At 50.7% G+C, this 57671-nt stretch carries 56 protein-coding genes and 1 tRNA gene; 42 read left to right on the top strand and 15 right to left on the bottom strand.

Annotated elements, in window-relative coordinates; all coding sequences use genetic code 11:
* Positions 1–170 precede the first annotated feature (170 nt).
* Positions 171–1337, bottom strand: coding sequence for a pyridoxal phosphate-dependent aminotransferase (locus BUA24_RS04325; RefSeq protein WP_072789070.1), 1167 nt, complete (start codon positions 1335–1337; stop codon positions 171–173).
* A 78-nt stretch (positions 1338–1415) separates the two neighbouring features.
* Positions 1416–1910 carry a hypothetical protein gene (locus tag BUA24_RS04320; RefSeq protein WP_072789068.1) on the bottom strand — a complete coding sequence of 165 codons (495 nt, stop codon included), beginning with the start codon at positions 1908–1910 and terminating at the stop codon, positions 1416–1418.
* Positions 1911–2121: 211 nt separating this feature from the next.
* Here BUA24_RS04320 and BUA24_RS04315 point away from each other — a divergent pair, with 211 nt between their 5' ends.
* The 3 genes from BUA24_RS04315 to BUA24_RS04305 all read left to right on the top strand — a co-directional run bounded on the left by BUA24_RS04315 (position 2122) and on the right by BUA24_RS04305 (position 5115).
* On the top strand, positions 2122–3054 hold the full coding sequence (locus tag BUA24_RS04315) for a hydroxymethylglutaryl-CoA lyase (protein WP_245790289.1): 933 nt from the start codon (positions 2122–2124) through the stop codon (positions 3052–3054).
* Between the two features lie 38 nt (positions 3055–3092).
* Positions 3093–4220 (top strand): o-succinylbenzoate synthase, encoded by a 1128-nt coding sequence (menC, locus tag BUA24_RS04310; protein ID WP_072789066.1) that lies wholly within the window; start codon positions 3093–3095, stop codon positions 4218–4220.
* A gap of 175 nt (positions 4221–4395) precedes the next feature.
* Positions 4396–5115: an enoyl-CoA hydratase-related protein gene (locus tag BUA24_RS04305; protein ID WP_072789106.1), complete on the top strand. Its 720-nt coding sequence runs from the start codon at positions 4396–4398 to the stop codon at positions 5113–5115.
* A gap of 178 nt (positions 5116–5293) precedes the next feature.
* On the opposite strand, the gene BUA24_RS12115 is transcribed toward BUA24_RS04305, so the two are convergent.
* From BUA24_RS12115 to BUA24_RS12110, 4 genes are all read right to left on the bottom strand, one after another.
* A complete protein-coding gene (locus BUA24_RS12115) occupies positions 5294–5839 on the bottom strand; it encodes a hypothetical protein (RefSeq protein WP_143146381.1) in 546 nt (181 codons plus the stop codon).
* A 380-nt stretch (positions 5840–6219) separates the two neighbouring features.
* Positions 6220–6933: a M15 family metallopeptidase gene (locus BUA24_RS04290; protein ID WP_072789060.1), complete on the bottom strand. Its 714-nt coding sequence runs from the start codon at positions 6931–6933 to the stop codon at positions 6220–6222.
* A gap of 7 nt (positions 6934–6940) precedes the next feature.
* On the bottom strand, positions 6941–8188 hold the full coding sequence (locus tag BUA24_RS04285; protein ID WP_072789058.1) for an NAD(P)/FAD-dependent oxidoreductase: 1248 nt from the start codon (positions 8186–8188) through the stop codon (positions 6941–6943).
* 523 nt (positions 8189–8711) lie between these two features.
* The gene (locus BUA24_RS12110; RefSeq protein ID WP_143146380.1) at positions 8712–8900 is read right to left on the bottom strand and encodes a hypothetical protein; all 189 of its coding nucleotides are present in this window, start codon (positions 8898–8900) and stop codon (positions 8712–8714) included.
* An 809-nt stretch (positions 8901–9709) separates the two neighbouring features.
* Between BUA24_RS12110 and BUA24_RS04275 the strand changes: the two genes are divergently transcribed.
* The 5 genes from BUA24_RS04275 to BUA24_RS04255 all read left to right on the top strand — a co-directional run bounded on the left by BUA24_RS04275 (position 9710) and on the right by BUA24_RS04255 (position 14124).
* Positions 9710–10612 (top strand): hypothetical protein, encoded by a 903-nt coding sequence (locus BUA24_RS04275; RefSeq protein WP_072789054.1) that lies wholly within the window; start codon positions 9710–9712, stop codon positions 10610–10612.
* Positions 10613–11023: 411 nt separating this feature from the next.
* Positions 11024–11452 carry a FadR/GntR family transcriptional regulator gene (locus tag BUA24_RS04270; RefSeq protein WP_072789052.1) on the top strand — a complete coding sequence of 143 codons (429 nt, stop codon included), beginning with the start codon at positions 11024–11026 and terminating at the stop codon, positions 11450–11452.
* A gap of 290 nt (positions 11453–11742) precedes the next feature.
* Positions 11743–12675 (top strand): cysteine synthase A, encoded by a 933-nt coding sequence (gene cysK / locus BUA24_RS04265; RefSeq protein ID WP_072789050.1) that lies wholly within the window; start codon positions 11743–11745, stop codon positions 12673–12675.
* A gap of 13 nt (positions 12676–12688) precedes the next feature.
* Positions 12689–13369, top strand: a complete 681-nt coding sequence (cysE, locus tag BUA24_RS04260) for a serine O-acetyltransferase (RefSeq protein WP_072789040.1) — start codon at positions 12689–12691, stop codon at positions 13367–13369.
* 305 nt (positions 13370–13674) lie between these two features.
* Complete coding sequence (locus BUA24_RS04255) at positions 13675–14124, top strand: YidH family protein (protein WP_143146379.1); 450 nt, start codon at positions 13675–13677, stop codon at positions 14122–14124.
* On the opposite strand, the gene BUA24_RS04250 is transcribed toward BUA24_RS04255, so the two are convergent.
* Positions 14118–14792, bottom strand: a complete 675-nt coding sequence (locus BUA24_RS04250; RefSeq protein ID WP_072789038.1) for a TetR/AcrR family transcriptional regulator — start codon at positions 14790–14792, stop codon at positions 14118–14120. The two genes, BUA24_RS04255 and BUA24_RS04250, sit on opposite strands and share 7 nt — an antisense overlap.
* Positions 14793–14967: 175 nt before the next feature.
* On the opposite strand from BUA24_RS04250, the gene gmd reads away from it, so the two are divergent.
* From gmd to BUA24_RS04205, 10 genes are read left to right on the top strand one after another with little or no spacing between them, the layout of a single operon-like run.
* Positions 14968–15942, top strand: coding sequence for a GDP-mannose 4,6-dehydratase (gmd, locus tag BUA24_RS04245; protein ID WP_072789036.1), 975 nt, complete (start codon positions 14968–14970; stop codon positions 15940–15942).
* Between the two features lie 18 nt (positions 15943–15960).
* Positions 15961–16611, top strand: a complete 651-nt coding sequence (locus tag BUA24_RS04240; RefSeq protein ID WP_072789034.1) for an ATP-binding cassette domain-containing protein — start codon at positions 15961–15963, stop codon at positions 16609–16611.
* A gap of 13 nt (positions 16612–16624) precedes the next feature.
* Positions 16625–17290 carry a heme exporter protein CcmB gene (locus tag BUA24_RS04235; protein ID WP_072789032.1) on the top strand — a complete coding sequence of 222 codons (666 nt, stop codon included), beginning with the start codon at positions 16625–16627 and terminating at the stop codon, positions 17288–17290.
* A gap of 3 nt (positions 17291–17293) precedes the next feature.
* Positions 17294–18007: a cytochrome c biogenesis protein CcsA gene (gene ccsA / locus BUA24_RS04230; protein ID WP_072789030.1), complete on the top strand. Its 714-nt coding sequence runs from the start codon at positions 17294–17296 to the stop codon at positions 18005–18007.
* A 25-nt stretch (positions 18008–18032) separates the two neighbouring features.
* Complete coding sequence (locus BUA24_RS12420) at positions 18033–18179, top strand: hypothetical protein (RefSeq protein WP_178138698.1); 147 nt, start codon at positions 18033–18035, stop codon at positions 18177–18179.
* 3 nt (positions 18180–18182) lie between these two features.
* The gene (locus tag BUA24_RS04225; RefSeq protein ID WP_072789028.1) at positions 18183–18689 is read left to right on the top strand and encodes a cytochrome c maturation protein CcmE domain-containing protein; all 507 of its coding nucleotides are present in this window, start codon (positions 18183–18185) and stop codon (positions 18687–18689) included.
* Positions 18689–20722, top strand: a complete 2034-nt coding sequence (locus BUA24_RS04220; protein ID WP_072789026.1) for a heme lyase CcmF/NrfE family subunit — start codon at positions 18689–18691, stop codon at positions 20720–20722. Before BUA24_RS04225 ends, BUA24_RS04220 begins: the two co-directional genes overlap by 1 nt.
* A gap of 2 nt (positions 20723–20724) precedes the next feature.
* The gene (locus BUA24_RS04215) at positions 20725–21375 is read left to right on the top strand and encodes a TlpA family protein disulfide reductase (RefSeq protein WP_084660180.1); all 651 of its coding nucleotides are present in this window, start codon (positions 20725–20727) and stop codon (positions 21373–21375) included.
* A 1-nt stretch (position 21376) separates the two neighbouring features.
* Positions 21377–22447, top strand: a complete 1071-nt coding sequence (locus BUA24_RS04210) for a cytochrome c-type biogenesis protein (RefSeq protein ID WP_072789024.1) — start codon at positions 21377–21379, stop codon at positions 22445–22447.
* Positions 22448–22496: 49 nt separating this feature from the next.
* Positions 22497–23111 (top strand): sulfite oxidase-like oxidoreductase, encoded by a 615-nt coding sequence (locus BUA24_RS04205; protein WP_072789022.1) that lies wholly within the window; start codon positions 22497–22499, stop codon positions 23109–23111.
* A 12-nt stretch (positions 23112–23123) separates the two neighbouring features.
* Here the strand turns inward: BUA24_RS04205 and BUA24_RS04200 are convergent, their stop codons facing one another.
* Positions 23124–23897, bottom strand: coding sequence for a helix-turn-helix transcriptional regulator (locus BUA24_RS04200; protein WP_072789020.1), 774 nt, complete (start codon positions 23895–23897; stop codon positions 23124–23126).
* A 68-nt stretch (positions 23898–23965) separates the two neighbouring features.
* Between BUA24_RS04200 and BUA24_RS04195 the strand changes: the two genes are divergently transcribed.
* From BUA24_RS04195 to BUA24_RS04120, 16 genes are all read left to right on the top strand, one after another.
* A complete protein-coding gene (locus BUA24_RS04195; protein WP_072789018.1) occupies positions 23966–25093 on the top strand; it encodes an Mrp/NBP35 family ATP-binding protein in 1128 nt (375 codons plus the stop codon).
* 46 nt (positions 25094–25139) lie between these two features.
* On the top strand, positions 25140–25844 hold the full coding sequence (locus tag BUA24_RS04190) for a molybdopterin-dependent oxidoreductase (protein ID WP_072789016.1): 705 nt from the start codon (positions 25140–25142) through the stop codon (positions 25842–25844).
* Positions 25845–26396, top strand: a complete 552-nt coding sequence (locus BUA24_RS04185) for a cytochrome b/b6 domain-containing protein (RefSeq protein ID WP_072789014.1) — start codon at positions 25845–25847, stop codon at positions 26394–26396. It abuts the gene before it with no gap.
* A 92-nt stretch (positions 26397–26488) separates the two neighbouring features.
* Positions 26489–26725, top strand: coding sequence for a DUF3107 domain-containing protein (locus BUA24_RS04180; protein WP_072789012.1), 237 nt, complete (start codon positions 26489–26491; stop codon positions 26723–26725).
* Positions 26726–26766: 41 nt separating this feature from the next.
* Positions 26767–27738, top strand: coding sequence for an ArsA family ATPase (locus tag BUA24_RS04175; protein WP_178138697.1), 972 nt, complete (start codon positions 26767–26769; stop codon positions 27736–27738).
* Positions 27735–28913 carry an ArsA family ATPase gene (locus tag BUA24_RS04170; protein ID WP_072789010.1) on the top strand — a complete coding sequence of 393 codons (1179 nt, stop codon included), beginning with the start codon at positions 27735–27737 and terminating at the stop codon, positions 28911–28913. The genes BUA24_RS04175 and BUA24_RS04170 overlap by 4 nt, the downstream gene beginning before the upstream one ends.
* Before the next feature lie 16 nt (positions 28914–28929).
* Positions 28930–29802 carry a PHP domain-containing protein gene (locus BUA24_RS04165; RefSeq protein WP_072789009.1) on the top strand — a complete coding sequence of 291 codons (873 nt, stop codon included), beginning with the start codon at positions 28930–28932 and terminating at the stop codon, positions 29800–29802.
* 18 nt (positions 29803–29820) lie between these two features.
* Complete coding sequence (locus BUA24_RS04160) at positions 29821–31263, top strand: sensor histidine kinase (protein ID WP_072789007.1); 1443 nt, start codon at positions 29821–29823, stop codon at positions 31261–31263.
* A gap of 3 nt (positions 31264–31266) precedes the next feature.
* Positions 31267–31995 carry a glycerophosphodiester phosphodiesterase gene (locus tag BUA24_RS04155; RefSeq protein WP_072789005.1) on the top strand — a complete coding sequence of 243 codons (729 nt, stop codon included), beginning with the start codon at positions 31267–31269 and terminating at the stop codon, positions 31993–31995.
* A 35-nt stretch (positions 31996–32030) separates the two neighbouring features.
* Entirely contained in the window at positions 32031–32810 is a 780-nt protein-coding gene (locus tag BUA24_RS04150) for an electron transfer flavoprotein subunit beta/FixA family protein (protein WP_072789003.1), read from the top strand.
* A 24-nt stretch (positions 32811–32834) separates the two neighbouring features.
* Positions 32835–33803: an electron transfer flavoprotein subunit alpha/FixB family protein gene (locus tag BUA24_RS04145; protein WP_072789001.1), complete on the top strand. Its 969-nt coding sequence runs from the start codon at positions 32835–32837 to the stop codon at positions 33801–33803.
* A 283-nt stretch (positions 33804–34086) separates the two neighbouring features.
* Entirely contained in the window at positions 34087–35931 is a 1845-nt protein-coding gene (locus BUA24_RS04140) for an ABC transporter substrate-binding protein (protein WP_084660176.1), read from the top strand.
* A 56-nt stretch (positions 35932–35987) separates the two neighbouring features.
* Positions 35988–36974 carry an isoaspartyl peptidase/L-asparaginase gene (locus tag BUA24_RS04135; protein WP_218587404.1) on the top strand — a complete coding sequence of 329 codons (987 nt, stop codon included), beginning with the start codon at positions 35988–35990 and terminating at the stop codon, positions 36972–36974.
* 42 nt (positions 36975–37016) lie between these two features.
* Entirely contained in the window at positions 37017–37841 is an 825-nt protein-coding gene (locus tag BUA24_RS04130) for a M55 family metallopeptidase (RefSeq protein WP_072789000.1), read from the top strand.
* 50 nt (positions 37842–37891) lie between these two features.
* Positions 37892–38959, top strand: a complete 1068-nt coding sequence (locus BUA24_RS04125; RefSeq protein WP_072788998.1) for a lipoate--protein ligase — start codon at positions 37892–37894, stop codon at positions 38957–38959.
* A 41-nt stretch (positions 38960–39000) separates the two neighbouring features.
* Positions 39001–39939, top strand: a complete 939-nt coding sequence (locus tag BUA24_RS04120; RefSeq protein ID WP_072788996.1) for a succinylglutamate desuccinylase/aspartoacylase family protein — start codon at positions 39001–39003, stop codon at positions 39937–39939.
* A 64-nt stretch (positions 39940–40003) separates the two neighbouring features.
* Here the strand turns inward: BUA24_RS04120 and BUA24_RS04115 are convergent, their stop codons facing one another.
* The 6 genes from BUA24_RS04115 to glnII all read right to left on the bottom strand — a co-directional run bounded on the left by BUA24_RS04115 (position 40004) and on the right by glnII (position 44798).
* Positions 40004–40744, bottom strand: coding sequence for an SCO1664 family protein (locus BUA24_RS04115; RefSeq protein WP_072788994.1), 741 nt, complete (start codon positions 40742–40744; stop codon positions 40004–40006).
* Positions 40705–41199, bottom strand: coding sequence for a DUF3090 family protein (locus BUA24_RS04110; RefSeq protein ID WP_072788992.1), 495 nt, complete (start codon positions 41197–41199; stop codon positions 40705–40707). The genes BUA24_RS04115 and BUA24_RS04110 overlap by 40 nt, the downstream gene beginning before the upstream one ends.
* Positions 41189–41887, bottom strand: coding sequence for a histidine phosphatase family protein (locus BUA24_RS04105; protein ID WP_084660174.1), 699 nt, complete (start codon positions 41885–41887; stop codon positions 41189–41191). Before BUA24_RS04105 ends, BUA24_RS04110 begins: the two co-directional genes overlap by 11 nt.
* Before the next feature lie 59 nt (positions 41888–41946).
* Positions 41947–43113 (bottom strand): acetyl-CoA C-acyltransferase, encoded by a 1167-nt coding sequence (locus tag BUA24_RS04100; RefSeq protein WP_072788991.1) that lies wholly within the window; start codon positions 43111–43113, stop codon positions 41947–41949.
* A gap of 72 nt (positions 43114–43185) precedes the next feature.
* Positions 43186–43674: a thioredoxin-dependent thiol peroxidase gene (bcp, locus tag BUA24_RS04095; protein WP_072788989.1), complete on the bottom strand. Its 489-nt coding sequence runs from the start codon at positions 43672–43674 to the stop codon at positions 43186–43188.
* Positions 43675–43793: 119 nt separating this feature from the next.
* Positions 43794–44798 carry a glutamine synthetase GlnII gene (glnII, locus tag BUA24_RS04090; protein ID WP_072788987.1) on the bottom strand — a complete coding sequence of 335 codons (1005 nt, stop codon included), beginning with the start codon at positions 44796–44798 and terminating at the stop codon, positions 43794–43796.
* 292 nt (positions 44799–45090) lie between these two features.
* On the opposite strand from glnII, the gene BUA24_RS04085 reads away from it, so the two are divergent.
* Both BUA24_RS04085 and BUA24_RS04080 read left to right on the top strand, forming a co-directional pair.
* Positions 45091–46752, top strand: coding sequence for a DHA2 family efflux MFS transporter permease subunit (locus tag BUA24_RS04085; protein ID WP_072789092.1), 1662 nt, complete (start codon positions 45091–45093; stop codon positions 46750–46752).
* 3 nt (positions 46753–46755) lie between these two features.
* Positions 46756–47406, top strand: coding sequence for a TetR/AcrR family transcriptional regulator (locus BUA24_RS04080; RefSeq protein ID WP_072788985.1), 651 nt, complete (start codon positions 46756–46758; stop codon positions 47404–47406).
* Between the two features lie 77 nt (positions 47407–47483).
* Here BUA24_RS04080 and BUA24_RS04075 read toward each other — a convergent pair whose 3' ends face one another.
* The gene (locus BUA24_RS04075) at positions 47484–47924 is read right to left on the bottom strand and encodes a Dps family protein (RefSeq protein ID WP_072788983.1); all 441 of its coding nucleotides are present in this window, start codon (positions 47922–47924) and stop codon (positions 47484–47486) included.
* A 169-nt stretch (positions 47925–48093) separates the two neighbouring features.
* Between BUA24_RS04075 and BUA24_RS04070 the strand changes: the two genes are divergently transcribed.
* The 6 genes from BUA24_RS04070 to BUA24_RS04045 all read left to right on the top strand — a co-directional run bounded on the left by BUA24_RS04070 (position 48094) and on the right by BUA24_RS04045 (position 57167).
* Positions 48094–48816 carry a PIG-L deacetylase family protein gene (locus BUA24_RS04070; protein ID WP_245790287.1) on the top strand — a complete coding sequence of 241 codons (723 nt, stop codon included), beginning with the start codon at positions 48094–48096 and terminating at the stop codon, positions 48814–48816.
* Positions 48817–48857: 41 nt separating this feature from the next.
* A complete protein-coding gene (bluB, locus tag BUA24_RS04065; RefSeq protein ID WP_072788979.1) occupies positions 48858–49550 on the top strand; it encodes a 5,6-dimethylbenzimidazole synthase in 693 nt (230 codons plus the stop codon).
* Positions 49551–49654: 104 nt separating this feature from the next.
* Positions 49655–50419, top strand: a complete 765-nt coding sequence (locus tag BUA24_RS04060) for an SDR family NAD(P)-dependent oxidoreductase (RefSeq protein ID WP_072788977.1) — start codon at positions 49655–49657, stop codon at positions 50417–50419.
* Positions 50420–50543: 124 nt separating this feature from the next.
* Entirely contained in the window at positions 50544–55337 is a 4794-nt protein-coding gene (locus BUA24_RS04055) for an NAD-glutamate dehydrogenase domain-containing protein (protein ID WP_143146378.1), read from the top strand.
* A gap of 910 nt (positions 55338–56247) precedes the next feature.
* Positions 56248–57012 (top strand): AIM24 family protein, encoded by a 765-nt coding sequence (locus tag BUA24_RS04050; protein ID WP_072788974.1) that lies wholly within the window; start codon positions 56248–56250, stop codon positions 57010–57012.
* 79 nt (positions 57013–57091) lie between these two features.
* Positions 57092–57167 (top strand) — tRNA-Ala (locus tag BUA24_RS04045).
* Positions 57168–57671 lie beyond the last annotated feature (504 nt).

Below are 57671 nucleotides of genomic sequence, written 5' to 3'. Positions count from 1 at the left end.
TTTCTTGCCAATTGGGGCAACCTGTGCTGGGAGGTTCTTAGAGTTATTCTAGATACTCCAACGACTGAAGCAGAGTCCCACCTAGGTCGTAGTGTAGTCAGGTGCGCAGACCTCGTAGTTAGTCGGCTCACTCTCTGACTGTGTCTCGGCGAGGAGTTTTCGTGAGGCATCTAGATCTCAAGAGCAAGTAGGCGCTCAACTGCGGTTGCCATCGTCGCAGGTGATTTGCAAAATGCCCACCTGACTAAGGTCCTACCGCGACCGCGATCTTTATAGAATACCTCCATGGGTATAGCTACGACGCCAGCCTTATTAGGGAGTTCCATGCAGAACAATGTAGCGTCGTACGACTCTAATGCTGATATGTCTGTGACGACGAAGTAGGTTCCAGCGGTATCACACACAGCAAGACCGGTTTTTCGAAGTGTCTCGATCAGCACGTCTCTTTGAGGCTTTAGAGTCTGAGATATCTGAGAGGTAAATGTGGTTCCGTTTTCTAAGCCAAAGGCAATGCCTTCTTGAAACGGTCCGCCATTGACGTAAGTGAGGAACTGCTTGGTCGTAAGTACTGCATCCAACAGCTGTTGGGTCGCACATATCCACCCGATCTTCCATCCCGTCAAGGAGAACGTCTTGGCTGCTGATGAGATGGTTATGGTTCTATCTCTCATCCCTGGAAATGTGGCCAAGGGGATGTGTGCGCCTTCGAAGACCAGATGTTCATACACCTCATCGGTGATTGCTATGAGGTTGTTGCGTACGCACAGATCAGCCAGAATGCCCAGCTCGTGCTCCGTGAAGACCTTTCCGGTGGGGTTGTGTGGGGTGTTGATGAGCACAGCCTTGGTTCTATCTGTTACCAGGCTCTTTAGATGATCAGCGTCAAAGCTCCAGCTCGGCTGATCGAGGGGTACTGGCACGACGACCCCTTGTGCCATGGTTATGGCAGCCTGGTAGGAGTCGTAGAAGGGTTCAAAGACTAAGACCTCGTCTCCGGGTTCGATTAGCGCCAAAAGCGATGCAGCGATAGCCTCAGTGGCCCCAGCCGTTACTAACACCTCCGACTCAGGATCATACTTTAGACCATAAAAGAGCTCTTGGTGGTAAGAGATCGCCTTCCGAAGCCGCAAAATACCCCTGGCAGGAGGGTACTGATTGCGACCTTCACGGATTGCAGCCACGGCTACATCTCTTATAGGCTCAGGACCATCGAAGTCGGGAAAGCCTTGCCCTAGATTGATAGCCCCTCTCTTAGCGGCCAGCTCAGACATAGTAGCAAAGATCGTTGTGTCAAATCCTTGCATTCTGGATACGAGAAAGGGGTTACCAAAAGACACAAGGATATGATAGCCCCTCAGATATGTCTTTTTGTGCCCTTCGGCTCGAGATGTGCCTGTTTTAAAGGGTGATCCATCTCAGATCTCAAGGCCATCATCTGCATCTTTACCGGCAAAGATAGGACGAATCGCAAAGAGGAGATACCAGACGATGGCGACGGTAATGAGAGCGGTTACGAGGTTTCCCCCAAGCCCAGCAAGTATGAAGATCACGACAGATACGAGGTTGACCAAGGTGCCCAGAAATACAAGATCCCAGCCATTCTTCTTCATATCCTTGAGCGGCTTTACGGCGCTTAGGTAAATAACGCCATAGATGACCAAGGTTGCAATGGACAGGTAGAAGAACACTCCAAAAGACGCTGGACACAGTCCAAATGCACACACAGCACTTACTGTGCTTGAGATTGAAAATAGATCCCACGCGCTCGCCAATGACGCTAGCCCGGCTATCCCAGATAAGATCCATGCATACCTTGCCAAGCCTTCAGAGAATCCCTGCGGAAGGGAAGGGAGCTGTTTAGAAATCGTTGCTAGTTGTACCTCTAACTTCTCAACTGCCTTTATCGACACCTCCGAGCCTCCTTACGATTTTCGTACCGGTCAGAGTGTAGCACCCAAGAGCCCATCGCTGCCTTGTGGAGACTGGCTTGTTTTCACTTATTTTGGGTAGTAGTTGTAGACGTGGGGGATGTGGTCTATTCTGACCGATATGAAGGAGATCCTCGGGGAGTGAAATGATCTCTTGTGTCGCTCCTGACCTAGATGAAGGGAACTAACTACGGTGCTGACAGATGCTGGGAAACTGAACGTTGTGGAGGTCTCTCCACGGGATGGTCTTCAGAATGAGAGTACAGTTTTTTCTACCGAGGACAAGGTAACTCTGATCGAGAGTGCGTGGGCTAGTGGGCTTAGACGCATAGAGGTTTGTAGCTTTGTGAATCCTAAGCGAGTGCCCCAGATGGCTGATGCCGAAAGTGTACTGTCCAGTCTTAGTGATGGGATATTTGAAGGCGCCATTGGTCTCGTTCTGAATGAACGAGGGCTCGACCGAGCGCTCGATACCCCACTAAAAGAGGTCAACTACGTGGTTGTGGTAACTGAGACGTTTTCCCAAAAAAACCAAGGAATGAAGGTTGCTGAGACTATAGAGGCGGCGGGACGAGTAGTGGAGCGGGGGTCTAGGGAGGGATTGAGAGTATCAGTAACTCTATCTGCAGCATTTGGATGCCCATTCGAGGGAGAGGTTCCGGTTTCCCAGCTTGTGTCAGTGGCTAAAGCCGTCTCCGATTTCGGGCCCTTTGAGATTGCTTTGGCCGATACCATTGGGGTGGCGGTTCCAACGGATGTAAAGAGACGAATCGAAGCCGTATCTGAGGTAATCGACCCATCAATGCAGCTTCGCTGTCACTTCCATAACACAAGGAACACCGGTTTTGCAAACGCATGGGCTGCTATCGAGGCTGGGGTCTTAAACTTAGACGCTTCTTTGGGGGGCGTCGGAGGATGTCCGTTTGCTCCGAACGCAACCGGAAACATAGCCACAGAAGACCTTATTTACCTAGCAGAGAGGTCTGGGATAGAGACCGGCGTCGATGTCGAAGAGCTGTTCCCGGCGATAGAGTTCCTACAAGAAAGACTCGATAAGGTGGTTCCCGGACTCCTGTCTAGAGCAGGAGTCTTCCCAAGTACGTACTCATCGGACACAAACGTCTAGCTATGGATTGACAACGGAACCAATTTGAGGACGTGCATATGAAAGTTGACTGCGTCGAGCTGCTGCGGCTGTCACTTCCTTTTCGTGAGACGTTTTCGTCATCGGTTAGTACGCAAAGCACCAAGGAGTTCTATCTTCTAAAGATCTACAGTGGCGAGTACGTCGGGTATGGTGAGAGCGGTACGACCAACGACGCATTTTATGTTGAGGAGACAAACTGCTCACTTAGGTATCAGCTTGACAACTTTTTGCTGCCTATGTTGTTCGAGCGGGAGCTGGAAACCCCCTCCGACTTTGTCTCTATTGCCTCTAAGGTGAGACGGAACTATATGGCAAAGGCGGTAGTGGAGTCGGCACTTTGGGATCTGTTCTCCAAGGCTGAGAGAGTCCCGCTATGGCGCAAAATTGGCGGTGTGAGAAAGCGAATTGATGCAGGCATCAGTATCGGTGTCCAGGCGACTTGGGAGGACCTCTTTGATAAGGTTGCCCAAGCCCAGATTGAAGGCTACCGCAGAGTAAAGATGAAGATAGAACCGGGGAAGGACTATGAGTGGATTCGCAGAATACGTCAGAGCTTTCCAGAGATGCCTTTGATGGTCGATGCGAATGGAGCCTATTCGCCCTCAGACATAGATGAACTGTGTAGATTTGACGAGCTTGATCTCATGATGATCGAGCAGCCCTTCGGAGTGTACGATCTGCTTGGGCACGCAGCCCTGGCCAGAAAGATGAAGACCCCGCTGTGTCTCGATGAGTCTATCTGTTCCTTAGAGGACTTAGAGGTGGTCATGACATTGAAAGCCGCATCGGTTGTAAACCTAAAGGTTGCACGGGTCGGTGGAGTTTCAGAGGCGATTTCAATAGAGAAGTTTTGTAGAGAGAACGGCCTGTCGCTGTGGTGCGGGGGATTGTACGAGGCGGGAGTTGGTCGGGCTTTGAACCTGGCGGTAGCTTCGTTGCCGGGGGTAGACCTACCGGGAGATACCTCGCCGTCAAAGCGGTACTTTGTCCGAGATATCCTAAAGGACGATATCGACTTTGTCGAACCGGGTGTACTAGTTCTAAGTGAGTCAAGCGGTCTTGGGATTGATCTTGACGATCTATTCATCGAACAGATCGCTCTTGAAAGAAGTATCTACACAAAGACTTCGATGGCTCTTGATTAGCCGATCAGGGCCCCAAGGTGATGACGACCTGAGGTGCCGGCGGGTTCTTTCATAGAGTAAGACAAAGAGTTGCTAAGATGCCCTTAGGGCGACGATGGAGCACGAAAAGGGGGATTAAGCGGTGGAGTTCAACTATGTAGAGCTGGAAATCGGCGAGGACAGAGCTTATGTAACGATGAACCGACCGGAAAAACGAAACGCACTTTCACTTGTTCATATGCGAGAGCTGATAGAGGCGTTTTCATTGGTGGCGGGTTCTGAGGTAGCAGGCGTCGTGTTGAGAGCCAAAGGACCGGTGTTCTCTGCTGGACACGACTTTCGGGATATGGCGGGTCAAGATCTTTTCTATATGAGAAAGCTCCTTGCGACCTGCACCGAGCTTATGACGCTGATCGGCGAGATTCCCCAAGTGGTGGTTGCGCAGGTCCACGCTCTAGCTACCGCTGCAGGAGCTCAGCTCGTTGCGAGCTGCGACTTGGCGGTGGCTTCTAAAGCAGCAGGATTTGCGGCTCCAGGTGGAAAGGGTGGATGGTTTTGCCACACGCCTATGGTGGCGATCTCTCACTCTATAGGTCGTAAAAGGGCTGCGGAGATGGCCTTTACCGGTGACGTGATCGACGCTATTACCGCAGCCCAGTGGGGTCTGATAAACTATGCCGTAGAACCTGACGAGCTGGAGTCAGCGACCGAAGATCTTCTTTCAAGAGCGACCAGAGGATCCAGATACTCAAAGAGCTTTGGCAAGGAGATCCTCTATCGCCAGATGGATCTTCCAATAGACAAAGCCTACGACCTTGCGGTAGAGGCGATGGCTTCAGCGTCACAGACACAGGATGCTCAAGAGGGTATGAGTGCTTTCTTGGAAAAGAGATCGCCTAAGTGGCAGCATCGGTAATGGATTGATAGCTTCGCATCACTAGAGATTTGACGACCGAGTTAGTCCTTTCTTACCCCGGAGAATAATTGAGAGGCTCGGACTCAGATGCAGATCATGTAAGCCAAGAAGTGCTGTACCTAAGTGGAGTGGGTAAGAGCGAGGTCTACTTGCGGATCTAAACTAACGATCCGCCTATCTACTTGACACAGGAGACTTTAGCACAGAGCTTTTCAACGGCGTCAGTTGCTATCGATATAGAGGCAGAGGCGTCGATTTTGGAAGAGATTGTACTGATGGAGGCGACCGTGATCAGCGCACTTCCTGTATCGACTAACACCTCTGGGTTGGCAGATCCAAAGCCTTCTAAAGCGGCTATTTTGTCGATCTTAATGCTGTGAAAACCCAAGGGAGACGCTTCTGCCTTGAGGGAGTTGTAGTACTGTGTCGGAGTCGATGAAATTGGCGGCTGAATCCTAATTGTCGCAGAGCTACCTAGTCCAGTTACAAGAGATGAGGCACTGTAGGTCCAGCTGCATTGGCTATGGTTCCCACTACCCTGCGCACTTTGGCTGTTGACCGGTACATTCAGGGCTGCCGCTACCTGTGCTTTGGAGACTAACGAGCATGCCAGAGGCAAAGAAGTGGTGAGTGTCGGGCGGCTAGCGGAGTTTGCGGTTGTGGAGTTAGCTTTTGTTTGCGTGCCGCATCCAGCAATAAGGACAGGAAGAAGAAGCGAACTCACAAGTGGGTATATCCTGCTTTTTTGTATATTTGGTTGGGGCAGAAGAATGGGCATACGCAGTAAGCTTATCACATCTTTCTAGCCGGTTTATCTGTAGCTTAGTGCTAAGGCGGATTACATCCAAGATCTAGCAGTTATTTAGACTTCATTGCTTGTTCCTTTGGGTCAATTCCTATGGTCGCTGTATCTCTTGGCAAGCGAAAGCCCCTTTGGGCTGGACCTAGAGGCTCTGGGCGCCGGCCTATGGACAAAGCGCGTCTAAGCCCTTTGTTGAGGGGCTGCTTAGCGCCTTGGTAATGACCCCTGCGCTTTGACGGACAAATGTCTGGGACTTTGGCGACGTTGGTCAATCTTATCCACGCGCCGCTCAAGCGAACCATCTATGCAACCGAAGGCTGTTGGGGTTTTGTCTCTCCATATCGAGCGGAAGAATGGCCGTATATAAAACACCAGTACTGATCTCCCATCGACCAATGCCACCACTCTGTTGGGTAGTTTGCAAACCCCTGTGCCTTTAGTACACGTGAGAGCACTTTGCGGTTTCTGCGTGCCTCGTCCGAGATCTCGTTAGAGTCCATGTAGCATCGCATGCCGCTTTCTTCTGGACTTTCATTTACCTTGGTACCCATATCAAGTTCTGGTCCATCTACGTAGGCGAGCGTTAGGTCTACCGCAGCTCCTGTTACGTGGGGAGGTGCGATCCACGGTGGAGCCACGTAACGTGATGCGAGCCGATTTAGCTCGTCCTCTTGTGCATCTTTGTACATCCCTCTAAGTTCATCTACGAAGTCGTAGAAGTAGCGTTCTTGTATCGATCGTGGCCGCCATCCTTCGTAAATCCGAAGTTCGAGCTCACTGGGGAGAGCCTCTGAAGCTCGATAAAGTCCTTTTGCTACCGAAATCCTTACAAAGCTGTACCTTGTGTCGACCTCGCCGAATTTAGGGTCGATAGTTAGCTTTGAGGAAGGCTCAAGTCGAACAAGGTGCTCTCCGCATTCACTGATGGGGATAGAGCTAATCTTCGGATCTGAGAGAAGAACAAGAGACTCCCTCTTTGGGTCTATATCTTCTCTTACCTCAAAATTCTTTGTCATATTGACTCTACCTAAGCGGCGAAAAAGGCAGGAGTGGGGTAGGGGTTCTATTCTCCGTGATTCCCTTTGCAACTAGCTCGCCGGTGATCGGAGCATAGGTTACACCCCACATGCCGTGACCGGCAGCTACCCATATGCGCCTTGAGTTCGTGGGTCCTATAACTGGGAGCCCGTCGTGTGTGATTGGTCGTGGACCTACCCATTCCGAGCGACGGTTCCGAAGGTCAACACCGCTTAGAAGTCCAGAGGCGTTAGCGACTATGGCATCTACTCTTTTTGGGTCGTAGGCTCGCTGTAAATCTGCGATCTCCATAGTTCCAGCTACACGTAGTCCCCCATCGATGGGGGTACAGGCGATGCGTTGTCTTGGAAAATAGACAGGATGTGCGATGGTCGCTTTCGACTCGGACCAAAACGAATATCCGCGACCAGCGGCTTGTGACACCTTGACGCCGAGCTTCTTCGCAAGAGGACCAGCCCATGCACCGGTAGCGATAACTGCACTGTCTGACACGACCCTATCTCCATTGGATAGACGTGTTGTAACTTGATTTGAGCTAGGTTCCACTCCAAGGACTCGTTGACCTAAGACAACCTTTCCTCCCTCTGCCTTGACCTCTTCGGCTAGGGCCCTGGTAAATGCGTAAGGGTCGATGTATCTTTGCCCTAGCAGAAGCTGTGCATACTTTACGTTAGCGCTAAGGAACGGATAGAGTTCTCTCAGCTCTTTACCTTCTAGTTCCTCGGTCTCGATGGTGCCACCAGCTGCTTTGATGTCCTTTATCTCTTCCTTCAGTGATACAGCGTCAGCCTTTGTGTAAAATGCAGCAAGGATCGGAGCTGAGGTTGTGTGTAGAGATCCCTTTTTGCAGTGTTGTACAATAAAGTCATAGCTTGTGATGGCGGCTTCGTTCAGAGGTAGTAACGCTTTCATAGCCTCGATCCATCGCGTAGTGGTACAGTTTTTGGCGAACTTCAGTGCAAATGCGATCATGGCACCATTTGATGTTGGAGGTACATATAGCGGTGAGTTGCGGTCGAGCAAAGATCTAAGACCAAATCTTAGGACCGAAGGCTCGGGTAGGGGAGTGGCCAGGCCGGGAGAGATCCAGCCCGCGTTACCATAAGATGCTCCTGACGCAACCGAACTCTGCTCAACTACCGTCACGTCAACTCCCAGCCTCAGAAGGTGCCAAGCGATGGATAGACCCACGACCCCTGCACCAACTACCGCTACTGACCTTGTATCACCCATCGTTTACCCCTCGGCCTCTCCTTGATAGTTGCCCTCAAGCCCTGCAGGCAGAGAGCTGCGCCGCAGACCAAACCATATAATGCCTGCCAAGATGACTATAGCGGTAGTGATCAAGTCTCCCTTGGACTGTTGACTAAGGGCGATGACCTTAGCTGTCAGGATAGTTGTCGCACTTCAAAACGGAAGGCATCTACCCCTATTCAGTAACTTCAACCGAAATGACCAGCATCAGGGTTGTGGTCTATATCAAATCTTTCTATGGTCGCAAAACAATTTATTCTCGGGTTGGACATAGTACTCTCTTGCAGTTTCAAGCCGTGTATTGCGATAGTCGACGAGAGGAGGTTGCCTAGGACCAAACCATCTTGTTTCGATAGGTTTCCGGAATCGAAGTAGCAGGCCACAACACTAGGTGCCTACATATGTGGACGAAGTCCGGGGAAGGCCTGTGCAGCACCCAAGATAACACAGAAGTAGCTAGATTTGGCCTGCTTTTGTCAGGAAGCACACAAAATCGTCTTCGTCACGGGGCCGGAGCCGGCGGAGCTGAATATTGGGCTTCCAGCCGATATAGCGGTCTCTCAGACCGATAGCCAGCCACAGCGACAACGACGTGTTCGTCTTTGACGGTTATGTAGCAGATAACCTCGTCGGGACAGACGGCCGCACAAGGAGACTCTGAAAGTGCTACGAGGAGCATGCTTTCGTGCACTAACTTCTATCAACCCTTTGCGATACACGCCAATCCCATCTCGTAACACTATGTCAGCCAACCGGAATAAGGACTTTTGGAGTTGTCCTGGGAGTGGACTACTAGTGATTTAGAAACTGAACCGTTCCTTGAGCTAGTTTAGGTTCAGGTCATCCGTTGGGGGACAAAGATCCTCACGTCGATTAGTGAAATGTGTTAGCGTTGGGAATAGTTATAGACAGAGTCGTCCGTGAACCTAGGGGGAGCCATGTGAAAGTGGGAAGCATCATCGGGGGGTGTCAGTCTTAGCGGCTGGCGCCATGTTAGCAAGCGTAGGGAGCGGTATGAGCTCGACGGCATACTCGATGGCTGGGAGATCCGCTGTGCTCTTTGAAATTAGCCAACCACAAATTATAAGTAACTCTGGAGGAAGCTGCGTCTTCCAAAACGCGGAATGGCCGCATGCTTCTTCGCATAACCCAGATAATGTCAAGGCGGCCTGGGGAGTCGCATGTTCCACCCAGCAGAGTTCTATTGCACTTACGATATCTATTTGGGAAAAGTTCTCAAACGCCCTTTACCGTTTATTATCTCGAAGTGGCAGCCGTTTCAAAAACGTATACAAACATCTCAAGCATTAGGCAGCAGATAGTGCTGTACTCGTGCAGTGGTCAAGGCACCCAGACATACTACGCACAGGCAGTAGCAACATTTACCGGTGATGGCAACTCTGCAACCATCGCTATGCAATCACCGTTAGTTGATGTTACCTGCAATTAAAGGATCGTTATCAGTGAATGAATTCCCCAAGGATCGTGTAAGTTGAGAAAATGACCATCCCAAATGACGTGCACCAGTACTACTGGTATCGCCTTCATAGGGTCTCATACGAGAACCAAACACTGCTTGCGCTTGCGACTTCGGTACCACAAAGGCGCATCATTGAAATCGGCCCGATCATGGGTTTTGGTTTCGGACATGCCTTCGGAGGACCATCTCCTTTCAAGAACAAGGAGATGGCAATACTTGAAGCATTCATGGTTCAAGATGGTGATTCGATTGTTCTACGAGATAAACGGGAACACCTGATACTCGGCGCGCTCTCTGAGTTCGAGGCAAACTTATGGAGAGAATCGCTTCAGATGCACAATAACTGGCCTGTCGCTCTATATTCCGAGATCTCGCAGTCAAAACCGAACCAACTCGCTGAATGCAAGTGTTTAACTAGAAGGACGCGTCGCTGGCCACTCATAGATGACACCGTTGAGATTGAACTCCTGCAAGACCTAGAGAGCTTTTGTCATCGTGTTCACAACTTTAGTGCGCTAATGGAACGGTTCAGCGCTTTCACAGAGGAGTTGAGAAATTATCTCAATGGGTGCGCTAGTGAACAAGATGTTGTTAAATGGGACGGGATTGCAGTAGATATCGACGGTGTTGACTCAGGAATTTTCGCTGCTCTTGCTGAAGAGGGGGTTGCAATGTACCAGGCGGCGAGGCGACTGACGACTAACGTAGGGGAGTTTGGCGCAGTCGCTTCGCTACTGCTTACAGTCTTGACCTACCTAGAACACTCAAGTCTCTACTTGCGGGCGACCGCCGCATCAGACCTATGGGGAGTTCTAGATTGGTCGGATGACCCTGGCACGTTTTACGATACAGTCAACACGTTTAGAGAGGCCGTAACTCATGCTTTTGAGGCTGGCTGGACGACAGCCTATCTTGGTATGTGATACTCCCCAATAACGGGCGTCACTTTCGGCGAAACAACTGCTCAACGAACTAGCGGTCACCTACCCCTTTGACGTGCGCTCTAAGTGGACTAGGCGATGCGATCATAGCAACAATGAAATTTCCAAGAGCGCCAGAACAGATGGCTGATAGGCTACTGGCAGCAATCGCTGTGGGAATTTACGCTCAGGAGGTTCGTCTCCCTTCCCTCCTGAGCGCGAGTTAGCGAGAGTTTTTGGTATTGGTCGACAAACTCTAGGTCTCGCAATCGAACAGCTACGAGCAAAGGATGTAGCCTCTATAAATCGCGCAAGGAACGGCGGCACGGTTGTGAGGTCGCTCGAGAAGGACTCCGCAGTGTTCACCTCGGCGTTTCGTTCTCTTGAGCCACTTGGTGATCCCTCAGCGAAATTTTGGACTATCGGAACCTGGTAGAACAGCTAATTGCCAGAACAGCTGCGGAACGTAGACAAAGAAGTGATATCGTGGCGATGACCGATGCACTCGATAGTTACCGCAGAGCTACTTCGGTGCATGAGTCGCGAATCGCTGATCACTGGCTACACGATGCAGTAGCGACTGCCACTAAGAACTCCTATCTTCGGATGCTGTCTCGAGCCCTGATCTCGGCGACAAACCTAGGGTTTAGGCAGGATCCGTTTTCACAAACTCTTCGACAACATGCCCTCTTGGATCACGAAAAACTCGTAGACGCAATCGTAAGGCGTGATGGTGAAGAGGCCGCGCAAGTGGCAAAGGACCACTTTCTCTCAACCTCCTCTGCGCCATGGAAGGAGTTTGTTACAAATGTTTGTGACGGTGAGTCGATAGATTCTCAATGAAGGCTCCGTGTAAGCACGTGCGAAAATTGACCTAGGACAAGGAGATGTTGCCGAGGAATAAAAGCTGGTGAGCTGTCTTTGATCGTTCTGTCAAGTAAGGTCAGTATCGTTGCGGTTTGGTACATTGTCATCTAGACAAAGACAGCTTCAGGCAGCTTCGTGGTGCATTAGTCATGAGAATTTCACTAAGAACTACCTTGTCATTCCAATTGTTTATAAATATGAGTTAAATAGTAGGAATTACTGGTAGCTTGGCGTATGTTAAAGAGTTATCGGAGAAAGGTGGGAGCATGAAGATTGCTAACGACGTAACGGAACTTGTAGGAAACACCCCACTTGTAAAGCTCAACAAGGTTGTGGGGGACTCAAAAGCGGAGATCGTTGCCAAGCTCGAGTTCTTCAATCCAGCGCACAGCGTTAAAGACCGCATAGGTGTCGCAATGATAGAAGCGGCGGAACAAGCAGGTCTTATCGGCAAGGACACTACGATTGTAGAGCCTACCAGTGGCAATACCGGAATCGCGCTGGCAATGGTCTGTGCCGCTAAGGGGTATAGATGCATACTGACTATGCCGGAGACGATGAGTCGCGAGAGGCGAATGTTGCTTAGAGCTTACGGCGCTGAGCTGATATTGACTCCAGGGTCTCAAGGAATGGGGGGTGCAATCCAAAAGGCTGAAGAACTTGTTAAGTCAAACTCGAACTACTTCATGCCCCAACAGTTCGAAAACCCTGCCAACCCTGAGATACATAGGAAAACGACCGCCGAGGAGATCTGGAGAGACACCGATGGCAAGGTGGACTTTGTGGTGGCTGGTGTGGGAACGGGCGGGACTATATCGGGTATCTCTGAGGTTATAAAGGCCAAGAAGCCGTCGTTTAGGGCAGTAGCTATCGAACCGGCAGAGTCTCCTGTGCTATCTGGGGGAGCCAAAGGCCCTCATCCGATACAGGGAATCGGTGCAGGATTTGTTCCTGGTAACTTCCATGGCGAGTTTATCGACGAGATCTTGAAGGTTCCGGCCGAGAAAGCCTTTGAGTATGCTCGTCGAACCGCAAAGGAGGAAGGAGTCCTAGTGGGAATCTCCTCCGGTGCTGCAATATATGGCGCTATTGAGGTGGGCAACCGACCGGAGAACGAAGGAAAACTTATTGTCGTGATAGTCCCCTCCTTTGGTGAGCGATATCTAAGTACGCAACTATTCGAGGGACTCGGTGACTAACCTAATTAGCCACATGCGTAGGGATCTCTATGCAGCTAAAGACAGAGACCCTGCGGCTAGATCTTTGCTTGAGGTTGCCCTGTTTTACCCAGGTGTCCATGCCGTATGGGGTTACAGAGTCGCTCACCAGTTGTGGATATCTAACTACAAGTTTCTTGCAAGAGGCTTGTCGTTTCTTATTAGAGCGCTGACCAGTGTTGATATACACCCAGGTGCTCAGCTTGGTCCCGGCTTATTTATTGATCATGCACTTGGTGTGGTGATAGGAGAGACCGCTGAGGTAGGCGAAAACGTAACGATCTACCATGGGGTCACTCTTGGTGGTCGAGGGCTGGAGATGGGTAAGCGTCACCCTACCGTAGGTAACGGTGTTACTATCGGAGCCGGAGCGAAGGTGCTCGGACCTATAACGGTGGGAGACGGCGCAAGGATTGGTGCAAACGCTGTAGTGGTCAGGCCGGTCCCTGCAAACGTGGTCGTGGTGGGTATTCCCGGTCAGGTTGTTGACGATCACAGCAAGGGACGACCCGGTCTAATCGATACATCCCAACCTGATGTTCTAGGTGCTGCCATTAAGTCACTGAAGCACAGAGTGGACGAGATTGAAGAGAAGGTCATAGGTCATATAGAACACGACGATGACGTGAGAATGGACGAAGACGGAGTCTGGATATTGGAAGATTTCTCTATCTAGATAGAGAAACACTAACTCGTGGTCACGATGACGGGATAGTCCTATTGGTTTGATTCGACGTGAAGACAAAGAGGTCTGAGTTCTGGGATTGATCTCTTGGGGGCAACATCTGTTCCATGGAGGTCCGATCCACAAGGTAGATTTGATTGATACTAGATAGCGTTTCTTGCCTTTGTCATCACCGCACTGTCGATCCAGGACCCTAGTTCTACCGATTCACTTCGAGTCTTACTTGTTACTTAGCTTTTTGACATGACGAAGCTCTCTGCATCGCTGCCTGTTGCAAGTGGCCAATGGCGTACATCTTGATCTGTGATTTCGTTGTCGTCATAGAGCGCCCCAAGTGCAAGGAGATCGCTCTAGGCTCTATTATTGATGTGATGATCAAGAGTCTGACTGACCATCAAGCAAATGAGCGCACCTTCCTTGCGTGGATCAGAACAGCGGTAGCTCTTATGGCTTTCGGATTTCTAATACAAAAGTTCACGATCTTTGTCGCTTACATTCAGGAAGCGCTATACAAGCGCTCCATTCGCCCGCATGGAAGTTTGACAGGCGCAATGGGAGCGGGGATGATCCTTGTGGGAACAGCGGTCGTTTTGATCTCGACGATGCGTTTCCTCTCCGTGCGGGCCAAGATAAACAGTGAAGACGTCCAGTCTTTTGAGATACCGTTTCTCGAGGTATCTCTAAGCCTGATCCTTTTAGTAGTTGGAGTGCTTTTGGTCCTGTACGTGGGACACGTGGTCTACTGACCCTGAAGTGACTGGAGACCGTTCCAGATCAGGCTCGACATCCGTCTAGCCCACATGAGTGCGATGGAGTCTTCAAAGGGTATCTCCTCTCCGTTACTGTCGAGCTCGGGTACGTGTTCTCGCAGGTAACGCTTGGCCATGCCTTCCGCCATAGCGATCACGCCAGTAGCGATAAGGTCTCTATGGTCTTTATCAAGCGAGGTATCGATCTCCATGGAGATAGACGAAGCAACGTGACTATCTATCTGGTTGACGATCTCGCGAAACTCGGGATCCTTCCTCGGTCTGGAGGAAAACATAAGCTCAAAGGCAGCGCGGTTTTCGTATACGAATCTGAAGTACGCCTCGAACCCCTTTGTAAATCGCTCTTCTTTGGTAATGTATGCCTCGTCGGACATTTTAAGGGTCTTTACCAGGTCTTCATTGATGCGCTTCAAGATAGCGCTATACAGATCACGCTTAGATTCAAAGTGCTGGTAGATAACTGGTTTTGTCACACCAGCAGCTACTGCAATCTCCTCCATAGTCGTTGCGTAGTAACCTTTTTCACCAAAGGTTGCAATGGCTGCATCTAAGAGTATCTGTCTGCGGTCGGAGGCACATAGCCTTGCCGGCCTAGCCTTGGAAAGCTGCTGTGTGCCATTTAAGTTCGTCATCGCCTCTTCCATTGCCCTCCCTTGGGTTATGGATCTGATTAACACTAGCGGATATGTCAGATGATGTCCTAGCGTCTGATGTAAGACAAGGTGAAGATGCCCTTTGGCTCCTTTGTGGGCATCGGTAAGGAGTTTTTGTGGTAACTGCTAACATGACTTCGTCACGGAATAAAGAAGGGTCAGCCAGTTGTCGCGGAAAAAGGCTTTGATAACAGGAATTACAGGGCAAGACGGCTCTTACCTCGCAGAGTTCCTCCTCTCAATGGGATATGAAGTCGTTGGCATGATGCGTCGGTCGTCGACGGTTGGTTTTGAACGTATCTCTCACATCCAGGACTCGATCACTTTGGTAAGTGGGGATCTCTTAGATGAGGTCTCCATGATGTCAATACTGAGAGAACATCGGCCAACTGAGGTGTACAATCTGGCTGCTCAGTCATTCGTGCAAACCTCGTGGGGTCAGCCGGTTCTTACGGGGGAGACCACAGCACTGGGTGTGACAAGGCTCCTGGATGCTATTCGAATGGTAGATCCTGAGATCCGTTTTTATCAAGCCTCTTCCTCTGAGATGTTTGGCAAGGTGCGTGAGGTTCCACAGACCGAGTTGACGCCGTTTTATCCAAGAAGCCCCTACGGTGTTGCCAAGGTATATGGACATTGGATAACAGTGAACTACAGGGAGTCTTATGGAATCTATGGTTGCTCGGGCATCCTGTTCAATCATGAATCCCCAAGAAGGGGTTTAGAGTTTGTGACTCGTAAGATCTCATACGGAGCGGCAAAGATAGCTCTCAATTTGGCAGACTCCTTGGCGCTTGGAAATCTCGATGCCAAGAGGGACTGGGGGTACGCTGTCGACTACGTGAAGGCGATGTGGATGATGTTGCAACAAGATTCGCCTGATGACTACGTAATTGCCACGGGAGAGACTCACTCGGTCAGAGAGTTCTGTCAACTGGCGTTTGCAGCCCTCGATCTCGACTGGGAACGTTATGTGAAGCTCGACGAGAGGTTTTTTAGGCCGGCAGAGGTCGACCTTTTGGTCGGAGATCCATCAAAGGCAAAGAGCGGACTGAACTGGCAGAGCACAACGTCGTTCCCAGAGCTGGTTGAGATGATGGTTAGGTCTGACTATGCAGCGCTAAAGCGCGAGATTGGCTAAAGTCGCTTCGGCACTTGAATGGCACCGAGACGGCAGGTTGTAAAGATAGAACAGGTGACGGTCCTCCTAGGAGGATTTCCTGCGCTGGCTAGGTGTGACTTCGACGTCTTTGAGGCCGAGATCGTGTTGATAGCCGGCTCCAACGGATCTGGGAAAACCACATTGCTAAAGCTGTGTGCTGGCATATGCGGATTTAGGGAGGGTTCGGTGAGGGTGTTTGGCGTGGATATGAAGGGATCCCGAGCCGATGTCCGCAAGTTCGTAGGCTATGTGGGTCACGCCACACTGCTCTACAACGATCTAACCGTAAGGGAGAATCTCAAGTTCATTGCGTCCTGCCTCGACATACCCTTCGAGAGAGCCTTTGAGTATGCATCGGAGTTTGGCCTCAGTGGGAAGATGCTCGATCAGCTCGTCGGTACCTTGTCTGCAGGGCAGCGTAAAAGGGTGTCTCTGGCTGCAGCGTTTTCGCGTGAGTGTGAACTCCTATTACTCGATGAGCCCCATGCGTCCCTGGACCACGAGGGCAAAGAGTTTCTGGAGCAGGTATCGATAAGGTTTAGGGAGCTTGGAAGGTCTGTAGTAGTGGCCTCGCATGAGTTCGAACGCATGGAGTCGATAGCGGATCGTCGTTATCAAATGGACTCGGGCCGAGCCTTGAAACTATAAAGCGAGATGAGTAGTGTTTAAAGCGGCAAAAGTCATCGCAGTCAAGGATTTGCGAATTGAGTTGCGTTCCAAAGTAGTCCTTAATCAGATTCTTCCCTTTGTGGCCGTTGTACTGATTATTTTTGCCTTTGCCTTCAATAAATACCCAGCGCTCTTAGTAACTGTTGCCCCAGGCCTTTACTGGGTAACCGCTCTTTTTTCATCCTTGCTTGCGTTGCAGCGAAGTTTTTCATTAGAGTCCGAGAACAATGCTAAGGATGCTCTCATACTGTACGGCCTGGATCCAGCTGGTATTTATATAGGAAAAGTTATAGCCGTGTTAGTGGAGATGGTGTTACTTGAGGTGTTTCTAACCCTTGGTATCGTCTTTCTCTACTCGACTCACCTGCATGAACTCGCCGATCTGGCGTTTTCTTCGATCGTTGGGACTTTGGGTATCTTGGCTGTAGGTGTTACGTTTTCAGCCATGACGTCGGCGTCAAAGGCCAAGGAGACGATACTGCCTTTACTGCTTCTACCCGTGGTAGCCCCTGTTTTGCTAAGTGGTACTAAAGCGTGGGAAAATGAGATTGCAGGCAAGGCGGGTTTGGGAGATCCTTGGGTTGGACTTCTGATACTCTTCGCTGCAGCATTCTTGGCGTTAGGAACCCTGACCTTCGGGTCGGTTCTGGAGGAGTAGGTTATGAATAGACGAAGGTGGGTAGCGGTCTTCGGAGCGTTTGCTCTCACTACTGTAGCTATAACATACGTTATGGGACTTTGGGTTACACCCCCAGACGTTTTCCAGGGCAACTTGGTTCGACTCATATACGTCCATCCGGCTGTTGCTTGGGTAGCCTATCTGGCCTACGGTGTTACGTCGTTGTCGAGCATAGCTTACCTCTGGAAGAAGACTAGAAACTACAAGTGGGATCTCCTTGCGGCCTCGTCTACCGAGGTGGGAGTTGTCTTTACGGCTCTTACTTTGATCACTGGCTCTATCTGGGGTCGTCCTACCTGGGGAGTTTGGTGGACATGGGATGCAAGGTTGACCACAACTGCGCTGTTGTTAGTACTGTATCTAGGTTATCTGGCGCTGAGACGGGTGACCGAAGACAGGGAACAAAGAGCAAAGCGAGGAGCGGTGGCGGCTCTAATAGCCTTCATCGACGTCCCGATTGTTCATCAGTCGGTGGTCTGGTGGAAGACTCTTCACCAAAGTGCGACTGTGTTTAACGCAGACCTAAACCCCAAGATCCACGGCGAGATGGCATGGACTTTGTTGCTTGGATTTCTTTCGTTTACTGCCGTATATCTCTGGATGGTAATCAAACGTTACGAGATCGCTAAGGCCGAGATGGCTGCGGAGGAGCAAGGAATTGAAGAAGCCATAAGAGAACGTGTTGGTTCGTTGTGAAAGCAAATTTAGGAGGCAAGCACCGATGAACGGTTATGTTGAGGCTGGGTATGCAGCCGTAACGGCGGGGTTAGGATCTTATGCAATCTGGCTTAGCGTCAAGTCGCGACGTCTCAGAGAGGCCTTTGTACGTGTAAAGGTCGATGATGAGGCCCCAAAGCAAGGAGAGTAGCCCATGAGGACCGAGTCTGAGCTTGGGGGATACCAAGAAGATGGATCTTCCACCTGGAAGGAGCTTCCTGGCGGGAGACCAAGCAGAAAAAAGGTCAAGAGGTCGGCAGTGGCTGCTGTGTTTGTGGTGGTTGCTGCGTTGGTGTTTATCCTCTACAAAGGTCTGTCCTCGGCTCTTGTGTATTTCTACACTGCTCAACAGGCTATCGCTGACAAGGCCCAGCTCGGAACTTCGACCTTTCGGATGGAAGGTGTCGTCGTTCCAGGGACAGTTCAGCCAACGGCGTCAGGGGTAAACTTTTCTGTAAGGTTTGATCATACAGTTGTACCAGTGGTCGAGATCGGAGCCCCACCCCAGCTTTTTCAGCCATCGGTTCCAGTAGTGGTGGTAGGTCACTTCTCGACGGCGACTTCAGACGTTTTCTTATCCGATCAGATACTGGTCAAACACTCGGCTAACTACGTCGCTGCTCATCCGAACCGAATTAAAGATGCAGGAGGCTCCAACTGATGGACATCGCACTTGGGAGGACAGGCATACTGGTTGCGACTGTAGCGGCTGGACTCGGTGTTGTCTCCTTGGTGTACAGCATTGTAAAGGAATCTGAACTGGCACGCAGACAAGGGCGTTATTTCCTGGTTGTCTCTGCGGTGGGTCTCTTGCTCTCCTCCTTTGCCATGGAACAGGCGCTAATAACCCACAACTTTTCCCTGGCGTATGTAGTTCAAAACAACTCCAAAGAGACGCCGCTCCTCTTTTCGATAACTGGAATGTGGTCTGCCCTTGAGGGATCTATGCTACTTTGGGCGTTGATCCTTTCTCTATTCGTCGTGGCGATGGTCGTGGTTACGAGGCGTTACGCCGAAGAGAAGACGACCTCGTGGGCTCTTGTGATAGCGGGAACAGTTCTGTTGTTCTTCGTAGCTTTGATGGTTGGACCTGCTAACCCATTTATCCATACGGTTGGAGCGATACCTGCGGATGGGCAGGGTCCTAACCCTCTGCTCCAGGACTACCCACTCGTGGCTGTGCATCCGCCTATGCTCTATGCGGGCTTTGTGGGTATGACGGTTCCTTTTTCCTTTGCTTCTGCTGCACTTATAACGGGTGAAGACGAGGGGTTCTGGCTACAGCGTACGCGATCTTGGACGTTGCTTTCGTGGACTGCACTGACTATCGGAATTGCTTTGGGGGCGTGGTGGTCTTATCAGGTCCTGGGATGGGGAGGATTCTGGGCCTGGGATCCGGTGGAAAATGCAGCCTTCTTGCCGTGGATATGTGCCACCGCCTTCTTGCACTCCTCCGTGGCTCAGCAAAAGCGTTACTCGATGAGGGTATGGAACTACTCGTTGATATCTGCAGCCTTTGCCCTCACTATTTTGGGTACTTACTTTACCCGCTCAGGAGTGCTCCAGTCCGTACATGCATTTTCGGACTCTAACCTTGGCAATATTCTCATCATCTTTTTCGCTGCTGTCGTGGTTTTTGCCGTAGCGCTTGTAGCTTTTAGGGCCGAGAAGATGCGGGCGGGGAGAAAGGTCAAGACATCTCTTAATCGTGAGACGGCGCTCTTGGTCAACAATCTGTTATTCAGTGCACTCGCCTTTGTGGTGCTCCTGGGGACCACGTTTCCCTTGCTGGTTCAGATAGCCTCACCGGAGCCTGTTACGGTTGGAACGCCGTACTACGACTCATTCGCTGGTCCGCTCGGCTTGCTGTTGCTGTTTTTCATGGCTATATCTCCCGTAGTCCCCTGGAGATCGTCCACCTTTTCTGAGATAGGGGACAGGATCAAGGTCCCTACAGTGGCTATGGTGTCGGTCCTTGTACTTTCGGTCCTCTCGGGCGAGTATCGTCCAGATATCCTTGCAACGTTTGCGCTGGCGACCTTTGCGCTAACGTCGGCTGTGTATCAGATCTATAGAACGACACTTTCGATTGGCCGTAAAGAAGGATACCTCAGAGGAGTTTTCTCTAAGCGTAACGGAGGAATGGTGGTCCACGTGGGCGTCGCCCTCATTGCCTTTGCATTGGTGTCGGCGACATCTTTTGGACACGAAGGCGAGGTACGGCTGGAGCGGGGACAAAGCGCAGAGTTTTTCGGAGCAAAGGTAACCTACCTGGGTGTGCAAAACGTGGTCACCCCAGCAAAAAGTAGTTTCGAGGCGAACGTTTTGGTAAATGGGGTTGGGCCGTTTCATCCTGCTATAACCCAGTTTGGCACCTATACCGAAGCAGTCGGCTCTCCATCGGTGGATGTGATGTTTTCTAAAGACGTGTATCTAACTATAAACAACGCGCCTAACTTGGCATCGGCCCACCCTGTCATCACGATAGGAGTAATTATTCAGCCGCTTATCTCTTGGCTATGGGTAGGTGCAGCCACCATGGGTCTAGGTGCTGCGCTGGCTGCATTTGGTTACCCGCAAAGAAGACGTAAGAGTGGTCGTAGAAAAGAGGGTGGTGTGCATGAAAACCTGGTTGGAGACCCGCCGTTGTACGGTGAGAGTCCAGCACTTTCCCATCAAGGCTATTTAGGATAGCCATGGAATATGTTCAACAGGAGGTGAGTGATATCTCCGAAGTGATCGACCAAGTTGAAGGTACAGATCCCCTCAATGCTGTACGTCCATCCCCAAGAGTTCCAAAGGGCAAGAAGGGAGGTCGCGGCATTAGATTAGGTGCGCTAGTCGTTGGAGCACTGTTCGTTGCCTTTGCGACGTTCTTGGCAACCCGCAAGCCGGCCTCTACGCAGAGTTCACCCTCCCCTCTTCTCTTCCGCAGTGCGCCTGTCTTGAGCGGACCTCTTTTGGATGGCGGCAAGACGATGTCGCTATCGAACCTTAGGGGTAAGTTCGTGCTAGTGAACTTCTTCGCCTCGTGGTGTGGCAGCTGTAAGACAGAGATGCCTCAACTGGTGGCATTCGCTGAGTCAGAGGCCAACACGGTAGAGGTTCTAGGTGTGGACTACGATGACCAGAGTTCCTCTGCGGTATCATTCCTCGGAAGCTACGGTGCGAAATGGCCAGTAATTGTAGATGCAAACGGGCAAAGTGCTCTAAGGTGGGGAGTCTCCGAACCGCCGGAGAGTTTCCTGGTAGCCCCCGATGGCAAGGTGGTAACCAAGATCATAGGACCAGTGACCGCTAGAGAGCTCTCGCTTCTTGTTCAGATTGCGCAGTCAAAGGGCTACTGATATGGCGGCTGTCTCGATCGATCAAAAATCCAAGGGTAAGACAAGGTTGTTCTGGCCTATTGTGCTTTCGGTCCTTGTACTGACCATCGGCTTTGTGTCTTACAAGGATATCTCCTCGCCGAAGGGTGCTTCTAGGGTAGTGACGCTCGAACAAGAAGTAAAGTGTCCGACCTGCATCGACCTTTCTGTGTACAACTCAAACGATGCGACTTCCTACACGATGAGGGTCTTTATAAAAAAGGCAGTTGCCGGAGGTGAGAGCAACTCCGAGATCTTAGATACGTTAGTAACGACATATGGCAGCGAGATATTAATGACGCCTCCAAAGTCGGGGATCAATCTACTCCTTTGGTTCCTTCCAGCGTCGTTTTTGCTTGCTGCAGTATCTGAGATCGTCTATCTTCGAAGGCGCAGCGTGGAGATTGCAGAGGTAAACGGCGAGACGATACCCATTGCCGAAGAGATACCTACGGTAAAAAATGTTTCTTACCTAAGGCAAAAGCCCAGACAGCGAAGTCTAAGTGCGCTAAGGGTCTTTAGAACTATAAGGAGCCAAGGTAAACGAGCGTGGCTGCTCTTAGGTTCCGTGGTGCTAGTTCTGACTGGGTCGGGGGTGGCGACCTACGGCCTACTCAGCGGATCCTCTTCCTCTGCTCCTTCAACCGCAACAGTTGATCAGCAAGTCTTGGATGCGGAGGTTTTAGCGGGTGCCGGACAACTTGATTCAGCCAGCCAGATCCTGTCTAAGGTGCTTCAGGAAGATCCGCGTCAACCGCAGGCGCTTGCCTATGAGGGCTGGATCTCATGCCAAGTGGGTGCGTTGCGTAAAGACAAGTCTCTTATAAACAGAGGTTTAGGTCTTATATCCCAGTCAATTAGTATCTCGCCTAGTTACGCTATGGGGCATCTGTTTTATGGAGTTGTCCTTTACTCTGAGGTCCATGACGCCGCTTCCTCTGTCAAGCAGTTTAAGCTAGCAATAAGGTATCATGTTCAGAAAAGTGTCCTCGAACAGGTGAAAGCAACTGTGGATCAGGCTTATCAAAGTGAAGGGCTACGCCCACCTTTATAGAGTAGAACTAACTCGCTACTTTAGGTAGAAGTGTTGCTAGGATTTGGTTATGGGCTTTTTTGACCGTAACCGTAAAGACCTTGAGAAGAAGGGTTACTCACCTGACCGCCTGCCCCCGGGACAGTACTTCACCGAACGTTTTCCCGTCCTTCAAGCTGGTGGAGTTCCACTTTATAAGACTCTTGATAGTTGGGACCTCAGGGTATTTGGATTAGTCGAGAGAGAACTAGTCTTTGACTACAAACAGCTCGATGAGATGGCAACGGACGAGTTTGTGGTCGATATCCACTGTGTGACGAAGTGGTCCAAGTTCGACACTGCATGGAGGGGGGTAAACTTCTCACGTATTTTAGAGATGGCTGCGCCTGCGAAAGATGCACAGGCGGTAATGTTTCACGGTGAGTTCGGATACACCGCCAATATCCCACTTAAAGATCTAACCACAGATGAGGCGATGGTGGCTCTGTACTACGAGGGGCTTCCTCTAGAACCTGAGCATGGTTACCCAGCGAGATTTGTGTTCCCAAGGCTGTACTTTTGGAAGTCTACCAAATGGCTTAGAGGAATAGAGTTTATCGAAGAAGACAGACCTGGATTTTGGGAGCGCAACGGATACCACATGTACGGAGATCCTTGGCAGCAACAAAGATACAGTGATGATTAGATGGGTTTTGTACTAGATCACCACGGAACAGTCCAGATCCCCCAGTGCCCTGGAGTTGACTCGTGGCTCTAGTTTATTGGAGTTTGACTTAGAGATAAGCCCCGCAACTATTCCTCTTTCGACTGCACATAGCACTGGATGTTCGATGGCAACTGTACCAAAGGGGCAGACTTCGTTGATCACCACAAGGTCTTCTCTTCTAGACACCGTTTTGGAGGTAAATCCATGTGCTGATAGCGCATCGGCCAGTGCAGTTACAACGTGCTTTGGGTCCTCTAGAAGCTCCTGGTCGGAGAGAGACGCTGCGATCCTTAGCCCGTAGTTCTCTCCAACCTCGTATGCGATGGACTCAGCCACACTTAGAGGTAAAGCGTCCAAGGTTTTAGACAGTAGTAGAGAAAGAAGCTCAAACTGTCGACGCTCCCTTTCGATGATGGGGACCTTGGAAGAAGCCTTGTATCTTTTGGTGGGTCTCCCTGCTTTGGAGTCGAGCTTCTCCGTGTAGCTCTCAAGATAACCCCAAGTAACAAGTTTGTCTAGGTGATGCCTGGCCACGTTTGGATGAAGAGAGAACCGCTCAGCAACGACAGATGCGCTTACCCCGTCGCTCTCTCTGACCATAAGGTAGATGCCTCTTCTAGTCGGGTCTCCAAAGGCATCAGTTATCTGTCCGATGTCGCGAGCGATATCGCTAGAGGTGTCTGTTAGATGCTTCAACTTTTCCCTCTCGGCAGTAGCGTCAGTTAGAGTATCCTCTATCTTATTAGAAGACTTGGAAACTCCCACGTTATAAGTCTAGTGATCATGTGTTATAAGGGGAGTATTCTGGCCCTATTAGCAGTTAGAGGTGTATTGTGTCACAGCGCTTAGATCCTGAACTGGAGTCTGTGCTATCGAAGGTCGTCGAACCACACACGGGAGTCGATCTTGTGTCCCTCGGTCTGATTCGTTATGCGAAGGAGGGGTGGGGCAAGATCTCAATTGAGGTTGGGGCGATCACAGATCCCTACCTACCTGAGGAGGATCTTAGAGTTCAAATTGCAGCTTCATTGTCACAGCGTTACTCCAAGGACAAGGTGCGCGTCACCTTCACCTATCTCGATGAGGGTGAACTCGATGAGGTTGGCAATCGCCTTCGGGAAGTGCTTTCTGTTGATGAACGTGCAAATCTGGAGCAGCGAAAGCCTTTGTTTGCAGTTTCTGACTCCAAAACGAGAGTTCTGGGAATCTCCTCAGGTAAGGGAGGAGTGGGAAAGTCGTCTACTGCGGTCAACCTGGCTGTCTCCCTTTCAAAGATGGGTAAGAAGGTAGGTCTGCTAGACGCCGACGTATATGGGTTTTCAGTTCCTAAGATGCTCGGTGTTGAGTATCCCCCTTCAGTTCTCGGAGGATTCATCGTCCCACCTCTGGCAAATGGGGTTCACTGCATGTCGATGGGGTTCTTCCTCTCCGAGGATACTCCGGTTGTATGGCGGGGACCCATGCTGCATAAGGCACTCGAGCAGTTTCTCGTAGACGTCTACTGGAAAGGCTATGACTTTATTCTGATCGACATGCCTCCAGGAACCGGAGACGTAGCCCTATCGTTAGGAGAGATGGTCCCAAAGTCAGAGATCTACGTCGTCACTACCCCTCAGCCGGCGGCGGAACGTGTAGCTCAGCGTTCTGCATACGCTGCAAAGAAGATGAAGATTCCGATTAGGGGTGTCGTCGAAAATATGTCTTACTTTGAAACACCCGGTGGTGAAAGGTACGAGATCTTCGGCAAAGGAGGCGGAGAAGAACTCGCAAAGGAACTGGATGTAAATCTGTTGGGCCAAGTGCCGATCGAGATCCCTCTCAGAGACGGCGGTGACGTGGGCTTGCCGGTCACCGTGTCCGATCCGGAGTCAAGGGCGTCCAAGGAGTACATGCACATAGCGGAGAAGATAGTTGCGATGGGGCCTCCGCGTCGATACCGTTCTGAACTTAAGATTCGCTAAAGAGAGGGATCAACACAAGATTTTGAGCTAGCCGTAACATGTAACTATGGCTCTTTCCCAAAGTGAACCGTCCAAGCCCCTCACAAGACGATTTGTTTTGGGGGCTATTGTTCTAGGAGTCGGAGGGGTTGTGACTGGCAAGGCTCTCCAAGGAGGAGCTTCTACTGCTCTTTCCTCACTAGGGAGTGGACTCGCTCAATACCTTCCGGGGGGAGATAGATTTAGGATATACACAGTTATAAATGGTTTTCCTTCGATTCCTGTCGACTCTTACCGCCTGAAGGTTTCGGGACTATTCCTAAAGGGAGCTGATCTTAGCTACAACGATCTGCTTGATATGCCGCAAACCCATTTCGATCATCGCTTTCAATGTGTGACAGGGTGGAGTGTGCCAAACGTTCCCTGGCGAGGAGTTCTGCTTGAGGATCTACTCAAGGTCGCTGGGCCGATGAGAGAGGCACAAGCTCTAGAGTTCTACTCCTACGACGGGGTCTATACAGAGTCACTGACGCTCGATCAGGTGCAGGTTACTAAGGCGCTCGTTGTGACCCATATGTACGGTGCCCCATTGACGCAGGCTCATGGCGGCCCCGTTAGGCTGTTCGTACCTTCGATGTATGGGTACAAGTCGATTAAGTGGCTTTCGGAGATTCGTGCAGTCTCCTCTCCTACTCCCGGATACTGGGAGCAGCAGGGTTATCCCGTCAACGCATGGACGTCGTCTAATGGATCGTTAGGAGGCGTTATATAGATGCAGGAGAACCCCACTAAGGCTCTTATCGAGCTCCCTAGGTCGTTTAAGGTTATTCATTTCACGACCGTCTTGCTCTTTATAATCCTGCTCTTTACGGGTGCTATTCTTTACATATCGCCTCTTGAAGCGTTGGTGGGTAACAGGACTTTTGTGGCATACCTTCACGTTGCAAGTGGAGTTATGATTTTTGTTCCCTTTGGACTCTCCCTTACAAACCTGGAGTCTCGCCCCGCACTCGCAGGTGTTTACAAAGAGCTTTCGAGGTGGAGTCCTGATGATGGCACCGGGTTGTTGAGCGTTCCTAGAAAGGGAAAAAGATTCAATGGTGGGCAAAAACTCATGGCTAACGCTCTGCTCGGTTCCCTCATGGTGTTACTTCTAACCGGTCTTGTCATGGCTTCTTACATTCCGTTGTCAATCTCAATGAGGCAAGGCGCAACCTTTACACATGATCTCGTTGCCTTTTTGGTGACGGCGTTGTTTATGGGCCATCTCTTCGCAGCTTTGGCTCATCCTAGGGCTCTGCGGTCAGTATTTAGGCTGAGATAGATGGGACTTGGTGGCTATGTAGCGATCAAGTCAGCGAAAAAGATGCGAGAGATACTAGCGTGACTAGGTAGGTTAGACGAAGGAGTTTTACTTTGGATATTCGCTTTGGAATCTCGGAGTCGGCGCGTGAGATCGACATCGAAGCAGAAGACAGCGTGACCCAGGAAGAGATCGAGAAGATGGTTTCTGAGGCCATCGCCTCGGATCAAAAAGTCCTGTGGCTATCCGATCGGAAGGGCCGTAGGGTGGGTATCCCCGTGGGTAGGATTTCATATGTAGAGATCGGACCGAATAAGACTGAGCGTCGCGTTGGTTTTGCGCTTCCCTAAGGACCTTGAGTGCCTTACCTACAATGCATTGATCGATAAAAGTGGGTGCTAGAGGTTCCATAACCGATCTGGATAGGCTTTTAGACCGCAAACTTCTCTTCGTGACCGGGAAGGGGGGAGTAGGGAAGACGACCATCGCTACTGCCCTGGGGATTTTGTCGGCTGAAAGAGGTAAGCGGGTTCTGCTCTGTGAAGTCGAGCCTAAAGGAGAGGTGGGTCGCTACTTTGGAGTGCGAGAGATCGGGTTCGAACCAGTCGAGGTCCGAACGGACCTTTTTGTCATGGAGATGGACACGGAGAGAGCGCTCTCGGAGTATCTGCGCTTATACCTCAAGGTCCCGATTCCGACCAAGATCGGCCCCATAGCCCGGACCTTCGACTTTGTCTCCAAGGCGGCTCCTGGTGTCAGGGAGATTCTAGTTGTAGGGAAACTTTGTTACGAGGTCAGGGAGAAAAACTACGACATCGTGATTGCGGACTCCACAGCAACCGGTCATGTAGTGTCCCAGCTGGCTTCTCCGCAAGGAGTGAATGAACTCTTTGGAGTGGGTCTAGTAAAGGACCAGACCAAGTGGATGATCGATATTTTGAAAGACGAACATCAAAGCGGAATATGTCTGGTGTCGACCGCAGAAGAGACACCGGTAGATGAGGCTGCTGAGCTGGCCGAACGACTGAGATCTGAGACCGGTGTCAGCCTTGTATTAGGAATTTTGAACAAAATGGTGCCCAAGATATTTTCAGAGGCGGAAGAGTCTTACTTCAATGAAATTGTATCCGGTCCGATGTTGCCTGTGATTAGGAGAGTCCTTGGGGAGGGGATAGACGCTTTAGTGGATGCCACCTCTTTGTGGAAAGCTCTAGCTGCTTCGAATCACCAAAACGCAGAGAGGTTCAAAAGCTCTCTTGGGACGTCGATACCGACGATCGAGATTCCCCTAATTCCGGGCATGACCGCAGGCGTGGGCATCGTAAGAGAAGTCGCTGAGACGATTGAGGTGGAATTAACTTGAAAGAAGAGGGGTTATCCCTAATCGATCTAGTAAGCGATCTCCAGATAGTCCTCGTAGCGGGATCTGGAGGTGTCGGGAAGACCACGACCTCAGCTGCCCTTGGAGTGGCACTTGCAACCTCGCTTGAAAAGGAGGTTCTTGTGATTACGATCGATCCAGCGAAACGTCTTGCAGGAGCCATGGGTATCGATGCCTTATCTCACGTACCACAGGAGGTTCAACTCAAAGACGCTAAAGGTCATCTCTTTGCGGCCATGGTGGACATGAAAGCGTCGTGGGACGAGATGATAAGTCGCTATGCGCCAGATAAAGACACTGTTCAAAAGATCGTTGAAAACCCTATCTACGAGTCGATCAGCACCAGGTTTGTCCAAAGCCACGACTACATAGCGGTTGAGGCTCTCTACGAGTTCTACAAAGAAGGAATCTACGACATAATTGTCGTCGATACCCCGCCTTCAAGGAACGCCATCGACTTTCTTGATGCCCCAAAAAATATGGAGGAGTTCTTTGCCTCAAGGCTTCTTCGGTGGCTCACAATTCCTAGAAGGTCAAAGCTAGTAGCCTCCGCATTTAGACCCTTTTACTTAGTGGCTGAGCGGATACTGGGATCCGCGTTTGTAAAGGACATCTCGGAGTTTTTCTTCGACTTTCAGCAGCTTTACGAAGGATTTGTGGCTCGGGCTCGGCAGGTTGCTGCTCTCGTTGCTTCTGATAAAGCAGGCTTTATAGTCGTAACCATTCCTGAGGAGATACCCACTACAGAGGCTATTTTCTTCATATCTGAGGTAGCACGGAGAAAGTTAAACATGAGTGCGGTGGTGATGAACCGGTCTCTCCCGGCGTCGATCTTTTCAAGGGCTGGCGACGAGGTAGCTGATAAAATATCTAATGAGACACAGGAGATGTTAGCTAAGACTTTCGACGCTATTGGACTTGATCCAACAGAAGGCGAGGTACCTCTGGCGTCCAAGAGCCAGTTGGTCTCGAAGATCCTAGTTGAGATGGCTAACTCTTATGAGGGACTTAGGGATCAAAAGACCATGGAAGAGATTCAGGTAAGTCGCCTTACAGTTAGAGAAGGTAAGGTCTTTACTACTACTCAGCAAAGTGGCGATGTCTCTTCGGTGGAATCGCTGAGAAAGCTGGCTACAAATATGTCTATCTATCGATAGCCTCTACGATGTTACTGTGATCGACTACCACCTGCATCTTTGGCCTCATGGAACGAAAGACACTGAACCTACGATAGAGGAACTTGCGAGATACTGCGAAAAAGCAAAGGAGAATGGCGTCTTACAGATCGCCATTACGGAGCACCTTTTTCGCTTCCGTCAGACTGAAAAGGTGTTGGGCAGATACTTTAGGCGATTTCCCGACTCACCGATGAGAACCCTTATGGAACAGTACTGGCTGGATCATGCTAAAGCAGACTTAGACCACTACGTATCGGTTGTTCTTGCAGCCAAAGAAGCTGGTCTACCTGTAATTCTTGGCCTGGAGGTGGACTACTACGAAGACTCCATGGACGTTGTAGATCAACTCGTGCGACAATACCCCTTAGACGTCGTGCTTGGGTCTGTCCATTGGGTGGTTGAGTGGCCTTTTGACCATGTCAATGACCCTGAGATCATGGAGTACTGGGAAAAGGTCGGTATAGAGCCGGCGTGGGAGGGGTACACAAGAGCCTTGGAGGAGTTGTCAGCATCAAAGGTGGTAGACGTCTTAGCGCACCCGGACCTAATTAAGGTGGCTGGTCTTTTCCCAAGCGTTCCAGAGGAGTACTACGCCAGAATGGCGGAGGCGGCTGCGTCGGCGAATCTGGTGGCAGAGGTCTCCTCCGCTGGATGGCGCAAGCCGGTGAAGGAACTGTATCCAGGACCGACGTTGCTTAGGTACTTTCGAGAAAAAGGGGTTCCCATAACGACTGCGTCTGACTCTCACGGGGAGCTTGACGTTGCTTATCGTGCTTGTGACGTAAGAGAGATCGTGTCTCAAGCTGGGTATAACACCTTGACTAAGTTCTCTGGGCGGGTAGGAACACCCATGCCTCTTTCTGTGTAGACAGCGGAGAGTTTCCCTATGCAGAGTTTCCCCGATGAGCTAATTACAAAGTTGCCAGAAGAGGCCAAGAGCTACTTCAAAGATCTAGTGCGGAGATGGGGTTTTTTGGCAGATCTATGCTTCTCTGATCTGCTTATCTACATACCCACCGACAACAACGCCACTAGCTTCATGGTCGCTGCGCAGGTGAGACCTGCTACCTCCCAGACGGTACACCCGAGAGATCTAGTTGGTATCGACTACGACGCAGAGTCTGTCTACGTCGTTGAGTCTGCGCTTCGTAGCGGAGGAATGACCTTTGCTGAGTGGGTAGATCCAAACTCAAATCATATGGTGGTCTCCAACTGCATACCCCTAAAGGCCAATAGCAAGGTCTTTGGGGTGCTCGCCCGCGACTACATGTTGAATCCACTGAGAATCCACGGCGAGCTCGAATCTACCTATGTTAAGATCTTCGACCGATTCGCTAAGATGATCCTCGCAGGGGACTACCCTTACAAAGTAGACGACTCGGCGAGTATTCCAAGGGTGGGTGATGGGGTCGTCCTCTTAGACGAGGAGCTAAAGGTAAGGTTTCTTTCACCTAACGCCCTGAGCGCTCTGCATCGTCTGGGATGTTCCTCTCCCAGTTTGGGGAAGAGCTTAGCTGACCAAGGGATAGAGCTAGACGGACCACTGAGGTCTGCGGAGAGTCTCTCTCCTGTGCTCGAAGAGATCGAGGGCCAACAGGAGGCGGCTGTGACCTTTTTCTGCATGCCGCTTATAAACTCCCAGCGGGCAGATGGTTTCCTGTTGCTTCTTCAGGACGTTACAAACATTCGCCGTAGCGAGAGGTTGCTTATCTCAAAAGATGCCACAATTCGAGAGATCCACCATCGCGTGAAGAACAATCTGCAAACCATTTCGTCGCTTCTGAGGTTGCAGAGCCGGAGAGTCGACTCCGTTCAAGCTAGGGATGCCCTCGCAGAGGCAGAGAGGCGCATCAGATCGATAGCGGTGGTCCATGAGGTTCTATCACGTGAAATTGGAGAACAAGTCTCCACCGAAGAGATTGTAGGCGCTATCATACGGCTTGCCCAGGAGTCTGTCCCTCCAGGGGTCGAGCTAAAGATCGACATCGAAGTGACGGACTTTGAGATTGAAGCTCAGCTGGCTACCCCTCTCGCTGTCGTTCTGCAGGAACTCATTCAAAACTCGATCGAACACGGGTCGAAGGATAGAGAAGAGCTGAAGGTGACCGTTGGACTACAGCGCTTTGACGGGACACTTAGGTTAACGGTTGGTGATGACGGGGTTGGATTTCCACCGGAGTTCTCGATCGAGTCATCAACATCTCTAGGACTTCTGATTGTACGAGATCTCGTTAGGTCACAACTTCGAGGCGAACTTAGACTCTCATCTGATGACAAAGGTTCGATGGTTTCGATCGAGATCCCAACCGACACTAGCGATGAGGCCTAGATCATGGGTGTAAGTGAGATCGGGACGAACAGACGTCCAAAAGTCGTTGCCCACAGAGGATTTTGGTGGCCCGACGTCGCTCAGAACTCAAGATCTGCACTTCTTCGGGCCGAGGCAGAAGGTGCAGATGGAGTTGAGGTGGATGTGCGCATGACCCTCGATGGCGAGCTGGTTCTATGCCACGACAGGAGCTATCACAAGGTTGAGATTGCTGCAGTCACCCTAAGGAGAATCTGGGAAGACACGCAGAACGCGCCCTTAGAGGTGCCTTTGTTAGTAGAGGCGTTCGAGGGCTATGGAGGATCTGTAAATCTGGAGATCAAGAGGGACTCTCGCCAAAGGGTGATACAAGAGGCGCATCATTTGGCTGAGGTGCTGAAAGAGCCCTTCTGGGAGGGTCTTGTGCAGAGGAGTGCTCTGATCTTATCTTCGTTTGATCCGGAGACTCTCGTTACTTTAGGTCAAGTCCTTCCGGAGATACCGAGGTTTTTTCTTCTAGATAGATATGACCCGACCAGGAGAAAAGTTGCGTTGGCCAAGGAGATAGGTTGCGTTGGAGTGAATCTCCACCATCAAAGAGCCTCAACCTTTGCTCTCGACCTTTGCAGGCAGAGCGAAATGGAGGTTGGTCTTTGGACGCTAGACGATCCCGTGAGGGCGGACAACTTTTGTTACCCTGCGGTAAGTAATATAATTACCAATAGAGTTGACCTATTGGTGGGAAACCTTTAGGACATCAAGATGTCCAAAGACGAAGGAGTCTTTTGATGAATATTGCGGTTTGTGTAAAGCAGATCCCCGATCCCGCAGCCCCGGGGAGGCTTGACCCTAACACGTTTAATCTTGTGAGAGAGGGCAAGCTGGTAATGGACGACTCAGACTCCTACGGGGTTGAGATGGCGCTACAGCTTGTCGACAGGGCGGGTGGTGGCGAGGTCACGTTGATCTCGATGGCACCCAACGGAGAGACCTCAGGGCTTAGAACCGCGCTAGCCATGGGTGCGGCAAAGGCCGTGTTGGTAAGCGATCCAGCTCTAGGGGGATCAGATGCACTATCTACCGCCAAGGTATTGGCTGCAGCGATATTGCGAAACCCATTTGATATGGTAATTACAGCTACGGAGTCCACGGACGGGTACACCGGAACCGTGCCGGTGCAGATCGCTGAGATTCTTGGTCTTCCCGCTGTGTCTTTCGCCAAGAAAGTGACATTAGATGGTAACAAGGCGATGATCGAACGTCAAAGCGAGTCGGGTTACGACGAAGTCGCCTGTGAACTCCCCGCTGTTGTGTCAGTGACTGCGGGAGTAGTTGAACCAAGATACCCGTCGTTCAAGGGAATTATGGCTGCTAAGTCGAAGCCGATAGAGACCTTATCTCTTAGCGACCTTGGCCTGTCCGCTGATCAGGTGGGTGCTGCGGGAGCGAGAGAGGCGATCGTCTCTCTTCGCAAGGCAGAAGCCAGGCAGGCAGGGCAGATAATCGAAGATGACGGAGAGGCGTTCGCCAAGATCATTGAGTACCTTGAACAGCTCAAGGTCGTTTGAAAGTTTGTGGGAAGGAGCCATATCATGAGCGGCAGTATATGGGTCTTGATAGAAGACCAAGAAGGCATAGCCTCGACGACCTCGTTAGAGCTATTATCAGCGGCCCACCACTTCGCATCTGAGGTTGTCGGAGTGGCATTTTCAAAGGACGGGGAGCGACTCGCTAAGTCCCTAGAGCCCTATGGTCTAACGCGTCTTTATAATGTTGAAGCCGAAAGGTCCTCGCTTCCGGGCGTGGTTCTATCAGCGGCGATGGCAGACCTTGTAAAAGGTTCAGCTGAGCCCCCCAGGGCGATTCTCTGTGCACAGAGCTATACAGGTCGAGATACCTTGGCAAGGCTTTCGGTGAAGCTAGATCTGCCGGTGCTTACGAATGTAGTTAACCTCTTTGAACAAGACGGTGAACTCATGGCAGAGCACGCGATCTTTGGTGGCGAAGAGATCGTAACCTCGAACTTCACCCACCAGGGGGTTAGGCTTTTTGGTGTTAGAGCAAAGAGCTTCGCGGTGGAGGAGTCAGATGCCAGGCAGGTCGCAGTCGAGTCTGTGAAGGTCGAAGGCTTGGGAGCGATCGATGGTGCCAAAGTTGTGGCCTCCTACTCCGAAGAGCGTTCGGGTCCGAAGTTGGATGAGGCAGCAGTGGTAGTCTCTGGAGGACGTGGTCTGGGTCAGCCAGAGAACTATGCTATGGTCGAGGAGTTGGCAAAGCTGCTCAACGCAGCGCCCGGTGCCTCAAGAGCGATTGTGGATGCAGGATGGGTACCCTACGCCTATCAAGTCGGTCAAACCGGTAAGACTGTGAAGCCTAACCTCTATATCGCTGTTGGCATATCGGGTGCGACGCAGCACATGGTTGGCATGAAAGGCTCCAAGAATATCGTGGCGATCAACAAGGATAAAGACGCCCCGATCTTTCAGATTGCAGATCTCGGTGTGGTCGGCGATGCTCATAAAGTGTTGCCAAAACTGATAGACGCTCTGAAGCAGAGATAGATCGTATCTGTGTCACGGAGTGGAACAGCTCCGTGACACCTCCATAAGTCTTGTCGCCCGTGCCCCTTGAGTGCAAGCTCTTCCTTCAACACGTCTAAAGTTATCTCTTCCTCTATGAGATTTCCTGTTAATAATCAATCTCCCGTATTTCCAACTTGTAAAAAGATCCATCTTTTGCGCTTTGTGGTGTTCGAACTGTGATACTTTTGGCCCAAGCGACAAAGTTCTAACACGCCTAGGACGTGAGGGGTGTGTATCAGACGAAATGTAGGGAGGTCTTTCTGTGTGGTCAAAGGGAGCTAAGGCAGTACTAAGGATCTCAGCAGCAGCTTGCGCATCTACGTTAGCTCTTGCATCTTGCGGGAGCTCTGTCTCTGTGGCGAGTAGCTCAGGAACTACAAAGGTGAAAGGTGGAGTGGCTTACTTCGCTGAAGCGCCTGGTTCTCCACCAAACTACATTTTCCCATTCATCAACTCCTCGGTGTTCACAAATGTCAACCTATACAACTTTCAGATCCTTATGTACAGAAACCTCTACTTCTTTGGAAACGGAGCTAAGGCTTCTATCAACTACGGCGAGTCGCTAGCGTACCCACCGGTCTACTCAGACAACAATACGACGGTCACGATAAGGCTGAAAGGGTGGAAGTGGTCTAACGGTGAGACAGTTGACGCCAGGGATCTGGTGTTTTGGATGAATCTTATGAAGGCCAACAAGACGGTGTGGGCCGACTACACCCCCACAGACTTCCCCGACAACGTCGTTTCTTACAAGGCAACAGGCCCGCTGACGTTTGTAATGCATCTGAATAAGACCTACAGCGCAGACTGGTTCACTTACAACGAGTTGTCACAGCTCGTTCCGATCCCCCTTTTCTGGGACAAGACTTCTCTATCTGCCCCTACACCTTCAGCTACCTCAACTACAGCTCCAGATCTAACCACAGCTGGGGCTAAGGCGGTCTACAACTTCCTTAACGCGCAGGCTCAAGATCTAGCTTCATATGCGACCAACCCTTTGTGGAAGGTGGTCGATGGTCCGTGGAAGCTGGTGGGATTTACGACTGTGGGGCGCGCGACCTTCGTGCCTAATAAGGCTTATAGCGGTCCTATAAAGCCGACTCTATCTGAGTTTGTAGAACTGCCCTTCAACAGTGAATCTGCGGAGTTCAATGTATTAGAGACCGGATCGATCACCTATGGGTATCTTCCCATCTCCGATCTTCCTCAAAAAGCTAGGCTTGCTTCTCTAGGGTATAACTTTGCTCCTTGGCTTTTATTTGGCTTTGATTACATGCCGCTCAACTTCAACAACCCTACCGACGGTCCTATCTTTCGCCAGTTATATTTCAGGCAAGCCCTCCAACACCTTGTAGATCAGCAGGCCTGGATCTCGAGCTTTCTTCACGGCCTTGGAGTTCCTACTTACTCCCCCGTGCCCGTTGTGCCGGCAAACCCCTTCGCGGATCAACAGTCAAAGGCAAACCCATATCCTTACTCTGTTCAGGCTGCTGCAACGTTGCTCAAGGACCATGGCTGGCGTCTCTCCTCGACGGGACCCGCCCTATGTGTGAAACCTGGGACTGCGCCAGATGAGTGCGGAGCGGGCGTTGCTCTGAATCAGCCTCTCACGATCAACTTACAGTTTCTCTCAGGAATTAACTCGGTGTCTCAAGAGATGCAGTCACTCAAGTCGGCTGGGGCGAAAGTTGGTATCGACATTGCTCTATCAGAGGCACCCTTTAATACTGTAATATCGAATGCGTCAGCCTGTACCTCCTCGTCTGCGTCTTGTTCGTGGCAGATGGCAAACTGGGGAGGAGGATGGAGTTACTCTCCCGACTACTACCCCTCTGGCGAGTCCCTATTTACAACAGGAGCGGGCGCCAACTTTGGAAGTTACAACTCTCAAGTGGCAAATCAGCTAGTGGTAGAGACGCAAGTCGATGCTTCAAACCCACAAGTTGCTCTAGATAGCTATCAGAACTACCTAGTACGTCAGCTACCCGTCATCTATCAGCCCGAGACCTACTATCAGCTATCAGAGATTAAGTCCAATCTCAAAGGCGCCACACCTCAAAGTCCGTATCAGTATCTTTTGCCTGAAAACTGGTACTTCACCAAGTAGCCTATATAGGTGCTCTTTGTCGGTCTTTTCCGTAGGAGTCTCTTTGTCTAGGTGCGTTGGTCGGGTCCTATCTCAAAAGGGGCCGCTTTGGGCAGATTCGAAGCGCAGTTGTGATTTTTAGAAGGGTAGTTTTGCATATGATCCTTGTCTCCAGTGCTAACGGTGCTATCGGCATAGATGGAGTCTGGAAACACTTTTCCGAAGGACTCGATGCGCTTTCAGCGGTAGAACGTGCTACATGGTTCGTTGAGGACAATGAGGAGGACAACTCGGTCGGCAGAGGGGGACTCCCCAATCTCGACGGTGAGGTAGAGCTCGACGCATCGATAATGGATGGAACGACGAGAAGTGCGGGTGCCGTAGCAGGACTCAAGGGATATCGCCATCCTATCTCTGTAGCTCGGGCGGTTATGGAGATATCTCCGCATGTGCTTATCGTTGGTGAAGGGGCGGCCCGCTTTGCGAAAGAGATAGGCGCCGAGAGGGCCGATCTTCTTACGGAAAAAGCTGCGAAGATCTGGAGAGAGGGACTCGAGTCTCTTCCAGAGGGACTCTCCGGTGAGATACTCAAAAAAGCTAAGGCACTTACCCAAGACCCAGATAAGGCCGTCGGCACCGTCAACTTCCTTGCGATCGATAGTAAGGGAAAGATGGCCTCAGCGGTGTCCACCTCGGGTTGGGCGTGGAAGTGGCCAGGGAGAGCAGGGGACTCTCCAGTCATTGGGGCTGGCAACTACTGTGATGCTCGTTTTGGAGCGGCGGCCTGTACAGGTTTTGGGGAGTTGTCCTTAAGAGCCTCGACGGCCAGGACAATCGTAAGCTACCTCTCTCAGGGTGCTACGCCAGAGGAGGCTGGTGTAAGGGCGCTTTTGGACCTCAAGGATCTAGACGTTGACCCTTCTTCGATGATTATGCACTCTGTGATAATTGGAGCTGACGGATCCCATGCTGCGGTGTCTACGGACGAAAAGGCGCTTTATGCGTGGAGGGATGAGAGCTGTAGCTCCACGCAGATCGAAAGACGTATACACGTTGCGGTTTGACTCTAAAGAAACGGCCTAACGACACCAAGATGAGGGGGATCGGTGAAGCTTTACATCTCATTTGACATGGAAGGTATCTCAGGGGTAGTCGACTGGGATCAGGCAACAGGAGCTGGACGGGACTATGAGATAGGAGTCGGTCTTACTCTTGATGAGATAAACGCCGCTATCGACGGTGCGGTAGCTGGAGGAGCGACTGAGATAGTAGTAAACGACTCGCACTGGAAGATGCGCAACATTGACCCTTCAGATCTGCATGGATCTGCTAGTTACATCTCGGGATCACATAAGCCCATGTATATGATGCAAGGACTTGATGAGAGCTTTGATATGGTGTTCTTTGTGGGATACCACGGGGCTATCTCAGGAGAGTCCTCTGTGCTGTCTCACACCTACAATCCTTCGGTCTTTTACAAAGTAGAGCTAAATGGAGTTGAGGTAGGTGAGAGCGGAATCAATGCGCTTGTGGCGAGTGCCCATGGAGTACCTATCGGTCTAGTTACAGGTGACTCCATAACCAAAGAGCAGGCCAAGGCCGTAATTCCGGCTGAAATGGTGGTGGTAAAGGAGTCGATATCACGGTTTGCGGCTTATAACCTCCATCCTAGGGTGGCACACAAGCTCATCTATGAAGCAGCCGCAAACGTCATGGCGCGGGCGAAAAGCTGGCCCAAGGTTGAACTTGGAGAAGTATGCGAGTTAACGATGCACTTTCTAAACTCCGATCTAGCAGAGCTGGCTACTTGGATAAAGGGGGTAAGCAGAAGCGGCCTACGAAGTGCCACCGTTACCAGCCAAGATCACTTAAGTGTTTACCAAGCGTTCGTCGGCGTATCTTACATAACAAGACAAGCTGGTGGTCGATGATCTCAGATGTATCTTCTATCTGTTAGCGACGTTACAGGGGGTTGTAAAAGATGTCCTTAGCTCTATTTAGACCAAAGGATCGAAGCGGGTGTACGCCTATTGCGTACTTCCACGCACTAGCGCGTCTGTCTATAGAAGGTGTCGTCATCGTTGAACCGAGGGACATGTTTGTGAGCGTCGGGTACTTTGACGACACCGAAGCCGTAGTTGACGTTGAGCGATGCGAGAGCCTTGGTCTGCCTTTGATCCGCAGAGAAGTCGGAGGGGGCCCCGTGCTTCTTGGTCCTGGTCAAGTGTTTTACAACCTAGTCTTACACAAAGACGATCTTAGGGTTCCAAGGAGCATCCTCAAAGCCTATGAGGAGTTCTCAGTTCCGATCATCAAGACCTACCGAAGACTTGGCGTTGAGACTGAGTTCAAGGCTGTCAACGATCTCGTTGTGGCAAGTTCCAAGAAGAAGATATCGGGACAAGGAGCGGCGGACATAGGTGAGATGTTTTGTTTTGTCGGTGCTATCTTGAACGAGTTCAACACCTCGCTTATGGCTCAGGTGATAAAGGTTCCCGACGAGAAGTTTCGGGATAAGCTTCAAAAGACTTTGGAGGAAAACGTTACCTCGGTTAAAAAAGAGACAGGGACGCAAAAGGACCCAACAGAGGTGGAGAGGGCGCTTATTGAGGAGTTAGGAGCGCACTTTGGTGGCTTTGAAGAGAGAGAACTCCCTAAAGAAGTGGTTGACTTAGCACGTGAGATCGAGGGGGAACTTCGCAGTGACGAACAACTCTTTGCTCCTCGGACCCGTCGCTACAACACACTACGCGTTAGGGAGGGGGTTTACTTCAGGCCCGGCTTGTACAAGGCTGTTGGGGGGCTAATTCGCTCAAAGGTGGTGGTTCAAGACGGAGTGATTAGGGAGATCACCCTAAGTGGTGACTTTTCACTTTCTCCAAAGGCTATGATCGTTGAGCTGGAGAGAGCGTTTGTGGGCGTGCCATTCAAAAAGAGTGCTGTAATCGAAGCGGCAGAGATGGCTATCGAAAGCAACTCCATAGACATTCCCGGTGTAAGTGCTGCAGATCTCGCGGAAGCGATCGTCGGCGACGATCAGGGCGCCTAGATCCACGTTCTTTGGTTGTAAGGAAAAGAGAGGTCTGGATCATGGAGAGTCGTACGCTAAGCTTTACCACCCCGGCGGGTGAGGAGTTGAATATCCCGTACTTTGAGGAGAGAGGAGTTGCCGACGGTCCTACTCTTACTCTCCTTGGGGGTATACATGGATGTGAATACACCTCTCAGCTAGCAGTTCGACGGTTCATGACACAGATAAAAGGTAAAATAAAGTGTGGCCGAGTGAGGGCGGCCCCGACCTTGAACCTCGAGTCGTTCTACGAGCGAACCCCCTTTGCTTGCCCATCAGATGGATTAAACCTAAATCGTTGCTTTCCCGGGGAGAAGGACTCAACCTCTTATGCTAAGAGGCTTGCCTTTTTTATTACGGAGAGGCTGATCAAAGGTTCTGACTATCTGATAGATCTTCATGCAGGGGATCTATTCGAAGATCTGCATCCGTTTTCTTTGTACGATGCATCTCCTGTACAAGAAAAGGCGAAAGCTCTGGCGTTACTCTACGGACTTCCTTACTGCGTCCGTCAACAAGAGTCGTCAAAAGCTGTGGATGGCTCAACAAGTAGCACCGCTTCGGCACTTTCGATCCCGTCAATTACTGCAGAGTCAGGAAGGTTGGGGATCGTCGAGGAGGAAGCTGTCCGTCTGCACCTTAATGGACTAGTTGGAGTTGCTTTAGGGTTGGAGATGCTAGACGATTTAGATCACCCTCCTTCTTCTACTAAAGAGGTCTGCTTTCTCGATGGCTTTACATGGATCTACGGACGAGATAGAGGTTGGTGGACCCCAGCTGTTTGTGTTGGACATAAAGTTGTAGAAGGTGAAGTTATAGGGAACGTGACTGATCTAATGGGTGAGCCCATCTACGAGGTGAGATCGCCCAGTGATGGAGTAGTGCTCTTTCTGACCTCTTCCCCCGCGATCAAAGAAGAAGGATTGCTGATGGGCGTTGGTAAGAGTAAGGCTTTGTGAGGCTACGTGTTTCTAACTATTTAGTCGTAACTTTCAGCCGAGAGCACTCCTTTGGCTGTATAACTCAGATGATGGGCCATGGGTACGGTCGTTCTTCCTCGGGTAAGTCCAACAGACTACCTCTGTGGAGAATGAATCGAGCCCTTGACTCTAGCGAGCTAAGTTCGGCCTCACTGAGATAATTTCTCAGAAACCCAAAACCCTCATTTACGACTCGATCTAGTGAATCTAGGAACCTAGTTGGAATAGGGGCATCGCCAAACTCCCATATGACGGTCCTAAGTTTGAACTCTTCGTGAAAACACAGGCCGTTGTCGATGGCATAGATATGTTTCGACTCATCTATGAGGATGTGACCGCCCTTTCGGTCTGAGTTATTGGCGACTATGTCAAAGGCGGCTAGTTCGATTAGGCGTTCATGTGTACCCTCATCTTCCAAGATCTCGTAGTAGGTCTTTGAAAAGTCAGCGTCTATAAACTCTTGTAAAGAGCCGATCCCGTACTCCAGATCCTTTCTTTCGATCGTAACTGGGACCATGTGTAGCTCCAGTGCTTCGGAGAGAAGGTAAGCTGCGACTTCACGTCGATATAGACCTGGAGGGAAGTCCCACAGTGGGCGTTCACCGGCTAGGGGCTTGTATATAGCTCTTCGAATCTCGCCTTCAGAGTCTCCCATCTCGACCAACAAGGTCGCATTGGAACTGTTGACTATCCTACCTAGAACCTTGGCGGGCTTTTGGGATAGGAACTCTTGGGTGAGCGTCCTTAGAGATTTGGAGCTCTGTGGCCGTTGGTTCTCGGGCAACTATGTCCGTTTCGGTCTAAGGGGTATCCACACAGAGGGCAAGGCGGCCTGCCGCCCTCTACTGCGCGAGTTCCTTCGATCGCCAGTGCGGCCGCCTGTTCCCTGGTTAATCCAAAGACAGCGCTTGCAGGATCGTCGTCTGCAGTCGCCTCGTCGATCTCGATCACGATGAGATCCCTGATCTCGTCGTAAGCGATAGCGATCGAACCGGCGACAAAGTCGTATGTCAGATCGCTTGGAATCGGCGGAAGCGCGGGCAGTTCTTTTGGACGTGCTAGGTCTTCGAGTAACTGGGCGAGAAGCTGTACGAGAGACGCAACCTGGACCTTTTCAACCTTTAGCGCAAGCTGTTCGCCCAGGTACTCCGCCCAGAGGTAAAAGACGCGGTTCCCCGGCTGACCGATTGTGCCTACAGACAAAAAAGTTACCTCTTCGAAGTTGTAGTTACGCCCCAACTGTTGAGACCTTTCTAGGTAGTTCACTCCCTGAGTTCATGCATATTAGACGCGGAACCCCAGCGATGATGCCGATCACAGAGACCGACGCAGTGTCGATCTGAATTCTTTGAAACTGGTCCAGATGCATGCCAAGCGCATCTACTACGGCTGTCTTGATGGTGTCTGCGTGAGAGAAAGCCACCACAACCTGTCCGTTGTACCTCTTGTCGCACTCAGTCTCAAATGCGACAATCCGGCTCTGCATCTCCTGGAAAGACTCTCCGCTTGGAAACCGAAACTTCGATGGATGTCGTTGCACTATCTGCCACTCGGGGAGTTTGTAAAGATCCTTTAGGTCCCTACCGGTCCACTCACCAAAGTCACACTCGACTATGGCGTCAGAGGTTATAACTTCAGGGGTTGCAGCCAAGGACTCAACGTAGGGTCGCGCCGTCTCTTGAGCTCTCTCTAACGGTGAGGTGTATATTGCCGCTGGAGAAGGATATGAATTTTGTAGTACCTTTGCAACGGCTTTTGCCTGCTGCCGCCCCTCTTCAGAGAGATGAAGTCCCGAAGTTCTTCCAGGCAGTATCTTGCCGGTTGAAGCAGTCTTTGCGTGTCTCACAAAGACTATGTAGGTCTCTTCGATAGCTGGAGTTGAAGCTTTGTCGCTTGACTCATCTTTGACATCTGTGTCAGCGCTCAAGTAAAGACTCCTTGCAAATCATCGAACCAATTGGACATACGTCCATGAAGCTGTGAACTCTATGTCAGTCTCTCAATGATCATAGCCATACCCATGCCTCCACCGACACACATCGTTTCAAGCCCTATGGATCGGTCGTGATGTTGAAGTCCGTGAATGAGCGTGGTCATAATGCGAGCTCCTGTCATACCAAAGGGGTGACCGAGTGCAATTGCGCCGCCTTGGAGGTTGAGCTGATCTTCGATAGAGATTCCTACTTCGCGACAGACTGGAAGCACCTGAGCGGCGAACGCTTCGTTGAGTTCGACCAGATCAACATCTCTAATGGTCATTGAAGCCCGTTTTAGAGCAAGCTTGCAGGCCTCGATCGGGCCGACGCCCATGATCTCAGGAGCTAGTCCGGTGACAGCTGAGGAGACAATTCGAGCAAGGGGTTTGATTCCAAGGGCCTTAGCACGTTCGTCGCTCATAACCACAACTGCAGCAGCGCCGTCATTGAGGGGGCAAGCGTTACCAGCGGTAACGCGCCCGTCTGGCTTGAACGCTGGTGGAAGCTCTGCAAGCTTCTCCAACGTGGTATTTGGTCGAGGACCGTCATCTTTGTCGATCACTGTGCCGTCTGCCTTTGGGTAGGGGATGATCTCTTCCTTGAAGAACCCTGCCTCCACAGCCGCTACTGCTCTGCTTTGTGAGAGAACCGCGTACTCGTCCATCTCTCGTCTAGAGACTCCGTAGCGGTCGGCTACATTTTCAGCGGTCAGCCCCATCGGTATGTACATCTCGTTTATGAAGTCTGCGCGCGTTTTATCCGTAAAGCGGGGGTTTAGGTCTTCGGGGTTGAACGGCGAGGAACTCGTCCTCGATACGCTTTCGACACCTCCTGCTACAAATACCTCGCCTTCACCGGCTTTTATGGCGTGGTAGGCCATTCGGATAGTTTGAAGGGACGACGAGCAGAACCGATTCACCGTCGTTCCGGGAACGCTATCAGGGAGCCCAGCAAGTGCCGCAACGTTGCGACCCAAGTTCATGGATTGCTCGCCGTGTTGAATGGCCGCCCCCCACATAACGTCTTCGATCTCTGACGGGTCTAGCTCCGGAATCTTTCTCAGAACCTCAGATAGTATGTAGCCACTCATGTCGTCAGGTCTCACATCGATCAACGAACCTTTGAAAGCTCGCCCAATAGCGGAGCGTCCGGTAGCGACTATTACGGCCTCTGGCATCTCGTTCTCCTCAATAACTAGTTGCTCGCCATATTAGCAGTCAACTTGATTGCGAACATATCGCAAGCCTGACTACAGAGGGTGTGAAGCTATGTAGTCCAAAACTCTCTGAGCGTTACCCTTGGCCCTTACGTTATAAAAAGCAGCTTCGATCTTACCCTCTGGAGAGATCACGAAGGATGATCGAATCACACCCTCGTAAATCTTCCCGTAGTTCTTCTTTCCTCCAAAGGCTCCATAAGCCTTTAGAACTAGCTTGTCCGGGTCGCTCAACAGCTTGAACTCAAGTTCGTACCGGGATCTAAAACGCTCGTGCGAACTTTGAGGATCAGGTGAAACGCCGAGTAGTTCTACACCCATCTGTCTCAGGGTGTGGTATATCGAGTTGTACTCACACGCCTGTGTGGTGCATCCCGGCGTTAGATCTTTGGGGTAAAAGTAAAGCACCACCCTCTTGCCCAGGTAACTCGTAAGGCATACATCGTTGCCGTCGGTGTCTTTGAGACAAAACGGGGGAGCTGGATCTGCGGGTTGGAGACGTAGTTGTTCATCTGTGCTCATACTCTGACAACCTAGTTGGGAGTGTGTTTTTGTTACAACAAAGGCGACCAAATACTCAAACCTCAACCACTCAAATGAGTGCTTGAGGTTTGAACGATATCTACTAAAGTGCCTTTAGTTCAGTCCTTTTCGGAGTACGAGCAGATTGTCTCAATCATCAGTCTCGATACCACGTAGGGGTCCATGTTCGCATTTGGGCGTCGATCTTCTAGGTATCCTTTCCCGGCCTTCTCCACGGCCCAAGGGATACGTACAGAGGCCCCGCGATCTGATACCCCGTAGCTGAAGGTGTCATACCTTGCGGTTTCATGCGCTCCTGTGAGCCGACTTTCGATACCCGCTCCGTAGTTGGCGATATGCTCATTAGCGTTCTTACCAAGCGCCTCACAACCCTCTATAATCGCATCGTAGCTCTCGCGCATAGCGTTAGTAGAAAAGTTTGTGTGTGCTCCGGCTCCATTCCAGTCACCGGCGACAGGCTTTGGATCGAGAGATACAGAGACCCCATAGTCTTCTGCAATTCTGTTTAGAAGCCACCTAGCCATCCAAAGCTGATCTCCGATAGCGGGCGCAGGTAGTACACCTATCTGGAACTCCCACTGTCCCATAAGAACCTCGGCGTTGGTGCCTTCGATTGAAAGACCTGCCTCCATGCAGGCGATCGTGTGTGCTTCCACTATCTCACGGCCAACCATCTTCTCACCGCCGACGCCGCAGTAATAGGGTCCTTGGGGAGCAGGAAATCCGTTGTCTGGCCAGCCTAGAGGACGACCATTTTGCATAAAGGTGTACTCTTGCTCTATGCCAAAGAGCGGCTCGAATGAGGCGTATCTCTCAGCTGTCTCAACACAGGCAACCCGTGTGTTCGTGGGGTGAGGTGTGAAGTCTGGGAGTTCCACCTCACAAAGAACCAAGATGTTGTCGCCTTTGCGAATAGGATCAGGGGTTGTAAATACAGGTCGAAGTACGCAGTCCGAGCTGTTACCTGGCGCTTGATTGGTGCTCGATCCGTCAAAGCCCCATATGGGAGGTTCTTGACCGTCCTTTAGGATCTTTGTCTTGTTGCGCATGATCGGGGTGGGTTTGGTTCCATCGATCCAGATGTACTCTGCCTGATAACTCATCTACTCTCCAATGTTTGCTAATCCATGAAACTGCGTCGGGTTTTGAACTAGTAGATAAGTCTGTTGGCACTTTGTTACGGTTGTGTTTCGTGGATGCGACAGCTTTGTAAAGCGGTCACATAAAGCTTTGGGCGGCCAAGAGTTTTGTTGTTGTTGCTTTAAACCATGACAACAGGATCTTATGTACCAAGTGCTTCTGGATGGTTGCAAAACCAGCCTGGAGTGAAAGAGATGACTCAGAAATTTATGATGTGATTTGGGTCACTGTCTCTTCTCTAATAATGTTACGTCGATGTATCATAATTTTAAAAGTACTTGTAAAGCTAAATCTCTAGATACATCGAAAGCAGAGGCTTCAATGGATGCAGAACGAATTCAGCGGCTTAGGTGGGCAACCTTAGCCGTACTATCGGTCAGTCTGATAATGCTTAACCTTGACAACACAATTTTGAATGTGGCGCTTCCAACCCTTGTGAGGGATTTGCACTCTACCACGTCTCAACTGCAGTGGATAGCTGACTCTTATACCTTGGTCTTCGCTGGACTTCTGCTTACTGGCGGAAGCTTGGGCGATCGCTTGGGTAGAAAGTGGATCTTTATGGCCGGTCTCTTTGTCTTTGGGCTGGGCTCTGTGTTGTCAGCGTTTTCCGGATCTTCTGACACCTTGATCGTCACCAGGGGCTTTATGGGGATCGGTGGAGCGATGGCGATGCCGGCCACGTTATCGATAATAACCAATGTGTTTACCGTCCCAAAAGAGCGTGCTAAGGCGATCGCTATCTGGTCGGGAGCTTCGGGACTCGGAATAGCCTTGGGCCCAATAACTGGAGGTTGGTTACTTTCGCACTTTTGGTGGGGGTCAGTATTTCTTGTAAACGCACCGATAGTAGCTGCGGGTATCTTAGCAGCGATCTGGATCGTGCCTAACTCAAAGGATGTAAACATTCCAAAGCCTGATCCAGTAGGGTCGCTGTTATCTATTGTTGCTCTTGGTACCATTCTCTGGTCTATCATCGAGGCTCCTTCAAAGGGTTGGTCCTCAGCCCCGATAGTAACTGGGTTCGTGGTTGGCGGTTTCTTGCTGGCTGTCTTTCTTGTGTGGGAGTCCAAGATATCCCATCCGATGTTGCGACTTCACTTCTTTGAGAATCCAAGGTTCTCAATGGCTGCGTCTTCGATCGCCATTGCCTTCTTTGTTCTTGGCGGTGCGTCCTTTTTGCTGACCCAGTATCTTCAGTTTGTTCGAGGGTATTCACCGCTAAAGGCAGGAGCTTTATTTCTGCCCTTAGCTGGAGCTCTATTGGTGTTGTCGCCCTTGTCGGCAAATGTGGCCCATAAATTTGGCACTAAGGTCACTGTCGCCTTCGGGCTTAGTGTTATAGGCATCTCTGCCTTCATGATCAGCCTCTTTACCACTTCTACGTCGCTTCTGTCTGTTGAGTTGACCATGGGCTTGGTTGGTGTTGGACTAGCCTTTACCATGCCGCCTTCTGCGGAGTCGGTGATGGGCTCACTGCCCCGAGCACAAGCTGGAGTAGGTTCGGCAACAAATGGAACTCTTATCCAAGTTGGCGGAGCTTTGGGCGTTGCGATCTTGGGGAGTCTTCTTGCCACCTCATACTCTACGCACCTAAGTGCATTGAGATTCTTCTCGATGGTTCCAGCCCAGCTACGACCTGTTCTAAAGAGTTCGGTTGGATCTGCTCTAATTGCAGCGAGATCCCTGCCGTCCTCCGTGGGCAGTCAGATAGCTTCAGGAGGTAAAGGTGCCTTCGTGTCCGCCCTGTCTTCATCGTTGTTGGTTGCGGTCGGGGTGGCAGTTTTGGGAGCCGTGCTAGTTCTTCTAATTCTCCCCGCCAGAGCGAGAGGCGAAAGTGAGGGGCAGGCAAAGGCTACTGATCCAAGCTCGATTCGGCTCAACGACGAGCTGTCCGTCGCAGAGCGAGAGCTCTAAGCGATGTCTGTACAACAAGACGGCAAGAGCTATTTCGTAGGTGAAGAACATAGTTGTAAGGGTTCTCGACCCGGACGTCCAAAGTCCCAAGAGCTTAGGTCTAAGGTGCTCAAGGAAATCCTAAGAGCGTGTTCTTTATACGGACCCTACGACTTCTCGCTGGATATGGTGGCGAGAGAAGCCGGGGTATCTAGGATCTACCTCTACCGAAACTGGGCAGATCGCGAAGCTATGATTACAGAGGCGCTCATGAATGGTTTTAGTGAGGTTCGTCCCGTACCTTACGGCTTCAGCGAGGGCGATGTGCTCTCTGTTCTGACTGCATGTTATGAAAGCGTTAGTGCAGTGTCTTCAAGCTTGGTCGGTCAGGCCCTTTTTGCCATTGTTACAGAGAAGAAGAACGCTCAATTCGCCAAGCAGTTCCAAGAGATGTTTTTTAGATTTGTCTACGACCCATATATCGAGGCGTTGACGAGGTGTAAAGATATGGGACTTATAAGGGACGGGGTAGATCCAAGACAACTGTGCTGGTTGGGTATAGGGCAAGGAATGGTGCACTTGACGGTCATGAAAGAGCCTTTTGCCCTCAAAGATGCTCGAGAGTTGGCAAAGATGGTGGCTCGTGCAGTGGAACCATATGGTTCCACTGCGTAGATTGTAGATACACTTGACGTCGTGTAATGCCCGTTCCAAAATGAGACAGCTAGATACCTGTTATAGGTACATATGACCTATAGTCCATGTGACTGAAAAAGCCACTGTAACTTTGACAGTTTGCGAGCGGAAGCTATGCATATGTCCTGTGTGATTGGGTCACTGTCTGAGATCGTCTTGGCAAGTTCAACGAGTGAGTCGATCTCATCGCCCAAGACTTCCCTGAAGTACTTTGCTGCTTCTTCGGTTGAGACCTTCCCAGAGGGAACGTTTCCTGCAAAGCTTTGCGCAACGAGTGTATGTGGCGATATCTCTGGCACCGATCCAAGAGCACTTGAACGCTCTGCGGTCTCATCCGCTATATCTCTCAACTCCGTCGCCAAGGTGTCAAGCAGCTGATGGATCGAGAGAAAGTTTTGGCCTTTCATGTTCCAGTGCACCTGCTTAGCGACTAGGGAAAGCGTGTAAAGTCTTGCGACCTCTTCGTTGAGTCTTTCTAACTTTTTGCTGTTATTCACTGAGTCTCCTTCATGTACCAACCGGATAAGTACTGCTACTTATTATAAGTCTAGTAAAGTTATAATTAGTCTAAAAATAGGAAAAATCTAATACACTTCATTCGTCAGCAGTTTTGCGGATCGATAAGTTAGGCTGTAGCTAGCAAGTTTCGTAGAGATGGAGCAAGTAGTGGCGGAGTTAGAGCATATCGAGCCTGTGGATAAAGTTCTCGTGGTGATGGCTCACCCTGATGACGTTGACTTTGGGGTAGCGGGATCTGTGGCGTCTTGGATCAAGGCTGGTTCAGAGGTCTCATATCTCGTGGTTACAGATGGAGATGCAGGAGGGTTTGATCCAGCCATAGATAGGTCTGACATACCGTTGATACGGCGTGGCGAACAAAAAAAAGCCGCAGAGGCGGTTGGGGTGTCATCAGTTGAGTTTCTTGGGTATAAAGATGGAGCACTAAAGAACACCTTGGATCTGGTTAGAGACATCTCAAGGGTGATTAGATCCTTTAGGCCGGACAGGGTAGTATGCCAGTCGCCAGAACGAAATCTTCAGAGGGTTCCGTCGTCACACCCCGATCACAGAGCAGCTGGCGATGCAACGTTAGACGCTGTTTATCCTTATGCACGTAACCCCTTTGCGTTCCCGGAGTTGCTTGAAGATGGTCTGGAGGCGTACATCGTCAAAGAGGTACTCATCACGGCCCATCCCTCTCCTAATGCTTATGTGGACGTCACAGATACCTTCAAGGATAAGATAGCGGCGATTCTATGTCACCACTCGCAGCTTCCCGATCCAGACTCAGTAGAGGCTATGGTAAAGAGTTGGCTAAGTCAAGGAGCAAGATATGCGGGACTTGGCGACGACTCTTTGGCGGAGGTATTCTACAAAGTCACCGTCTAAGGCGTACTTACTAAAGCGTTACCGGGGAGGAAGAGCTGTTTATGTTAGACGACCTTGAACTGAAGGTGTTTTATAACACCCTGTTCTCCCGAAGAGACGTCCGTAGTCAGTTCTCTGGTGAAGAGATGGACAAAAAGGTACTCGGCAGGATATTGTTAGCTGCCCACTCCGCTCCAAGTGTGGGGATGAGTCAACCCTGGGACTTCGTCTTAGTTACAGACCCTGACATACGAAGCAGGTTCAAAGACCACGTCTACAAAGAGAGGGAAGCCTACGAGGCGTCTTTGGAACAAGACAGAGCTGAAAACTTTAAAAGGATCAAGATTGAGGGCATTATGGAGTCCTCTTTGGGAGTCGTCGTAACCTATGACCCTCATAGAGGGGCTCCATCGGTTCTTGGTAGGCACGCGATAGACGATGCAGGACTTTATTCTGTATGCCTTGCGATCGAGAACCTCTGGCTGGCGGCAACTGCTGAAGGTATAGGCGTGGGTTGGGTATCTTTCTACAGAGAAGAGTTTTTAGGTGAACTTCTCGGAATTCCAAAACACGTAAGGCCGATCGCCTGGCTGTGCGTGGGACCGGTCACTCACTTTGAGAAGGTGCCAGATCTGGAACGTTTTAGCTGGCAGAGTCGCCGACCTATAGAACCGTTTCTACGCCACAATCGCTACGAAAGCCAAAGTGACCTAGATCAAGTAGTATATCTCCCAAAAGATGGCTTTGATCTGTGATAAAGAGAGATACAAAGGCTTGTAGGTGTCCTTATGCGCTGCTTTAGGTATCTTTACTCTGTTTGGTTACCTGGAGGCAAGTCTTTGAAGGAGTGTCTGAATTTATGTCGAGGGTCCTTATTACTGGGGCTGGTTCGGCTCAAGGGATAGGTTTTGCGACAGCCAGGCTTCTTGGCGAGCGAGGAGCCCGAGTCTTTATAACCTCTACGACTGAGCGCATATTCGATAGAGTGTCCGAACTTAGGGATATGGGGATAGAGGCGTACGGCGAACCCTTTGACCTGACCGATGAGAGTCAGGTAAAGACCTTCCTGAGTCATGGTGTTGAGGTTCTTCGGGGCCTAGACGTTTTGATTAACAACGCTGGAATGGGAAGCGTAGATTCCCCTGAGGAGTTTTTCTCTGTGGAGGAGATGCCCTTGACTCAGTGGAACCTATCGCTTCTTCGTAACCTGACGTCTGCGTTCTTGGTCTCTAAAGAGGCGATCCCTCACTTGAGAAAGGGCGTTACAAAAAGAGTTATCATGGTGGGTTCGACCACTGGATTTCTCCAGGCGAATGAGGGAGAGGCAGCGTATGCGGCCTCCAAAGCGGGATTGGTTGGTCTTGTAAAAACTATGGCTTTAGAGCTTGCTCCCTATGACGTTACAGTTAATGCTGTCGCCCCTGGCTGGATAGCCACAGCCGCCCAGACCGAGCTAGAAGCCAGACATGGCTCTGCGACTCCATTGGGAAGAAGTGGAAACCCTTACGAGGTTGCTGAGGTGATCGCTTTCTTGGTCTCTAAGGGTGCATCGTACGTAACCGGTCAAGTGCTAGTGGTAGATGGTGGCAACTCTCTTTTGGAAGGTCGGTCTTGCTGTGAATAGAGCAGTTGAGGCTTTATTCTTTATTGTTTCATTTCTAAGATCCTTATGCCGACTCTGCTAAGGTGAAACTGTTAGGCAGGTGGACAACGGGGTCCGCTGCCGACGTTTGGTCCAGGAGATTGAGATGGAAGAGGTAGTTCGGGGATCTCGGGCAAGGGCGCTTGAGCTTCTCGGTTCTTTGGCGGGGGAGCTTCCCATGGAGCTTGAAAGGCTGTTCGACCACGTGGTGGGGGGGATGAGCTCAGAGGAGATCTCCTCGGCTCCTCCTCAGCTGATTGCTAGAGCCACCTATGAACTTGCAGCCGCGGTAAGTCACTACGACTTGGGTTCTAAGATCGGTTTGCAATTGGGAAGGGTAAAGGCGTCTGCGGAGCAACGAAGCGACCATCAGCTCCTCTCCGATAGTCTTGAAAGTTCTACGTGCTTTGTGGCGATCGTTACCCCGGACATGAAATATCTGGTGGACACATTTACCGAGGTGATGGCCGAGTTTGGGGTTTCTCCATCGTTCTCGATACACCCTATGATCGACTCGGAGTCCCTTGAGAAAGTTAGAGAAAGTGACCCTAGATGCGAAGAGGTCTCACTCTTTTATGCAGAGTTTGAGCAGGAAGTATCCGATGGAAAGCTTGACGCATTGGCCGCCTCCCTCTCTCTTGCTTATGAGGCACTTGCCGCTTTACACAAGGATCTCTCTTTAATCTACGAAGAGCTTGAGAAAAGCTGCAGTGTCTTGCTTGGCACCCATGACGGTTCTGAGACTGCTTTGGAACGTATGGGACTTGGAAACCTGTTGCCGGTGACGGCCAGCATCGGCACCAAAGAGGAGCTGAGGTGGCTTGGCTGCGAGATTACAGAGGTACGTAAAGGGCAGTTCGATAGATTCTTGGAAGGTCTCACTCCCTTTTTAGTCTCTGAGCAGACAGAGGTTTTTCTTGGTGTATGTCCAATAAAGTCACCTGTCGTAAAGAGGGTGAGGCTAAGAACTCTCAGATTTGTGAACAAAGAGTCAGGAGAGGTAAAGACCTTCTACGGGGTTTTCGTGCCACCCCGGCTCTCTCACTCACCGTTGCGCCTTGGCTTTATAAGCGAAAAGATGGACTACGTATCTGAGTCCCTGGGCCTGTCGCCAAGTAGTTACGCTTACCGCTCAGCAGTAGACTTTGTGCAACTTCTTCCGCCAGATGAACTTCTCTCTATCTCAAAGGAAGACCTCAAAGATCTAGTTGCTATAGCTCTATCGGTGGAAGAGATCCCGAGGTTGTATCTGACTTTGGTATCTCGGTCCAACGCCTTAGAGCAGGCCGAGGTGCGGGTGGATATTGTTTTACCGGCCTCACGTTACTCAGAGCATCTGAGCGCAGACCTCATGAGTAGACTCGCAAGCGATTTCGGTGAGGGGTCGTTGGAGCTTAGTACCATCTCCCAAGAGAGAAGAAGGTGTTTCATCTCGTTCACCGTCTTTACGGAGTCTCACCTCATCGATGAGGTTGATATATCTCAACTAGAGGCAGAATTAGATATCATCTCTATGTCTTGGACCGAGAGGTTCAGGGTTGCACTAAATAACCTGGTTGGAGGAACGAGATGTGCGTCATTATTTCAGAGTTATTACAGAAGTTTTGAGCCCTCATATCAGGACGACTACTCACCTGAACAAGGTGCACGAGATATCGTGCGATTCGACGAGGTTAGAAGGTCTTCCTCAAAGCTGGATCTGGAGTTCGTCTTCGGTGGTGAAAGCGGTGGGGAACTTAGACTTCGAGTTTTCAAGCTGGGCCCGTGGATGGCGCTCTCGGAGTTACTTCCAGTCATTGAACACTTCGGTTTCATCGTGATCAATGAGCTTCCTTATCGGTTCAACCTACACTCCGATTCCGGTTGGCTCTTAGACCTTGGTTTAGAGCTAAGGGACAAAGATTCGCAGGCTGTAACGGTAAGTGGGGATGATCTATTTAGGGCCAAGGCAGCAATGTTGGAGGTTTGGACCAACGAGGGTGAAGACGACGAGTTGAACTCACTTGTCATCTCGGGATCTCTGACCTACAGGGAGGTCTCATTGCTCAGGGCCTACGCTCACTACCTTAGATTTTCCACCCTCGGGTTCTCTTCGGCCTATATAAAGTTCGCACTTAAAGGTTCCCCTGTCATAGCTGGATTGCTGGTAAAGCGATTCTATGAACGCTTTAGTGCACACACATCGAGGGATTCATCGATTGAGCTCGGAAACTTGGACTATGAGAAGCTCATTTACGATCAGCTAGCAACGGTATCTTCCTTGGACTTCGACAAGATGTTCAGGGCGATTCTCTCGCTCATCGATGCGACGGTTCGTACCAACTTCTTCATGCCGTCCAAGCCCAAAGGGGTGGCACTCAAATTTGATCCATCGTCTCTGTCGCAGATCCTCCCTCAGCCTCTCCCGAAACACGAGTTCTACTATCTGTCAAAGACGACCGAGGCTGTGCATCTAAGGGGAGGTGATGTTGCCCGTGGAGGTATCCGTTGGTCGGATCGCTTGGAGGACTTTCGTATCGAGATACTGGGTCTGATGAAAGCTCAGAGTGTGAAAAACTCAGTTATCGTTCCCGTGGGTGCCAAAGGTGGATTTGTGGTAAGGGGAGGCGACAAAGATCAAAGTCGAGTAGTTGAAAGCTACAAGGAGTTTATCTCCGCTCTCTTTGACCTCACCGACAACATCTCGAGCAACGAGGTGATCCATCCCAAAGATGTAGTGGTTTTAGATGGAGATGACCCTTATCTCGTAGTTGCAGCTGATAAGGGAACTGCAACCTTCTCCGATATTGCAAATGAGATCGCAATAGAGAGAGGATTTTGGTTGGGTGACGCCTTCGCCTCAGGAGGATCTGAGGGTTACGATCATAAAAAGATGGCGATCACCGCCAAAGGCGCCTGGATGTCGGTACGACATCACTTTGGACAGATGGGCATCGATCCAGAGAGAGATCCTGTTACCGTAGTGGGTATTGGAGATATGTCCGGAGATGTCTTTGGAAATGGAATGCTTCTCTCCAGGTCGATGAGGCTTGTAGCAGCCTTTGACCACAGAGACATCTTTCTTGATCCTAATCCCGACGTAGATGTGGCGTATTTGGAACGAAGACGACTCTTTGACCTTCCAAGATCCTCATGGGCAGACTACGATCAGACGAAGATATCTTCCGGTGGCGGTGTGTTTTCGCGTAGCTTGAAGACCGTACCTCTTTCAAAGGAGATGGCTGAAGTTCTCGGTATAGAGCCAGGATCCTATGAACCTAGTTACGTTATTCGTTCGATCCTGAAATCCCCCGTCGATCTTCTTTGGAACGGTGGTATCGGAACCTATGTAAAGGCTACCACCGAGAACCACGACGAGGTCTCTGACAGAAGTAACGATGCAGTAAGGGTTGATGCGAAGGATCTTAGGGTCAAGGTAGTAGGGGAGGGTGGAAACCTCGGCTTTACCCAAAGAGGAAGGATTGAGTACGCCCTCTTGGGCGGTCGCTGTAACACAGATGCAATCGACAACTCTGCGGGTGTCGACACCTCCGATCATGAGGTCAACCTCAAAATTTTATTCGCCTCAGCCATAGAGGAAGGTAGGCTTACAAAAGCCGATAGGACACCTCTTTTGTTCTCTGCTACGAAAGAGGTTGAGAGCCAGGTGCTCGAAGACAACGTCTATCAAAACTGGGTTCTCTCTGCCTCAGAGCAGCTAGCTAGATCCAAAATGACCGCTATAAGTCGACTAACTGCCCGTCTCATCTCGGAGGCGGAGCTTGATCCGGACGTTGAGTTTCTGCCCAGTCCAAAACGTGTCCTGGCGATCGCAGCCAAGGGTGGAACGATTACTCGCCCCGAGCTCTCAGTGTTGCTCGCATACGCTAAGTTAGACCTATATCACCACGTTCTGGACTCTGAGCTGGTGTCTGATGACTTTAGCAACTCGATGTTTGTGGAGTACTTTCCGGAGTCGATCTGGTCGGAGCTGATGCCTGGGACCCTAAAGCATCCACTTCGCAAAGAGATCGTAGCGACCGTCCTTGCAAACAAGATAGTGAACCTCACCGGTCTTACGGCGGTATTTGAGTTAGCTGAGATCTCTTCGGTATCTGTTGCACAGGCAGCCAAGGCACTCCTGGCGTCGCTTGAGATTTTAGATGTACACAACTGGGTTGAGAGTCTCATGTCTCAAGACGATGTCGCGCAAGAACTCAGAGTTACTCTCTTCAATCGGCTTGCGCTCTCTACATTTCGAATGGCTCGTTGGCTGATCACTTCGGGTCAGTTAGTACAGTCACTGTCCGAAGTGGTAGGGCGTTTTGAGCCGGCTTTCCCAGATGTCTATGATAATCTCTCATTCGTTCTAGATAGAGCCGGGTACGACAGGGTCGAAAAGCGAACAGCTGAACTGATCGAAAATGGGGTGGAGAGAGACTCAGCTGCATTTTTTGGAGCGATAGATACCGTCGTATCGGTACCAGCGATCGTCCAGCTTGAGGAGCTCTTCAACTTAGGCTCTCCAATCAAGGCTGCGAGGATCTTCTTTGCTGTCGGAACGCTAGCGAACCTCCCGACGCTTAGGTCACACCTGTCGGCGGTTTCAGTCTCAAACCACTGGGAGGAGTCCTCAAGGGAACTGCTCTTTGTGGACCTCTCTGATATTCAAATGGAACTTGCAAAAAGCGCAACTAAGTATCTTCTGTCTCATATGGAAGAAGGCGATGCAACTATGGATCCGATCGCACTATGGGGGCTTAGACATAGAAAGTACCTTGATAAGGTTAGAACGGTTCTACGATCACTGGGTGAGGGGGATGAGCCGGTAACCTTGGCGCAGCTTTACGTAAGCATCAGGGAAATTGCTCTGTTAGTGCGCTCCATCGAGATCGCTGACGCAGCCGATAGCCAAATGTGATATCAGTCATTGCGGGTGGTTGCTCTCAAATTGAATCATGTCAAAGTGGTCTTGCGTCTCGTGGCGATGCTTGGTAACGAAATTTGGTATGGCTGATATGCCCGTTACTCCACGATCGACTTGATCTGGTAGTGCAAGACTAGTAGTAGAGTTGAAAAAGAGCAATAAGGTCTCAATTATGGAACTAATTGGGTTGTCGTTCGTAACGTTTTAAATCGTGGCAAGAAGCGGTTCGCTGAAGGAACGCTTGGGTCGACTGCATCAAGTAGCTTTACTCCCATGACGAGGCAAACATGCCTGGAATATCGATGTGGTAGCATCTTTGAGAAAAGTGTCAGAACGCACACCTCTAGGTAGCTTTTTCAATGGTCGGGATAGGTATTGGCAAACGAGGTTTACTCGGTTGTGCTTAGTTGGATCGTGAAGTATCTATGGTCGCCTAGCTGTGTTATAGAATACGGCTTTGTTGACAAGTTGCTCAGATGTATGCCTTGGCATCTTTAGGTGATTATAGAAGGATAATGGATCTATGGATTGAAGTGTCCTTAGAGGCTGCTGACCAATGCAATTGAAGATTGTGCCATTTGAGGCTGGACGGACTCTCTGTTTTCGTGTGTACTTGTTCGTGGGTTGCGTTCTATAGATTCGTGCGCTTTGTCGTGGTAAGGGTCTGTCTCGTGATTAGCCAGTAGCACTACCCATCTGCCTGCGGAATCTACTAAGGGTAAATGGGAGTTGTTTAGCGACTTTGTTGTAGCTGAGTGCAGACTAAAGGTGGTGATGATAGCTCACCTTGTTGCGAAGGGTGTTTTTCTATGTAAGAATCAATGAGCGTAGATTGATGAGCATCCTTAAAGACTTCTTGTGCGAAAGCGACTGCTACGGCATCTGAGTTGGTTAGGAGATAAAGATGAAGGCTGAGGTTAAGGGAACTACCATGCCGGTTCTCGAGATAAATCTGGAGAGTGGCGAGTCGGTAATCTCTACTCACGGTGAACTCTCGTGGATGACACCTAGTATGCGTATGAGTCAAAGTACGGGACTTGGAGCCGGCAAGGGGGGACTTCTATCGGGTCTCAAGAGGGTCATCGGTGGTGCCAGCCTTTTCTTGACCAAATATGAGGCGGTTGGTGGTGCGGGTATGGTCAGCTTCGCATCCAAGCTGCCAGGAAGGATCTTTCCGGTTGAGATAGCCCAGGGTAGCGGATATCTGGTGCATCGTCACGGGTTGCTGTGTGCGACTCCAGAGGTGGTGCCAACGGTAGGGCTTCAGCAGTCTTTTAGGGCTGGAATATATGGAAGAGACGGATTTGTACTACAGAGACTGGAGGGCGCAGGAACTGCCTGGATTGAACTATCAGGTGAGATCATCAACTATAAACTGCAACCCCAGGAGACCCTGTTGGTTCATCCAGGACATGTGGGGATGTTTCAAGACTCGGTATCGTTTCAGATTACGACTATTCAAGGACTCTCAAATATCTTTTTTGGTGGAGATGGATATCATCTTGTTGCTCTTACCGGTCCGGGTGAGGTCTGGCTCCAGTCCATGCCGGTACCGATCCTGGCAAATGCAGTAGCGCCATATCTCGGTGGAGGAAACGCTGCTTCGTCCGCTGTCGCAGGGGGTGCCGCCGGCGGAGTCCTGGGAGCTATCTTTGGAGACTCGGTTTAGGCCATCTCTTTCAAATATCTAGAGAAATGTCTGTCTTAACAGCACCTCTGTAGTCGCTAGTATGTGCTTTGTGGTGTTTGGGGGTGTAGCTCAGCTGGTAGAGCGCTACGTTCGCAACGTAGAAGTCGGCGGTTCGAGTCCGCTCACCTCCACCAAATCGTTCTTACTCAAACCCCGACCACGTCGATGTGCGTCGGGGTTTTCTGTTGTTTCAACCCGTTCCGTGATCTCTGGTGGCAGCACCTGGCGGAACGGCGTTGCCAGCCTGCCGTAGCTGACCCCGTCGACGTCGACGTAGATGGCCTCCCAGAAGGCCTGGTTGTAACGCCGCCGCACCCGTGGTCCACCTCGGCGGTAGGCCTGCTGGCAGTCCGACACCAGGCCCATGGCCAGGGTGAGGTTCGTCTCGACGGTGTCCCAGTCAACGGCGGTCTCCAGGAGCTGCTTCTCGGCGTCGTACAGCTCTGCCTCGATCCGCTCCCGCTCCTCCTTGACCAGATCCATGGGGACGACCCCAGCAAGATGCCCCTGCACGAGGCGTCGTCGCTGGTTCTTGAGGTCGTTGACTCGCTCAGCTCGTCGCGGTTGTGTCCCGATAGTTGTGCAAATTCCACGAGTGAATTGATTTGCTAGTGGTGGCCATGGTATCTAGGAATTAT

The sequence above is a fragment of the Ferrithrix thermotolerans DSM 19514 genome, from assembly GCF_900128965.1.
GTDB lineage: Bacteria > Actinomycetota > Acidimicrobiia > Acidimicrobiales > Acidimicrobiaceae > Ferrithrix > Ferrithrix thermotolerans.
This window is presented reverse-complemented; position numbering and strand designations above follow the sequence as displayed.

Coding starts and splice junctions, on each gene's coding strand:
- menC (WP_072789066.1), top strand. CDS start 3,093: ATGAAAGTTGACTGCGTCGAGCTGCTGCGGCTGTCACTTCCTTTTCGT.
- BUA24_RS04305 (WP_072789106.1), top strand. CDS start 4,396: ATGAACCGACCGGAAAAACGAAACGCACTTTCACTTGTTCATATGCGA.
- BUA24_RS04290 (WP_072789060.1), bottom strand. CDS start 6,933: ATGACAAAGAATTTTGAGGTAAGAGAAGATATAGACCCAAAGAGGGAG.
- BUA24_RS04285 (WP_072789058.1), bottom strand. CDS start 8,188: ATGGGTGATACAAGGTCAGTAGCGGTAGTTGGTGCAGGGGTCGTGGGT.
- BUA24_RS04275 (WP_072789054.1), top strand. CDS start 9,710: ATGACCATCCCAAATGACGTGCACCAGTACTACTGGTATCGCCTTCAT.
- cysK (WP_072789050.1), top strand. CDS start 11,743: ATGAAGATTGCTAACGACGTAACGGAACTTGTAGGAAACACCCCACTT.
- cysE (WP_072789040.1), top strand. CDS start 12,689: ATGCGTAGGGATCTCTATGCAGCTAAAGACAGAGACCCTGCGGCTAGA.
- BUA24_RS04250 (WP_072789038.1), bottom strand. CDS start 14,792: ATGGAAGAGGCGATGACGAACTTAAATGGCACACAGCAGCTTTCCAAG.
- BUA24_RS04240 (WP_072789034.1), top strand. CDS start 15,961: ATGGCACCGAGACGGCAGGTTGTAAAGATAGAACAGGTGACGGTCCTC.
- ccsA (WP_072789030.1), top strand. CDS start 17,294: ATGAATAGACGAAGGTGGGTAGCGGTCTTCGGAGCGTTTGCTCTCACT.
- BUA24_RS12420 (WP_178138698.1), top strand. CDS start 18,033: ATGAACGGTTATGTTGAGGCTGGGTATGCAGCCGTAACGGCGGGGTTA.
- BUA24_RS04225 (WP_072789028.1), top strand. CDS start 18,183: ATGAGGACCGAGTCTGAGCTTGGGGGATACCAAGAAGATGGATCTTCC.
- BUA24_RS04220 (WP_072789026.1), top strand. CDS start 18,689: ATGGACATCGCACTTGGGAGGACAGGCATACTGGTTGCGACTGTAGCG.
- BUA24_RS04215 (WP_084660180.1), top strand. CDS start 20,725: ATGGAATATGTTCAACAGGAGGTGAGTGATATCTCCGAAGTGATCGAC.
- BUA24_RS04210 (WP_072789024.1), top strand. CDS start 21,377: ATGGCGGCTGTCTCGATCGATCAAAAATCCAAGGGTAAGACAAGGTTG.
- BUA24_RS04205 (WP_072789022.1), top strand. CDS start 22,497: ATGGGCTTTTTTGACCGTAACCGTAAAGACCTTGAGAAGAAGGGTTAC.
- BUA24_RS04190 (WP_072789016.1), top strand. CDS start 25,140: ATGGCTCTTTCCCAAAGTGAACCGTCCAAGCCCCTCACAAGACGATTT.
- BUA24_RS04185 (WP_072789014.1), top strand. CDS start 25,845: ATGCAGGAGAACCCCACTAAGGCTCTTATCGAGCTCCCTAGGTCGTTT.
- BUA24_RS04160 (WP_072789007.1), top strand. CDS start 29,821: ATGCAGAGTTTCCCCGATGAGCTAATTACAAAGTTGCCAGAAGAGGCC.
- BUA24_RS04155 (WP_072789005.1), top strand. CDS start 31,267: ATGGGTGTAAGTGAGATCGGGACGAACAGACGTCCAAAAGTCGTTGCC.
- BUA24_RS04150 (WP_072789003.1), top strand. CDS start 32,031: ATGAATATTGCGGTTTGTGTAAAGCAGATCCCCGATCCCGCAGCCCCG.
- BUA24_RS04145 (WP_072789001.1), top strand. CDS start 32,835: ATGAGCGGCAGTATATGGGTCTTGATAGAAGACCAAGAAGGCATAGCC.
- BUA24_RS04125 (WP_072788998.1), top strand. CDS start 37,892: ATGTCCTTAGCTCTATTTAGACCAAAGGATCGAAGCGGGTGTACGCCT.
- BUA24_RS04120 (WP_072788996.1), top strand. CDS start 39,001: ATGGAGAGTCGTACGCTAAGCTTTACCACCCCGGCGGGTGAGGAGTTG.
- BUA24_RS04100 (WP_072788991.1), bottom strand. CDS start 43,113: ATGCCAGAGGCCGTAATAGTCGCTACCGGACGCTCCGCTATTGGGCGA.
- bcp (WP_072788989.1), bottom strand. CDS start 43,674: ATGAGCACAGATGAACAACTACGTCTCCAACCCGCAGATCCAGCTCCC.
- glnII (WP_072788987.1), bottom strand. CDS start 44,798: ATGAGTTATCAGGCAGAGTACATCTGGATCGATGGAACCAAACCCACC.
- BUA24_RS04085 (WP_072789092.1), top strand. CDS start 45,091: ATGTATCATAATTTTAAAAGTACTTGTAAAGCTAAATCTCTAGATACA.
- BUA24_RS04080 (WP_072788985.1), top strand. CDS start 46,756: ATGTCTGTACAACAAGACGGCAAGAGCTATTTCGTAGGTGAAGAACAT.
- bluB (WP_072788979.1), top strand. CDS start 48,858: ATGTTAGACGACCTTGAACTGAAGGTGTTTTATAACACCCTGTTCTCC.
- BUA24_RS04060 (WP_072788977.1), top strand. CDS start 49,655: ATGTCGAGGGTCCTTATTACTGGGGCTGGTTCGGCTCAAGGGATAGGT.
- BUA24_RS04055 (WP_143146378.1), top strand. CDS start 50,544: ATGGAAGAGGTAGTTCGGGGATCTCGGGCAAGGGCGCTTGAGCTTCTC.
- BUA24_RS04050 (WP_072788974.1), top strand. CDS start 56,248: ATGAAGGCTGAGGTTAAGGGAACTACCATGCCGGTTCTCGAGATAAAT.